Origin of the sequence: Paenibacillus plantarum, assembly GCF_013141695.1 — a bacterium.
Taxonomy (GTDB): Bacteria; Bacillota; Bacilli; order Paenibacillales; family NBRC-103111; genus Paenibacillus_E; species Paenibacillus_E plantarum.
Map to the genome: position 1 here is coordinate 57,672 of NZ_WHNY01000064.1, position 57,671 is coordinate 115,342.

At 46.1% G+C, this 57,671-nt stretch carries 42 protein-coding genes (2 of these 42 cut by a window edge); 30 read left to right on the forward strand and 12 right to left on the reverse strand.

The genetic code is table 11. The features are described 5' to 3' along the window. The 10 genes from GC096_RS21545 to GC096_RS21590 all read left to right on the forward strand — a co-directional run. Positions 1 to 934: the 3' portion of a cache domain-containing sensor histidine kinase gene (locus GC096_RS21545; protein ID WP_171633074.1), read on the forward strand. 905 nt of this gene lie to the left of the window's left edge; 934 of the gene's 1,839 nt are visible here — the last part of the coding sequence; its start codon lies off the left edge, out of view; its stop codon occupies positions 932 to 934. Next, positions 912 to 2,480, forward strand: a complete 1,569-nt coding sequence (locus GC096_RS21550) for a response regulator transcription factor (RefSeq protein ID WP_171633075.1) — start codon at positions 912 to 914, stop codon at positions 2,478 to 2,480. Before GC096_RS21545 ends, GC096_RS21550 begins: the two co-directional genes overlap by 23 nt. 195 nt (positions 2,481 to 2,675) lie before the next feature. Beyond that, the gene (locus tag GC096_RS21555; protein ID WP_171633077.1) at positions 2,676 to 4,370 is read left to right on the forward strand and encodes an extracellular solute-binding protein; all 1,695 of its coding nucleotides are present in this window, start codon (positions 2,676 to 2,678) and stop codon (positions 4,368 to 4,370) included. A 40-nt stretch (positions 4,371 to 4,410) separates the two neighbouring features. Beyond that, the gene (locus GC096_RS21560; RefSeq protein ID WP_171633079.1) at positions 4,411 to 5,343 is read left to right on the forward strand and encodes an ABC transporter permease; all 933 of its coding nucleotides are present in this window, start codon (positions 4,411 to 4,413) and stop codon (positions 5,341 to 5,343) included. 15 nt (positions 5,344 to 5,358) lie between these two features. Continuing rightward, a complete protein-coding gene (locus tag GC096_RS21565; protein WP_216626213.1) occupies positions 5,359 to 6,231 on the forward strand; it encodes a carbohydrate ABC transporter permease in 873 nt (290 codons plus the stop codon). A gap of 85 nt (positions 6,232 to 6,316) precedes the next feature. After that, on the forward strand, positions 6,317 to 7,912 hold the full coding sequence (locus GC096_RS21570) for an extracellular solute-binding protein (protein ID WP_171633080.1): 1,596 nt from the start codon (positions 6,317 to 6,319) through the stop codon (positions 7,910 to 7,912). A 105-nt stretch (positions 7,913 to 8,017) separates the two neighbouring features. Further along, positions 8,018 to 8,536 (forward strand): DinB family protein, encoded by a 519-nt coding sequence (locus tag GC096_RS21575; protein ID WP_171633082.1) that lies wholly within the window; start codon positions 8,018 to 8,020, stop codon positions 8,534 to 8,536. A 254-nt stretch (positions 8,537 to 8,790) separates the two neighbouring features. Further along, the gene (locus GC096_RS21580) at positions 8,791 to 9,825 is read left to right on the forward strand and encodes an alpha/beta hydrolase family protein (RefSeq protein WP_246302878.1); all 1,035 of its coding nucleotides are present in this window, start codon (positions 8,791 to 8,793) and stop codon (positions 9,823 to 9,825) included. Positions 9,826 to 9,849: 24 nt separating this feature from the next. Continuing rightward, the gene (locus GC096_RS21585) at positions 9,850 to 10,848 is read left to right on the forward strand and encodes a hydroxyacid dehydrogenase (RefSeq protein WP_171633084.1); all 999 of its coding nucleotides are present in this window, start codon (positions 9,850 to 9,852) and stop codon (positions 10,846 to 10,848) included. A gap of 122 nt (positions 10,849 to 10,970) precedes the next feature. After that, positions 10,971 to 12,341, forward strand: a complete 1,371-nt coding sequence (locus GC096_RS21590; protein WP_171633085.1) for an extracellular solute-binding protein — start codon at positions 10,971 to 10,973, stop codon at positions 12,339 to 12,341. Positions 12,342 to 12,413: 72 nt separating this feature from the next. On the opposite strand, the gene GC096_RS21595 is transcribed toward GC096_RS21590, so the two are convergent. The 3 genes from GC096_RS21595 to GC096_RS21605 form a co-directional block, all read right to left on the reverse strand. After that, entirely contained in the window at positions 12,414 to 12,605 is a 192-nt protein-coding gene (locus tag GC096_RS21595; protein WP_171633087.1) for a hypothetical protein, read from the reverse strand. Then, positions 12,587 to 13,585 carry a zinc-dependent alcohol dehydrogenase gene (locus GC096_RS21600; protein WP_171633088.1) on the reverse strand — a complete coding sequence of 333 codons (999 nt, stop codon included), beginning with the start codon at positions 13,583 to 13,585 and terminating at the stop codon, positions 12,587 to 12,589. The genes GC096_RS21595 and GC096_RS21600 overlap by 19 nt, the downstream gene beginning before the upstream one ends. Before the next feature lie 125 nt (positions 13,586 to 13,710). Beyond that, positions 13,711 to 14,544, reverse strand: coding sequence for a helix-turn-helix domain-containing protein (locus GC096_RS21605; protein WP_171633090.1), 834 nt, complete (start codon positions 14,542 to 14,544; stop codon positions 13,711 to 13,713). Positions 14,545 to 14,924: 380 nt separating this feature from the next. On the opposite strand from GC096_RS21605, the gene GC096_RS21610 reads away from it, so the two are divergent. The 4 genes from GC096_RS21610 to GC096_RS21625 all read left to right on the forward strand — a co-directional run bounded on the left by GC096_RS21610 (position 14,925) and on the right by GC096_RS21625 (position 24,421). After that, positions 14,925 to 15,872 (forward strand): ABC transporter permease, encoded by a 948-nt coding sequence (locus GC096_RS21610; RefSeq protein WP_171633171.1) that lies wholly within the window; start codon positions 14,925 to 14,927, stop codon positions 15,870 to 15,872. A gap of 28 nt (positions 15,873 to 15,900) precedes the next feature. Then, complete coding sequence (locus GC096_RS21615) at positions 15,901 to 16,788, forward strand: carbohydrate ABC transporter permease (protein WP_171633092.1); 888 nt, start codon at positions 15,901 to 15,903, stop codon at positions 16,786 to 16,788. A 72-nt stretch (positions 16,789 to 16,860) separates the two neighbouring features. Then, entirely contained in the window at positions 16,861 to 18,459 is a 1,599-nt protein-coding gene (locus GC096_RS21620) for a type 2 periplasmic-binding domain-containing protein (protein WP_171633093.1), read from the forward strand. A 67-nt stretch (positions 18,460 to 18,526) separates the two neighbouring features. Further along, entirely contained in the window at positions 18,527 to 24,421 is a 5,895-nt protein-coding gene (locus tag GC096_RS21625; protein ID WP_171633095.1) for an Ig-like domain-containing protein, read from the forward strand. A gap of 222 nt (positions 24,422 to 24,643) precedes the next feature. Here the strand turns inward: GC096_RS21625 and GC096_RS21630 are convergent, their stop codons facing one another. Together GC096_RS21630 and GC096_RS21635 are read right to left on the reverse strand one after the other, a co-directional pair. Next, positions 24,644 to 26,869 carry a helix-turn-helix transcriptional regulator gene (locus tag GC096_RS21630; protein WP_171633097.1) on the reverse strand — a complete coding sequence of 742 codons (2,226 nt, stop codon included), beginning with the start codon at positions 26,867 to 26,869 and terminating at the stop codon, positions 24,644 to 24,646. Positions 26,870 to 27,046: 177 nt separating this feature from the next. After that, positions 27,047 to 27,478 carry a VOC family protein gene (locus GC096_RS21635; protein ID WP_171633099.1) on the reverse strand — a complete coding sequence of 144 codons (432 nt, stop codon included), beginning with the start codon at positions 27,476 to 27,478 and terminating at the stop codon, positions 27,047 to 27,049. Positions 27,479 to 27,705: 227 nt separating this feature from the next. Here GC096_RS21635 and GC096_RS21640 point away from each other — a divergent pair, with 227 nt between their 5' ends. The 6 genes from GC096_RS21640 to GC096_RS21665 all read left to right on the forward strand — a co-directional run bounded on the left by GC096_RS21640 (position 27,706) and on the right by GC096_RS21665 (position 36,688). After that, entirely contained in the window at positions 27,706 to 29,529 is a 1,824-nt protein-coding gene (locus tag GC096_RS21640; RefSeq protein ID WP_171633100.1) for a cache domain-containing sensor histidine kinase, read from the forward strand. Beyond that, positions 29,513 to 31,135, forward strand: coding sequence for a response regulator (locus GC096_RS21645; RefSeq protein WP_246302879.1), 1,623 nt, complete (start codon positions 29,513 to 29,515; stop codon positions 31,133 to 31,135). Before GC096_RS21640 ends, GC096_RS21645 begins: the two co-directional genes overlap by 17 nt. A 151-nt stretch (positions 31,136 to 31,286) precedes the next feature. After that, positions 31,287 to 32,681 carry an ABC transporter substrate-binding protein gene (locus tag GC096_RS21650; protein WP_171633103.1) on the forward strand — a complete coding sequence of 465 codons (1,395 nt, stop codon included), beginning with the start codon at positions 31,287 to 31,289 and terminating at the stop codon, positions 32,679 to 32,681. Between the two features lie 84 nt (positions 32,682 to 32,765). Continuing rightward, positions 32,766 to 33,662 (forward strand): carbohydrate ABC transporter permease, encoded by an 897-nt coding sequence (locus GC096_RS21655; protein WP_171633104.1) that lies wholly within the window; start codon positions 32,766 to 32,768, stop codon positions 33,660 to 33,662. 78 nt (positions 33,663 to 33,740) lie between these two features. Beyond that, positions 33,741 to 34,571, forward strand: coding sequence for a carbohydrate ABC transporter permease (locus GC096_RS21660; RefSeq protein ID WP_171633172.1), 831 nt, complete (start codon positions 33,741 to 33,743; stop codon positions 34,569 to 34,571). Positions 34,572 to 34,585: 14 nt separating this feature from the next. Further along, entirely contained in the window at positions 34,586 to 36,688 is a 2,103-nt protein-coding gene (locus GC096_RS21665) for a heparinase II/III domain-containing protein (protein WP_171633106.1), read from the forward strand. Positions 36,689 to 37,094: 406 nt separating this feature from the next. Here GC096_RS21665 and GC096_RS21670 read toward each other — a convergent pair whose 3' ends face one another. Beyond that, entirely contained in the window at positions 37,095 to 37,955 is an 861-nt protein-coding gene (locus GC096_RS21670) for an AraC family transcriptional regulator (protein ID WP_171633108.1), read from the reverse strand. 142 nt (positions 37,956 to 38,097) lie between these two features. On the opposite strand from GC096_RS21670, the gene GC096_RS21675 reads away from it, so the two are divergent. The 6 genes from GC096_RS21675 to sdaAA all read left to right on the forward strand — a co-directional run bounded on the left by GC096_RS21675 (position 38,098) and on the right by sdaAA (position 43,932). Continuing rightward, the gene (locus tag GC096_RS21675; protein ID WP_171633109.1) at positions 38,098 to 39,081 is read left to right on the forward strand and encodes a prenyltransferase/squalene oxidase repeat-containing protein; all 984 of its coding nucleotides are present in this window, start codon (positions 38,098 to 38,100) and stop codon (positions 39,079 to 39,081) included. A 40-nt stretch (positions 39,082 to 39,121) separates the two neighbouring features. Then, entirely contained in the window at positions 39,122 to 40,105 is a 984-nt protein-coding gene (locus GC096_RS21680) for an aldo/keto reductase (RefSeq protein WP_171633111.1), read from the forward strand. Between the two features lie 61 nt (positions 40,106 to 40,166). After that, the gene (locus GC096_RS21685; protein ID WP_171633113.1) at positions 40,167 to 40,898 is read left to right on the forward strand and encodes an SDR family NAD(P)-dependent oxidoreductase; all 732 of its coding nucleotides are present in this window, start codon (positions 40,167 to 40,169) and stop codon (positions 40,896 to 40,898) included. A 37-nt stretch (positions 40,899 to 40,935) separates the two neighbouring features. After that, a complete protein-coding gene (locus GC096_RS21690) occupies positions 40,936 to 41,577 on the forward strand; it encodes a ThuA domain-containing protein (RefSeq protein WP_171633114.1) in 642 nt (213 codons plus the stop codon). Between the two features lie 793 nt (positions 41,578 to 42,370). Beyond that, on the forward strand, positions 42,371 to 43,051 hold the full coding sequence (gene sdaAB / locus GC096_RS21695; protein WP_171633116.1) for an L-serine ammonia-lyase, iron-sulfur-dependent subunit beta: 681 nt from the start codon (positions 42,371 to 42,373) through the stop codon (positions 43,049 to 43,051). After that, complete coding sequence (gene sdaAA / locus GC096_RS21700) at positions 43,048 to 43,932, forward strand: L-serine ammonia-lyase, iron-sulfur-dependent, subunit alpha (protein ID WP_171633118.1); 885 nt, start codon at positions 43,048 to 43,050, stop codon at positions 43,930 to 43,932. Before sdaAB ends, sdaAA begins: the two co-directional genes overlap by 4 nt. 59 nt (positions 43,933 to 43,991) lie before the next feature. On the opposite strand, the gene GC096_RS21705 is transcribed toward sdaAA, so the two are convergent. Genes GC096_RS21705 through GC096_RS21725 form a run of 5 tightly spaced genes read right to left on the reverse strand, consistent with a single transcriptional unit; the run spans position 43,992 to position 49,102 of the window. Beyond that, positions 43,992 to 44,906: a TauD/TfdA dioxygenase family protein gene (locus GC096_RS21705; protein WP_171633119.1), complete on the reverse strand. Its 915-nt coding sequence runs from the start codon at positions 44,904 to 44,906 to the stop codon at positions 43,992 to 43,994. 28 nt (positions 44,907 to 44,934) lie between these two features. Continuing rightward, positions 44,935 to 46,278, reverse strand: a complete 1,344-nt coding sequence (locus tag GC096_RS21710; RefSeq protein ID WP_171633120.1) for an LLM class flavin-dependent oxidoreductase — start codon at positions 46,276 to 46,278, stop codon at positions 44,935 to 44,937. Between the two features lie 25 nt (positions 46,279 to 46,303). Then, positions 46,304 to 47,140: an ABC transporter permease gene (locus GC096_RS21715; RefSeq protein WP_171633122.1), complete on the reverse strand. Its 837-nt coding sequence runs from the start codon at positions 47,138 to 47,140 to the stop codon at positions 46,304 to 46,306. Then, a complete protein-coding gene (locus GC096_RS21720) occupies positions 47,133 to 48,011 on the reverse strand; it encodes an ABC transporter ATP-binding protein (RefSeq protein ID WP_171633124.1) in 879 nt (292 codons plus the stop codon). Before GC096_RS21720 ends, GC096_RS21715 begins: the two co-directional genes overlap by 8 nt. A 50-nt stretch (positions 48,012 to 48,061) precedes the next feature. Next, on the reverse strand, positions 48,062 to 49,102 hold the full coding sequence (locus tag GC096_RS21725; protein WP_171633126.1) for an ABC transporter substrate-binding protein: 1,041 nt from the start codon (positions 49,100 to 49,102) through the stop codon (positions 48,062 to 48,064). A gap of 146 nt (positions 49,103 to 49,248) precedes the next feature. Between GC096_RS21725 and GC096_RS21730 the strand changes: the two genes are divergently transcribed. The 4 genes from GC096_RS21730 to GC096_RS21745 all read left to right on the forward strand — a co-directional run bounded on the left by GC096_RS21730 (position 49,249) and on the right by GC096_RS21745 (position 57,321). Next, positions 49,249 to 50,499 (forward strand): helix-turn-helix domain-containing protein, encoded by a 1,251-nt coding sequence (locus GC096_RS21730; RefSeq protein WP_171633128.1) that lies wholly within the window; start codon positions 49,249 to 49,251, stop codon positions 50,497 to 50,499. 80 nt (positions 50,500 to 50,579) lie between these two features. Beyond that, a complete protein-coding gene (locus GC096_RS21735; RefSeq protein WP_246302880.1) occupies positions 50,580 to 52,637 on the forward strand; it encodes a molybdopterin oxidoreductase family protein in 2,058 nt (685 codons plus the stop codon). Positions 52,638 to 52,747: 110 nt separating this feature from the next. Beyond that, a complete protein-coding gene (locus tag GC096_RS21740; RefSeq protein ID WP_216626214.1) occupies positions 52,748 to 52,924 on the forward strand; it encodes a hypothetical protein in 177 nt (58 codons plus the stop codon). A gap of 395 nt (positions 52,925 to 53,319) precedes the next feature. Then, entirely contained in the window at positions 53,320 to 57,321 is a 4,002-nt protein-coding gene (locus GC096_RS21745; RefSeq protein WP_171633130.1) for an S-layer homology domain-containing protein, read from the forward strand. Positions 57,322 to 57,392: 71 nt separating this feature from the next. Here the strand turns inward: GC096_RS21745 and queF are convergent, their stop codons facing one another. Next, a protein-coding gene (queF, locus tag GC096_RS21750) for a preQ(1) synthase (RefSeq protein ID WP_171633131.1) crosses the window boundary here: on the reverse strand, positions 57,393 to 57,671 show its 3' portion. 219 nt of this gene lie beyond the right edge of the window; 279 of the gene's 498 nt are visible here — the last part of the coding sequence; its start codon lies beyond the right edge, outside the window; the stop codon is at positions 57,393 to 57,395.

The window sequence follows — 57,671 nt, forward strand, 5'->3', positions numbered from 1 at the left end:
GGTGTATCAGGTTGCTGTCATTTCTGGGCTCGTCAGTGTTCTGTTGATGGCGCTCTGCGTCTCCATTTTCAGTGGTAGGATGTTAAAACCTTTACACGGATTAGTGTCTGCCATGCATCAATTGCGCAGAGGTAATTTGGAGGTTGAAATTCCCAAAACGTCGAATGATGAGTTTGCTTTTCTAGCGGAAAGTTTCAATCGGATGGTCGAGAACATCCAATCGTTGATTAAGGAAGTGTATGTCAGCAAGCTAAGTGAACAGGAAGCGGAACTTAAGGCGCTGCAGGCGCAGTTGAATCCACATTTTTTATACAACGCTCTGAATTCGATTTATTGGAAAATCATGCTCCTGTACGACGATGTGGAGACGGCTTCCTTGGTGACAAGCTTATCTGATTTATTGCGGTATTCATTGGAATCGGTCTCAACGCCAAGTACATTGCAGGAAGAGCTTACGCAGATTCGCAATTATATGACGATCCAAGAGGCGCGGCACGGTGAAGGGCTGCACGTTTCCATTGAAGCAGAGGAAGAGTTATTGGCTTGTGGCATGCAGAGGTTGATCCTTCAACCGTTAGTTGAGAATGTCTTCGTTCACGCGTTTCGTGATCAGCCGGATAACAAGCGGTTATGGATTCGTGCTTTCCGCCAAGGCGCTGATTTACTAATTGAAATCGAGGATAATGGGAGCGGCATCGATGAGGAGACGTTTGTACGTCTGACGAAAGAGCAGTCGGTGTATGATCATCAGAGGGAACGGGAGAGTATCGGTGTTCGGAATGTTGTACGTCGTATTTACTTGGTCTATGGCGATCCCTATCGGTTAGAAATCGAACGCTTGCCGCAGGGTACGCGGATGCGTTTGATATTACCGTGTGAACAGATGATGTCTCTCGAAGGGGGAAAGGTGGATGAACCACATCTTATTAGTTGAGGATGAGCCATTATTTCGCAAAGGGTTAGCCAAAATGATTACAGGCTCTGAAACCAACTGGCATGTCTGCGGTGAGGCGGAGAACGGGCAGGAGGCAGAAATCCTCATAGCTGAGAGGCAGCCGGATCTCGTTATTACGGACATTCGCATGCCATTAATGGATGGCTTAGAGCTGCTGAAACGGTGTAAGCTCAAGTTCCCGCATATCGAATTTATCGTCATAACGGGATTTCAGGATTTCCAGTATGCGCAAGCTGCATTGCGATACGGGGCCATGGATTTGCTAATCAAACCGTGCGGTAAGCAGGATATTTATGATGCGTTAGATAAAGCTGAGGTTCGAGTATTGGAGAAACAGGCGAATCTGCGCAAAGCGGAAACGGAGCACGCCTTATTGCTGGAGAACACGCTGAGAGGGCTCTTGTTGCGCTTCCCCTATCGTGCAGAATTAGCAGCGGAGTTAGAAATGAGTTTCGCTAATTGCCAATTGATCTTATTCCAGATCACGGACTTCATGCCGTCACACAAACAGTATACGAAGCGGGATATGCCGTTACTGCAGTTTGCGGTGTTAAACATGATCGGCGAATGGCTTGACATATATCACATGGATGGAAAGTTGTTCTTGATCGAAAATGGGCAGTTTGCCTTGCTTTGTCAGGATACGTTCGAAGAACAGCTTATTTGTGAAGCGGCTTGTGAAACGGTGGAACGGTTACTTGGCTTACAGATGTCCTCTTATTGTGCAGGGGTAGCAGCTGGCGTACAGGATCTTGCCGATCTATATGAGGCGGGGCGCAGCATGTTGGGCACAACAATGACTGCGGCACAGGACAAAAACGATACACAGGTCGATAAACAGTTATCGACGAATCGTGCGCAGCAGCAGCTTATTAGTACGCAAACGATTGCGTTTATTTTAGCAGGGCAGATCGATCAGATGAAGCTGTATCTAGCCCAATTGATGAAGGATATCTACGGATTATCACTGGAAAATGGCAAGGTGGAAGCCTTGTCGTTCAGCTTTGCTTTACAGGAAACGGCACGCAAGCAGTTTGAGATGGCGTATAACCCGCAGTTATTGACAGAGCGCATCGCGCTGCTGCACGCCTGTGGAACGAACGACGAGGTGTCCCAGTGGACGGGCATGGAGTTGGACCGCTTTATGAGCAGTTTTACGGCGTGGCAGGAAAAGTACAGTGAGAATGTCGTGTGGAAGGCAGCGCGATATATGGAGGAGCATTATGCGGAGCAGTTGCCACTTCAATTGGTGGCTTCGCTGGTGCATTTGAATGCAACGTATTTCAGTCATTTGTTTAAAAAAGAAACAGGACGCAGCTTTGTTGATTATTTAATTGAACTGCGGATGGAGAAAGCGAAGGGCCTGCTGGCGAACACGGATATGAAAATCACCGAGGTGTCGGGTGTCGTCGGGTACGATTTACCAAACTATTTTGCCAAACTATTCAAGCAAACAACAGGCCTATCGCCGAAGGATTACCGCAAGATGGTTCGTCCTGATCCGATTAGCAACGTGCGAAATTGATATGTTCTCAGTAGGGTCCCATTAGCATCCCATTAGTGTCCTCCTTTGTCTATCTTAGACGATGGGGGATTTTTTCTATGCGTGCTTTTCCCACCCTCCCACAATCTAAAAATCGTATCCGTTTTCCCATAAATCGTAGATGTCGTACTATCCCAATTTTCTTACAATTAACTACATAATGGTATGATAAACACAATGACAACGAGAGGGGGAAGTACGCTGCGTAATCCAATCCAACGAGCTCGCCTTCCAATACTGATGACCACTGTGGTGATCATATCCATTATGACAGGCTGCTCTACCTATACTAAGGATGCACAAGAATCCGACGCGCAGAAGTCTGCGAAACGGGGCAAGATTACCGTCACGATCTATGATCGTGGCAACATTCCTTCGGGCCAAGGAACGGTTGAAAATAATCTCATGACAAAATGGATGAATCAAGCGGGTCCCGTGGATGTCACCTTCATTCCTTTACCAAGGACGCAGTCTGATCAGAAGCTGAACACGCTATTCGCAGGTGGAGGCGCGCCAGATCTCATTCTGGAGTATGCGCCGCATGTCAAGAATCCGTTGATCGACCAGGGACAGCTTCGTCCCATCGACGATATGATTGAGAGCTACAGCACAACCTACAAGTCGCTGCTCACGAAGTATCCGGCACTCCGCAAAGCAGGCACGGGAACCGATGGCAAGCTGTACCAATTCGGCCGTATTAACGAAACGATTCCTCAGCGCGGCGTTTTTATTCGCAAGGATTGGCTGGAGAAGCTGCATCTGAACATTCCGCAGACAACCGAGGAGATGTATCAGGTAGCCAAAGCATTTACCGAGCAGGACCCTGATGGGAACGGGGAAAAGGATACCTATGGACTTGCCCTCGCCTATAACGCCGTCGCAACATTGAACGAAATGTTCGGCGTTACGTATCCGGGGTTCGTTGTGCAAGACAATCAGCTCATTCATGGCTGGGAGAATATCCAAGCCGTAACGGCCTTCAAGAAGCGACTGTACACAGAGGGATTGGTGGACAAGGATTTTTACACCGATAAGAATGGATCCAAAGCGAAGCAGGATTTCTTGAACGGGAAAATCGGCATCTATATGGAGCAGTTTAATGTGCCGATCACCTTCTATAACGATTTCTATGTGGGCTTGAAAAAGAATGTGCCTGATGCCGAGCTGGCTATTATGCCCTACCCAGAAACCCCTGTGGGACGGTTTAATCCGATTTTTGTGAATCCGATTCAAATGACGGGTGTCGTAAATGCCGAAACGAAGGATCCCGAAGCGGTTATGAAGTATGTCGATTTCGCAGCTTCGGAGACGTTTATGAAGACGATGTACTACGGGTTCGAAGGTGTGCATAGCAAGACGCCGCCAGGGCAATGTCCGCAAGTGACGGACTTGAATAAGTGGAAAACGGAATTCAACTACGCCTCTGGTGACTTCGGGATGCTAGCTTCACCGACACTTGCAGGTAAATGCTATTTCGGTGTAGAGAAAATGGACACGAAGGACCCTTTGCAGCAGGAAGTTAAGAAGATGTTCGAAGCGAATTCTTCTTTCATCGATTTTAATTTGCAGATGGCAGGTCCCACGCATTCCGAGCAAATGCCGCAGCTGCCGAAAGATCTTCAGCAGATTCTTACAGACACGATGAAGCAAGTGGATGTAGGTGATGGCGACATTTGGATGAAGGCCATTTTGACACCCAATTATTCGCCAGAGCAAGCGAAGAAGGATGCTATTGCTGCTTGGGAGAAAGCGGGAGGCATACGAGTGGACGCTTGGTACAAAGCCTTTTATGAGAAGGACAAGGATAAGATTATTATGACCAAAGATATTTATGATATTTTCAAGCAACAACGTGCGCTTCAGAACAAATGAGGGGCGTACCTGACACTCAGTTAGGTGGTGACGAATCGGTATGGCATCTGAGATGGCTAGGAGTAAGACACAGCTTGCATTGCGCTACATCAATAAGAAGAAATATTTGTACATCCTTTTGATTCCAGCTGTTGTGTACTTTCTCATTTTCAATTATGTGCCGATGTACGGCATTATCATTGCGTTTAAGGATTTTAATTTCTCCAAAGGGATTGTCGGAAGTCCCTGGATTGGATTCGAGAATTTCCGATACATGTTCGGGCTCAGTGATTTCTACACGGTGTTCTGGAACTCGTTGTACTTAAGTTTTCTGCGACTTGTATTTGGGTTTCCTTTCCCGATTCTACTGGCTTTACTGCTCAATGAGATGCGTAACCGCACCTATCAACGTATTACGCAGACGATTATCTATCTGCCGCATTTTATTTCTTGGGTGGTCATTGGGGGTATTCTCGTCAACTTCTTATCCCCGTCATGGGGAGTCGTGAATATTTTCTTGAAGCAGTTTGGCTTTGAGCCGGTGTTCTTCCTCGCGGATACGAATTACTTCCGACCTTTGGTGATCCTTAGCAGCATGTGGAAAGAATCGGGTTGGGAAAGCATTTTGTACTTAGCCGCGATGGTTGGGATCAATACGGAACTGTATGAGGCCGCTAGTATCGATGGTGCAAACCGCTTCCAAAGAATCCTAAACGTCACGCTGCCAGGGATCAAATCGACGATTATTATCTTGCTGATTCTAAGGCTGGGTCATATTATGGGCAATGGCTTTGAACAGATTTTTGTATTGCAAAATCCGTTGAACCTCAGTGTTTCCGAAGTGTTTGAGACCTATGTGTACCGCGTCGGGTTGATTGGCGGAAGGTTCTCTTTCGGTACAACCGTTGGGCTGTTCACCTCTGTGATTGGGTTGATATTCCTGCTAGCCAGCAACCAGATCGCAAAGTGGATGAAAGAAGATGGGATTTGGTAAGAGGAGGTTACTGTTGTGGGTATTCGATCGTTTGGCGATAAAGTTTTTGATGGTTTGAATTATGGCATTGTAACGCTGTTCGCAATCGTGTGCTTGTTTCCATTCTTCTATGTGGCTGCATTCTCGATTACACCGTACTCTGAGTATTTGGCGAATCCCTTGAAGCTCATCCCTTATCACATTGAGCTAGCGGCGTATAAGCAGATTCTGCAGATGCCGCTCATGTGGACTGGATATAAGAATACGCTGATCATCACGATCATAGGTGTAGCGCTCAATATATTCCTGCTTCTGATTTCAGCTTATCCGCTATCCAAAACGGATTTAAAGGGAAGAAACATCATTATGATTCTCATTACCTTCACGATGTTCTTCAATGGTGGGTTGATTCCTAACTTTTACTTAATCAAAACGTTGCATATATACAACACTTTATGGGCGATGATTTTACCTGGCGTCTTGGGCGCCTACAATTTGATCTTAATGAAGAACTTTGTAAGCGCTATACCAGCGAGTTTGGAGGAATCGGCATTTATCGATGGGGCCAATGAAATCAAGGTTTTGTATAAAATTATCGTGCCACTATCTAAGCCGGCTATTGCGACCTTCGTTATTTTCCATGCGGTGACGCAGTGGAACACGTTCTTCTCAGCGATTATATACACCTCCAAGCGAAGTCTATGGCCTTTGATGTTGATTTTGCGGGAGATGGTCGTCGATGATGGCGGCATTGCCAAAGATGCCATGGATATGAACAACAGCGGTATTACGGTATTTACGATTAAAATGGCGATCATTATTTTTGCGACACTCCCGATTCTGCTTGTGTATCCTTTCCTACAAAAGTATTTCATGAAGGGTGTACTGGTAGGTTCGATTAAAGGGTAATTTTCATCATTTCGCAAGGGTAAGCCTCGATTAAATCTGCCATTCTGCAGTTTAATAATAGCGATACATAAAGGAGATGTTGGTATTGAAAGGGTCAGTCAAAAGCATCGTAAGCAGTCTCATTTGCATCGGGTTATTGTCTTCCATCGTTATGGCTTGTAGTTCTACCACGGATACACCGTCTAGCACAACAGCTGCATCGACGGCACCGGGAGCAAGCACAGCGTCAGCGGCACCAGCCAAAGCAGCACCTGTCAGTATCAAAATGTTTAACCGGGTCAATGCGAACGTGGTCATTGATAACAATCCCGTGATTGCAGAGGCTGAGAAGTTGGCCAATGTGAAGCTATCTGTTGAGGCACCTCCAATTAACAACTATGTCGAGAAGCTTCAGGTGATGATGGCATCCGGTGATCTGCCAGATCTTGTGTACAACTGGGGTGGGGCTGACGCGAATCTGGAGAAATGGTCCAAAGACGGTCTACTGACGCCGCTTGATGACAAAATTGCGAAGTATCCGAATTTGACGAAAAACATTACGAAAGAAATGTGGGACGCTGTTAAATCCATCAACGATGGGAAAACGTACATTATTCCTAGAACAAATGTTGTGAATCACTGGGGGTACATGGTCAACCAGCAATGGCTGAACAAGTTGAATTTGAAAGCCCCAACAACATTAGATGAGTTTACGAATGTGTGTAAAGCTTTTACCAATAATGACCCAGATGGCAATGGTAAAGCCGATACCTACTGTCTGAGCTTGTCCAATCCAAGCCTTGGCAGCAACACGGTGTGGAATTCCACTTTCTTCTTGGCTTCTGCTTTTAATCTTCCGATCATCAATGGCGTCAAGGATACCGATGGTGCTTATAAAATCAGAGAGAAAATGTCCGGCTATATTCCTTTCTTGACGTATTTGAAAGGCCTAAATGAACAAAAACTCATCGATCCTGAGTACCTGATTAACAAGATTTATGTGGATCAAGAGAAGCTGAATCAGAATCGCGTCGGCATCATTTATTCTCATCAGTACGCAGTTATGGCCAACTTAGCCAAGGATAAGGAATCTGACAAAAAGTACTCGTATCAACCTGTCTTAAAAGATACTAAGGGTGTAGCCATGGATCTCGTTACGCCGGCAGTGTGGGGCGGCTGGATGATTCCGAAATCGTCCAAAAATGTGGATGGCGTGTTGAAATTCCTAGATTGGGGCAATACAACGGAAGCGAACACATTGTTCCAATTAGGTACGAAAGGGTTAACGTTCGACAGCTATGATCCTGCAACGAAAAATATTTCTCGTACAGCCGACCAAGCAACCAAACTTGCTTCCACAACGAGCACATACATGACGCTTGCTAACGCGATTGATGGCAACCCAGCTATTATTGAGGGTGCAGATACGGTAGACAGACTGAATATGTACAAAGCGCAATTGGACGCTGCGATGAAGCAAATGACTGTAGTCAACGTGCCTGCCGTTCGCTCACCTAAAATCCTAAACCTGAATACAGCAATTCCGGATCTTGTGAAGAAAAAAGACGATCAAGAATTGAAATACTTGATGGGCACACTTACTCTTCAACAGTTTAAGGACTTCTTGGAGAAAGAATGGTATCCAGCTACAGCGGATGCAGAGAAAGAATACGTGGACTACATGAATAAGCAAGGGAAATAAAAAACTGTGAAGTACCCTGACATAATGCTGTCAGGGTACTTATTTTATAATAAGGGTATAACTGGAAAAAATGATAAAACCAATTGAATTGAAGGAGTGTTTTTTATGACACAAACGGCTGAACGGATGTATGACTTTCATGTATGGGCGAATCAAACGTTGATCAATAGGTTGAAGGAGCTTCCACAAGAGGTGTACCGCCAAGAAGTTCAGAGTGTGTTCCCAACAGTATCGAAAGTGATTGCTCATATCTACCTAACAGATCGCACTTGGCTAGACATACTTGGAGGTAGGAGTATGAAGGCAGCCATGGAAGCCTCTTGGCCGATAACCGAAGCAACAGAGAGCAAGAGCTTGGATGAGCTAGAGGTGATGTATACGGAGTTGGCACTGCGATTTAAGAAATTTCTGAAGGAGCAGCCTGACTTGGAAAAGAAGATTGTGCTGGATAATCCCTATGCAGGCGTAAGGGAAACCAGTTTGGCCGAAATGGTCCTTCAGGTCGTGAATCACGCAACGTACCATCGGGGGAATGTCACAGCCATGCTGCGCCAAATGGGTCATGCTTCCGTCATGACGGAATACGCGTTGTTCTGGTATGCGGGGGCAGAGCAGCTAGCTTAGACGCGTCGAAGCTGCATTTCGTTGCTTCACGTGCCGGATGCTATTTTTCTACATCGGCGGATTTGTTCATGCAGTGATTTCGTTTGAAGCGTGAGGCCTTACGATACTTCGTAGGGCTTTTTTTAATTTACGACTAGTGTATATCTGACTCAAATGAATAATTGACGATCAAATTTATATCGGATATAATTTTAATATATGAGTCAGATGTGAGTCAACAATAATCCAATCTGAATAGTAAAGGGGATACACGAATGGCGTATGTCTTGTCGCAATTAAACCAAACGGGTTTACCCCCGCTCTTGCAAGGGATTGAGTGTTATGAACAGTGGACAGAGAAACTGTCTGATATTCGCAAAACTTGGCTTGAGTACATTGGCGAACTTCCTTCACGAGTACCTGTTCGGTTACACGTACACGCCCAAAGCAAAGAGTCTGGCTATACTCGGTTGCATGTCGAATATGATACCGTATTTGGCGATACCATTCCTGCCTACCTATTAGTTCCAGATGAAGAACTCCATCCTCCAGGAGAATGGGGGTATCCGGCAGTGATGGCTCTGCATCCGACCATTGATTCGGGTAAAGATGATATCGCTTTGTCCACTGGTAGGGAGAATCGTATGTATGCCATCGAATTGGTAAACCGCGGTTATGTAGTACTGGTGCCAGATGCGCTGACAGCTGGGGAACGGATTTATCCTGGTAAAGGAGCCTTTCAGAGTGAACCTTTTTACGAGCAGCATACAGCGTGGTCTACAGTAGCCAAGAATTTAACCGATCATATGCAGGGCATTGATGTCTTATGTTCGCTGGATATTGTGAATCCACGTGCAATTGGAGCGATCGGCCATTCATTTGGTGCCTACAATTCTTATTTTCTGGCAGGAATGGATATGCGGATTAAGGCGGTTGTATCCAGCTGCGGATTTAGTCCTTTTACTGGGGATCCTTATCCAGAGCATTGGACCTATCGGAACTACCCCTACACGCATATTCCTAAAATCTTGGCAGATTTACAACGGGACCAGATCCCGTTTGAATTTCACGAAATTGTTGCTTTAATGGCACCGACGCCATTTTTCAGCTATGCAGGTCAGAATGATCATATTTTTCCTCATTGGAAATCAATTGGGGAAGGGATACTGGAGCTTTCAAAGCTGTACAGTTGGTTAGGTAAAGAGGACCATTTCAAGTCGTTTATAAGCGCTGGGGGACATGATTTTCCTGAAGAGATACGGAAGCTGTCCTATTTATTTCTGGATCACTGGTTGAAGAAGGACCAATAGTTTGTACGTGGAGGGGGAAATAAGTTGAAACAATTGAAAATTGTTATGCTGCAAGGCAAGAATTATACGGATCAATTTTTCAAACCAGAGCATTTGGAGCAAATCCGCCAGTTAGGCACCTTGCACATAAATCCTAATCCAGGAGGCCCCACGCAAGAAGAAGTTGCGGAACTGATTGAAGGAGCAGATATCGCGATTACGTGTTGGGGTTGTCCTTCCTTGGATGCCACGATCTTGGATCGTTGTCCGGATTTAAAATTGATCGCTCATGCAGGGGGAACAGTTAAACCGATTATGAGTCCAGACATCATTGCAAGAGGAATTCAAGTCTCCAATGCCAATGACGCCCTAGCGGTAGGTGTAGCTGAAACTGCGCTTGGTTTAACAATTGTCTCGCTTAAACATATATGGCAGCTTGCCCGCAATACAAGAGCAGGTGAATGGGATAAGCAACGAGAGTATGTTCGCGAGCTTTATGAAGTAACCATCGGGATTATAGGTGCTGGCTTGTCAGGACGTCACTTTATTCGTTTGTTGAAACAATTTGAAGTCAATGTTTTGGTCTATGACCCATTTTTGACCGAATCGCAGATTAGCGAGCTCGGGGCGGTTAAGGTCGAATTGGATGATCTTCTTCAAATATCTGATGTTGTTTCCATTCACGCCCCATCCATACCGGAGACGAATAATCTCATAAACGAACGGACGCTCCGTCTGATGAAGGATGATGCGATTCTCATCAATACATCGAGGGGATCGCTAATTGATGAGGATGCGCTCGTGGCCGAACTTCGCAAAGGGCGATTATGGGCCTGTATCGATGTGACGCAGCCAGAACCTCCAGCGCTCGACCATCCATTCCGGTCTTTACCTAATGTTACGTTGATCCCCCATATCGCAGGAGCGTCTAATAATGGTCTGCATCGGGTTGCCAGGTATGTGGTTCGTGATTTGGAGCTGTTCGTAAGAGGGGAAACCATGCATGGAGAAGTCAATCTAGCCAATCTTCATAAGATGGCATGATTGTATTGACACGTTGTAGGGCACTACTTAGTATAAGAAGAAAACAGATTTTATAACCTTTCTCATTCCATCCATGGGCATTCTGAAATCGGTTCATCGAACATATACGGTAGGAGACTATAATGACAAATAAGCACAGCCGGAAGACGTTTCGCCAACGCCAGGAAGATATGTTACAGCAGTTAAGGAACGAAATTAGTTCGGGAATTAAAGCAACAGGGGATTATCTGCCCTCCGAAAAAACGCTATCTGAACAGTTTGGTTTAAGTAATAAAACGGTACGGCAAGTGCTCGATATGCTGGTGGATGAGCAGCTCATTGAGAAAATTCCGAGAGTGGGTAACCTCATTGTGAATCTGAAAGAGCAGAAGAGCATCACGTTGAGGCTCGGCCATCATGAATCAACAATGCGTGAAACGGAGCTTCTTGAGTTGTTGGCCGCATTTCATAAGGAATATCCCCATATTCGAGTACAGCTTGTAACGCTCCCCAATAACAGCCCCGAGATGCTCAAGCAGTATATTGATTTTGGGCTGATCGATGTCATGACATTAAATGATGCTGAATGTCAAAAGTTTGTTGAGACAGGCAATCGGGATTATTTAACTCCACTTGAGAAGAAACCAGATATGTATTCGTTTTTGTCAAAAGCTTTTATGGAAGATGGAGAGTTGCTAGCACAACCCTTTATTTTTAGTCCCTCCATTTTATGCTACAATCGGGATCATTTTAAGGAAAAAGGATTATTGGAACCCGATAGCAGCTGGAATTGGGATGAATGTTTTGAAACAGCTGAGAAGCTGGCGGTTGAAAATGAACGGATCGGATTCCACTTTTCGGTATCGGAGCGCAACCGATTTGCGGTATTTCTGCTTCAAAATGGAGCGGTTTTCGAAAGAAATGCCGCTGGGAATATGGAAATTTGCGGTACCCCAATGATGGAAGGGATTCGTTATTATAAAGAGTTGATCTCTAATCGACTAACGAACCTATTGTCAGAGCAGGATGCAAGCTTTCGTACGGAGGAGCTGTTTGCGCAGGGGAAAGTGTCAATGATGATTACAACCTATCTGGGCTTGAATCATATACGGAAATCGAATATTCATTATGAAGTAGCGCCTCTACCAAATCTTAAAGCGCCGGCTACGCTGCTGATCACAATTGGACTAGCTGTGAATCAACAATCCCCGAATTTGGAAGCTGCCCGATTGCTCGTAGATTTCTTGACGGACTATAAGGCACAGTTAATTATACGACAGAAGACTGTAAGCTTACCTAGCTTAAAAACAGCCGCCGAATGGGTGGGCAAAGAAATCGGCTACAGACCTTCCCGCTTTATGATGTATCGTGAGATCATGCCTACCTTTCGTTATGGCAGTGAGCTCGGACTCAAAGAAAGCGAATGGCGAACCTTCTTCAATGAAGTGTTAATGTATTGGTCAGGGTTGGAGACGGAAGAATCGATGTGTACCCGATTAGAAGGATTATTATAAGGTAAACAAAAGTGCCTTTCCCCTTGCTGTTGCAAGAGGAGAGGCACTTTTGTTTTTACGATCCTAGCATGGCTATGTGTTCATTGCTGGCATAGCGATGACTTTTTCCAATTTTTGAGGCTCTAAGCCAGCGAGAATGACATGAAGCGCATTATACCCATCTCTGCCGCTAATTTCATGGCCCTTGCCGGACAGAATACCATCGACGAAATGATGAATAATGCCCGAATTTTGTTGCTCTCCGTTTATGCTAACCTCGTCCAATCGAAAAGAACTCCCATGGATGAGCTGCGATTATGCACAAGTGAATCATAGACCTGGACGGCTTCTAATGGGGAATAACGATGGGTAATCAATGGGGTGACATCCATTCTTCCTTGCATGATATAGCTTAAAAACAGCTCTGTCATAGCGGGATGATCCCAATCTTTATAATTCATAGTTCCATGGATACCGAGAATAGAAACGGAGTTGGACACTACATTACGTCCCATCCCTTGTTCAGAAGGAGTAGCGGTATCCCCAAGTAAAATGACACGTCCCAAAGGTTTGACGAGTTGTGTGGCTTGGGCTAATACAGCCGGATGGCCGGTAATATCGAAGATGACATCCAACATTTTCCCATTCGTATGTTTGGCGATGTCTTCCTTCGCTTTCCCACCGTCCATGGCCATCCGGTGGATACCCGGTTTGTTCTGTACAAGCTCGATCCGGCTTTGGGCAGGATCTATGGCAAAGATCTCTTTGACCCCGGATAGATAGAGGTACTGGGTAACTATTTGTCCAAGGAGTCCAAGGCCGATGACTCCGACCGTTTCTCCCAGTAATAATTCTGCTCTCCTCACTCCAAGCTGTGTTGTTTTGGAAAGATTGATCCATACGCCTTGCTCAGAGTTGACCTTATCAGGAAGGCGAGTTGCACGACTTGCCTCCGTTTTGAAATATTGGGAATGCGAAGTCTCAACAAATACGCGATCACCTTTCTGAATTCCCTGCACATCATCTCCGACTTTCAGCACTTCAGCCACCATGGAATAGCCTGGGTGGAAGGGATACTTAACCCAGCTCGACCAGTTCGTATCCTTGTCAAACACGCCTCTGAGACATTGAAGCTCTGTTCCTGTGCTAATGAGTGAAGCGATCGCAGCACATAAAATTTCTGTCTTACCGAGCGATGAATCGAATAATTCCTTGCGAATTTCAACTTTTTGTTTTTCCGCGAAAACGATACGTAATGTTTCCATGTAATGACCTCCTCAGAAGGGATGACTTACCCTTGTGAATAGCTTAAAGGTATCGGCCCATGAAAAAAAGAGCATAGATTTGTGGGAATTTAACACTTATACAGGTCGAATATGCTGGATGAATGTTAGATGTTTTTATTAAATAAACCCTTGTATTGTGAAGGCGAAATTCCTGTGTATTTTTTAAAAAGCCGCGTAAATGTTTGGATATCGTTAAACCCGAGGGAGTTACTGATTTCCGTAATGTTCATTCTCGCCATTTCTAAAAGTGATTTGGCTTTCGCGATTTTGATCTCTCGATGCAGCAGGATGGGCGACTTGCCGAACAATTCTTTGAAATGATTGCTGACATAGGTGGGGTTCATATGTAATTCCTTGGCTAGCTCCTGTAAGGAAAAGGAGGCTTCAGGCTGAGACACAATCTTCAATAAGAGGGAGAAAAAGCTTTGAGATTGCTGCCTTGTAGCAACGGCATCTGTGCTTCCAAAAGCATTATCCAATAATAAATAAAGTAATTCCAGCGATTTGGCTTTTTGCAAAATGATGTTGGGGATGTAGCCATTGCGTGTCTTGGATATCATAAATTCATCGAACACAGCCTCAAATTTCAAGTGATTCTTCAGCGGATAAATGTAGGGAATTTGTAGGAATGGCAGAACATCAACCACATGTTGGATCTTATAAGTGAAATGCCACCAAAGAAATTCAGTTTCTTCATCACTATCTTTGTATTGATCATGCTCAAGATGTGGAGGGATAAAGATAACGGTCCTTGGATGAATGACATAAACTTGGTCCTGAACCCTAAGTTTAGCTGAGCCTTTTCTAACGTAAGTCATCATATAAAATTCTTGAAGTACTCTATTCTGATAGTTCATCTCATTACGGTGATGGATATCGAACGTAAAAATTTTCAATTCGGCTGTTTCTAGCAGAGAAGAGATGATATCATCCCTCACAAGTCTTCACATCCTTTTCACCCTAAGCGCAGCTTGCTCGTGATGCAGTTTAACTATATTTTAACATAAATACGTGAGGGCAGTTGCAAGGTTGTCTGCATGTTTATCATCATTTTGTTCACTCTTTCATCATTTTTATGGTTTTCGGAAAAACGGTGAAGTTGGTTAGAAAAACGACGATTTTCAGCCTCACAGTACTCCGATAGAGTAATGGATATAAAGGAGTGAGAGAGCAAGCATATGAACACATGTAACGTGCTTAAACAGAATGAACAGAATGATAGGTGGTCACAAATAACGATTGTTATTGTAAGCGTGCTCAGACTCAACTTACAGAGAAGGAGTGTAGGGACATCATGAAAACAACGCATGGTTCGACAATGCAAGCAACTGCAGCTTCTAAACTGCCAGTTCCAAGTAGAGGCAGGAAGCTGAAGGATCGCTTGTGGAGAGAACGTTACTTATTCCTGCTTCTAATGCCAGGTTTAATTTATTTTATCGTGTACCGATATATCCCCATGCTTGGAAATATCATTGCCTTCCAGGATTACAGCCCATTTCGAGGATTCTTACACAGCGATTGGGTAGGGTTGAAGCATTTCAAGACGATATTCAGCGATCAGGAAGTTATCCGTGTACTGTGGAATACGCTTTTATTGTCTTTTTTACAAATTGCGTTCGCCTTTCCAGTTCCGATTATTTTGGCGATCATGCTCAATGAAATCAGGAATGAGCGGTTTAAGCGAATCGTGCAATCCATTATTTATTTACCCCATTTCTTATCTTGGGTAGTTGTCATCGGAATTGTGACGATATTCCTCAAATCGGAGGGGATTGTTAACTGGGCGCTTACCCCGTTGTTCGGCATGGAGCCGATCCAATTCCTCCAAGAACCAGGTTGGTTCATGCCTTTAATCATATTGGAGGTCATCTGGAAAGAGGCAGGATGGGGGACGATCATATTTCTAGCCACGTTATCCTCCATTAGTCCGAGTTTATATGAAGCAGCAGTCGTGGATGGAGCAAGCCGCTGGCGGCAAATTTGGCATATTACTTTACCAGGCTTACGCAGTACTATCATTATCTTGTTTATCCTCCGTCTGGGCACTGTACTGGATTCTGGTTTCGAGCAGGTATTCCTGATGCTAAATCCATTTACGATGGATGTTGGGAATGTATTGGATACTTTTGTGTATTTCAAAGGGATTCAAAAAGCAGACATTAGCTTTGGAACGGCGGTTGGCTTATTCAAAAGCGTGGTTGGTCTCATATTAATTCTTGTTGCGAATCGGGTGGCCAAGAAGTTTGGAGACGGAGGCGTCTTTTAATAATTAATAAGAAGGAAGGTAACCACCCATGTATAATCAGAAGTCGATGTCCGGACGAGTCGCGGATATCCTTATTATCGCTGGACTGAGCCTGTTAGCTATCCTCATGCTCTTTCCCTTTTACTACATCTTCGTCATTTCCTTTACTTCCTATCAGGAATACGCGGTAAGCGAGCTGATCTTATGGCCGGAGAGGTGGGTTACGGATGCGTACGATTACATCCTTAAATCCCATGAGTTTATTCGTTCGATTGGTGTCAGTGTGTACGTCACTGTTCTTGGGAGTCTTGTCAATTTAATATTGACGGCAACGATGGCCTATGCAATAACTCGAAATATTTGGGGAGAAAAAGTATACTTGTTTTTGGTACTGTTTACCTTCATATTCAATGCAGGTATGATTCCAACGTATTTAATGGTTCAAGCTACATCTCTTATCAATAGTTATTGGGCGCTTATTATTCCAGGTGCTATCAATTCATTCAACCTTATTGTTATGCGTCAGTTCTTCCTCAGTATCCCGAATGAATTGAATGAATCGGCTTTAATTGATGGTGCCAACGACATACAGATTTTCACAAAAATTGTAATTCCTTTATCCAAGCCAGCATTCGCGACTTTTGGATTGTTCTACGCGGTAGCCCATTGGAATACGTATTTTACGGCTATCTTGTATCTGAATGATCCTGCCAAGTGGACGATACAAGTGATTCTGCGGCAAATCGTAGTTCTCAACGATCCAACGAATTCCTTAGCATCAGCAGCTCGTGATGCTGCGAAGTCAGGCTTTCTTCCTCCAGCAGAAACGATAGGAATGGCCGCCATTTTATTAGCGACCTTGCCGATCCTAATCGTTTATCCCTTTCTGCAAAAGCATTTTGCGAAAGGGGTGATGCTTGGGTCTGTGAAAGGTTGATGGTACCTAGTTAGCTAAATACAAGGGCGTCATAAAGAAGAGTTGACAACTAATCTGAGGAGGAAAACTTCAATGAAAAAAATACTAACTATTGGACTTACCGTAAGTTTAGCTTCAAGCTTGGCCGCATGTTCATCGGAAACCAAGAAGCCTGAAACAAGCGTTGCTGCAACAGGCACACCCGTGACGACTGCAAGTGCTACACCTAATGCTGCAGCTAAGAAAATTACCATATCGACGATTTTCGGGACGTGGTCTTCTCCAATTCCGAGTGCTACAGGCGATGGGATAAGGAAGATTAACGAGAAATTTAATGTGGACTACAAGCCGCAATTTGTCCCTTTTGGTGAATATGGCAGCAAATTACCGGTCGTAATGGCTGCTGGAGATTTGCCTGATGTCATCGGAATGGAGAGTGCAGATGCGAATTTTTTCAAATGGGCGAAACAAGGTGCTTTCCTTCCACTGAATGATTATATCGACAAATATCCCTCGTTGAAATTGGTTCCCAAAAGTGTGTGGGATGCTGTGAGTGTAGATGGAAAAATCTACGCAATTCCGCAATACTTCCCTTCGAAGTATGGAAAAAAACCTGTTATTCGCAAAGACTGGCTGGATAACCTCGGACTCAAGATGCCGACCAACTATGACGAATTGAAGAAAGTGGCGATTGCATTCGCGAAGGATGACCCGGACAAGAATGGGAAAAACGATACGTATGGGCTTGCGCTGTCTAAGCAGATGGTATATGGGGCAGCGATGGGCGCTCAGTGGGATGTTGGTTGGTATAACAAAAACGAGCAAGGTCAATTAATTCCAGGTATCATATCGGATGGATTCAAGGAGCAGACGCAATTGCTTGCAGACCTGTACAAAGAAGGAGCTTTACACAAGGATTGGGCGGTTTCTAATGTAAACGATGTTCGTAAAGATTTCTATGCCGGGAAATATGGGATTTGGTATGAGCAGCCATTTGGGACTGTTGAGGATCTCTTTACAAGTATGAAGCAATTGTTCCCCGCAGCGGAAGTTGTTACGATTCCTGCTTTCAAACAAGCGGATGGGGGGCAAGGCTACACAGCACTCTCCGGTTATTATACACTGACCATGTTGAATGCCAAGACAAAGAGTGATCCAGATAAAATAAACCGAATTCTGCAAATGCAAGATTACTTCCGTACCTTCATTCCTATTGATAATCGCAACCCCCAGAATGCTGAGTTTGACTGGGCATTTGGTGGTGAAAACGTTGGGTACAAGATGGTGAATGGAACCCCGTCTGTCATTGACGTGGCAGGGTTAGATAAACGTCCTAGCAGATACTCGGGTGGTGTAACTGGTTGGGCGCCAAATGATGAAGCTAATGAGCTAGGCAAAACATATTCCAATGCATTTACGAAGGCCTACGCAAATTCAACAGTAGAATTATTAAAGAATACTAAATTTTATCTTAATCCTGTAGACCGCATTTATTCCGAGCTTCTCGCATCCAAGGGTGCAGAATTGAGCCTAATTACTCAGGAATGGCAAACCAAGATGATCGTAGGACAGGAGCCAATTTCCAACTGGGGCAAGATGGTTGATGAGTATATGAAAAAAGGCGGAAAAGAAGTCATTGACGATGTAAATAAAATATTACAGACATCAGGAATCAAGGGAGAATGGAAATAAGCTTTGCCTAATGAATAGTGGGGGGAGCTTACTCCTCCTTTTTAGTTTAACTAACCAAGGAGGTTTGATGATGGAAAAACTACAAAAAGGTCCCTTTCCCTTGTTCGTGGCTATTTGTATATTTATTTCTGCCTTATGGACGGCTGGCTTTGGGTTAACAAATACGGCTAATGCGGCCACCTCTCTTCTTCTTAATGGTAGTTTTGAAAGCGTATCCAGTGGTGTACCGACGGGATGGGTTAATAAAGATTATACGCCCGGGCCAATGATTAGCGTCAGCACGGAAGTATATAAGGAGGGAAATCATTCCTTAAAGATTGACGCAACCGCGAGAGGACGGGTGGCTTCCTATCAAAAGGTGAACGTTACACCAGGTACAACATACCGATATTCCACTTGGATCAAAACGCAAGATGTCGTTACTGATTTTTCATTAGGTGCACGAGTTCGGTTATACTTCGAGAACAGCGCATCTGTGCTCACAGGGGTATTTACGAATACCGCCGACTTAAAGGGAACCAATGATTGGACATATCGAGAAAGACTTGTAACGGCACCTAGCGATGCAGTAAGGCTGGTGGTGGAAATTAGTCCGGATACAGGAACCGGGATTTCATGGTTTGATGATCAAAAACTTGACATTCCCGTGAGCAGTGTTGCAGTAAGCCGTAAGGTCATCCCGCTTGAACTGGGTGCTTCTACGACGGTTACAGCACAAGTGTATCCTGTCCATGCTACAGAACAAGCGATCATCTGGACTTCGTCTAACCCTAGTGTGGCGGTCGTAACGAATGGAGTCGTAAGCGCTCTTGGTGCTGGAAGCGCAACAATCACAGCAACGACAGTTGATGGAGGTTTTAAAGATACATCGACGGTTACCGTCAATCTCCCCATTATTCATCCGACGGGGATATCTTTAAAAAACCACCGCATAATAGCCGCCCCTGGTGATCAAGTTCAGCTCCAATCGGTTGTATTACCAGCAAATGCAACGAATAAGACGGTACAGTGGAACTCCTCGAATTCGAGTGTTGCAGGGGTTAACAGCGTCGGAATGGTTACGATTATCGGGAGCGGGACAGCTCTCATCACGGCTACAACGGAGGACGGAAACTTTACGGATCAGTGTGTGATAGATGCAAGCAACTTGATTAAGGATGCTTCCTTTGATCAGACATCTACGCTGCCGAACAGCAATTGGAAGATATATCAGGGTTCTCCTACCCAATTTACCGCCACGGTAGATGAGTCCGTATATAAGACGGGATCCCATTCACTTAAAATTAATGTGGGTCTCAGCGGTTCAGGTTCCGTATACCAAGGTATTAGTGTTAATGAAGGGGTCAACTATAAGTTCTCTGGTTGGATGAAACCTGAAGTTTCAGGAAGAACAGGTGCGAGAATCAGCTATTATTTCAAAGATAGCAATGGAAAGAAGATAGCGAATGATAAGTATATATATTTAACGGCACAGTCTCAATCCGATGGATGGGTATATGTGGAGGAATTGGGCATTCAAGCTCCTCCTACAGCAACATTGATTGTGTTAGCCGCTTTTCCAGAATCAGGCTCTGGTGTAACCTGGTATGACGATATGGTTTTGGCGCCATGGAATCAGGTAGAGAGCATATCACTCACACCTTTAAGCAGTGTGCTTTCGATTGGCGATACGTTACCGCTCCAAGCTCAGGTGTTTCCTGTGGAGGCATCCAACAAATTGGTGACGTGGTCGTCATCTGATACGAACGTGGCAGCAGTTGACTCATCAGGCGTCGTGAATGCGTTCACGAAGGGGATCGCGGTCATTACAGCGAGAGCTGTAGAGAAGTCACTTGCTGTTCATAGTGTGATTCGAGTAGGTTCAACAGATATTACCATTAATAATCAGCAACTTGATACTTCATTTTCAACCCCAATTAGTGGTCATGTTGCTGCAACTGATTCGAATAGTCATCCGCTTTCCTATTTCAGGCTTCTTGAGCCTTCTCATGGAACAGTAGTTGTGGGCAGCGATGGTGGCTGGGTATACAAGCCCGATATTAACTTTACCGGTGAAGACGCTTTCCTCGTTGCAGTAACCGATGGCCAAGGGAATTATGCGTATAATACAAATACGATTAAAGTAAAAACGATGGCAGAAGCGTTGAGTCCCCTGCAGCAGGTTCATCCCAGACTGTATATCAACGATTCCAAGGTCACGCAGCTGAAGGCAGCTATCGCACCAGGAGGGACACATGAAGCGTTGTGGAGGGAATTTAAAGCTCTTGTCGATACTCAGCTTGGTGCGCCTGACCTGTATCACCAGGATCCAAATGATCTGGAGCAGAATTGGCAACGGGATGTCGGCAATAAGACCGTCAATTTCGCGTTTGCATATGTATTGTCAGGCGAAGCTAAATATCTGAATGCTGCTAAAACATGGGCGATAGCTTCGGTCAACTATCCAAACTGGGGATTAGGGCAATTAAAAAATGCTGAGCTTGCCGCTGGTCATCAATTATTTAGTTTGGGGATTGTATACGATTGGCTGTACAACGATTTAGATGTTGGAATAAAGCAAATAATAGTTGATACGTTGAAAGAACGCGGCAATGAAATGTATAGGAAGGGAGCAGGTCTTCCCTTCAACGGACAAGAGATTAAGGCTTATTGGAGTCAAATGTATTTGGCCAATCATATGTGGGTTAATCTCGGAGGGCTAACAGCAGCAGGTCTTGCGATCTATGATGTGGATAATGATACACAATCGAAGGTACTACCTTGGCTTCAATTCACTGTGCAGAGGTTTAACAAATCGGCCGAAGTGCTAGGAGATGATGGAGCGAGCATTGAGGGGGTTGCTTACGGACAATATGGACTCTCCTGGCTCATTCAATATGCCAAGCTTTCTGAAAAGTTTTTTAATAATAATATGCTGGGTAATGATTACTTTAAGAACAGCTCTAAATATTTCAACTACACGATGCTGCCTAAGGATAGTTGGACAAATAAGATAAACCATTTGAATATTGCTGACGATCCCAGCGAGAACTGGTATGGGCCTGATTACTTGCTGCGGGTTTTAGCAGCCGAACATCGAGATGGGCTTGCTCAATTGCTTGCTCGTCAAATTGATGACGCGAACATGGATTCTCCTGGTGCTAAATGGCTAGGATTGCTGTATTATGACCCGACCGTTCTGGAGACGCCTGCTGAGGCGGAACCGACGTTGCATCACTTCGATAATATTGACATGGCTATTTCTCGTTCCGATTGGTCGGGGAGCGAGTCGATGGTTGCTTTTAAGAGCGGACCTTATATGGGTCATCGTGTCATAGAGCTCAACAACGAGCCTAACAATCAAGACTGGGGCGCAGGTCATGTCCATCCGGATGCGAATCATTTTATGATATTTGCAGGTGGTGAATATTTGATCCGTGATGATGGGTATGCGCCAAAACTAACTTCCAATCACAACACACTACTCATTGATAACAAGGGGCAGATGGGGGAAGGGGGAAGTTGGTACAATATGTATGAAGCCAATGAGAGAAAAGCATCTCCTTCGATAACGACCGTCGTGGATCATCCCGAATTTGATTATATGGTGGGGGATGCAACGGAAGCCTACAAGAAGGATGTGACAGGGCTTAAAACTTATAAAAGGCATCTTATTTTTATGAAACCATCCACGTTGATCGTTGTTGATGATATTCAGGTCGATCAACCCAGGGAATTGAAGTTGCTCTTTTTCCCGGAAAGTCAGAATTTAATTCGTACCGATGCGAACAACTTTATGTCAATTGGCAATCATACAACGCTCCAGTATAAACAACTGACGCCGGAGCATGCGACGGCAAGTATTGCAACCGTTCCCTACACAACCGATCTGGATGTCAGTAAGAACCCAGGTGATAGACGCGCATTCCAAGTCATTAACGACACCGACCCCGTGTGGCGTAATGCGTCTGCTTTTACCTGGACAGAGAATGGCATGGTGCCGGCCGACGTATCGATGACGAAAAATGGAGATTTATGGAAATTTGAAGTCAGTGGCAAGGCGGTTGAGCTTAATCTTATGAACGATACCGTTCAACCTGTGGCAGCTTCCGGTTCGCATAATGAGATGAATGATGATGACGGCTTGAACGGAATTTTCTTTAATGGGCTATTGATCAACGACTTCGACAAAGACGTTCTATCCTACACGGTAACTAAAAATGATAAAAAGCTGATAAATCAAATAAACGTCATTAAGCGCAGTAACACTTCGACAGTCACGATTAATTATGATGGGAAAGTGCCAGGAGTAGCGATAATTGGTGTTACTTCAGGATCTGGGAACTATCACCGGACCTATACAGTTAAGGTGATTTCATCGGGATTGCTTCAAGTCATTGGTGCGCAAAGCAACGGAACGACGGGCTTTATGCCGATGAACGCTTTCGACGATGATATGAGTACGATTTGGTCGGCCAAAATCGACCCACAGGCCATTTCGGATAATCCAGACGGGTATCCATGGCTCATCGCTGATGTTGGAGAGGTCAAGGAGCTGAACAAAGTCGAAATCGCCTGGTACAACGGTACAACAAGACGAGCATTCTTCGATATCGAAGTTTCCCAGGACGGTGTCCAATGGAATTGGATATACAGAGGCGAGGCCAGTGGTGTTACTGACAATTTTGAGGTTTTTGCATTTCCTGCAAATGCGACAGCCAGATATGTGAAGGTGTGGACGACCGGTAATTCGACGGGTGGATTGTTTAATAGTATCAAGGAAATGAGAATTTACGAGGCACCCACTGTTGATAGAGAATCGCCGATTACTACCGCGAGCATATCGCCCTTACAGCCGGATGGACCTAACGGCACCTATTTGAATCCGGTCACAGTCACGTTGGCAGGCAGCGACAGCTCATCAGGCGTGGACAGAACCGAAATCAGCGTGGACAACGGGACGTCATGGCAAATTTATACGTCACCCGTCACGTTCGACAAGAAAGGTACGTATGCTTTGCTCTACCGATCAACAGATCGAGCCGGGAATGTTGAATCTTCCCATCAGGTTGGATTCACTCTTGCATTGTCTGTAGTAAAGATTCAGCTCAAGGACAGTAATGGAAATCCGCTGAGCGGCGGCAGCGTTCAATATTATGATGGCGGGTGGAAGGGATTTGGCATCACGGATGCTGCCGGGACAGTCACCAAATCGCTGCCTGATAAATCCTACACGTTTGCTATGGCCTTTGAGGGAACACAAATGAACAAGGTGCAAAACACGGGAACCGACGCTTTCGTCAGGTTTCAGACGGTTCAGGTGAAGGTCCTTTTGAAGGACAGCTTAGGGAATCCGCTCGATGGCGGCAACGTCAGCTATTATGCGGATAAGTGGCGGACCTTCGGCAGTACGAGCTATGGCGAGGCTAGGAAAGAATTGCTGCCGGGCCCCTACACGTTCGCTACGGCGTACGAAGGTACATCCAACCAAAAGGTGCAGAATACAGGAGTTGAGGCCATAGTTGGATTCCAAACGGTCAAAGTAAAAGTACATTTGAAAGATAGCTTGGGGAATCCACTGGACAGCGGCGCGGTCAGTTATTATGCGGATCGCTGGCGTTCGATCGGCGACACGAGCGGAGGAGAGGCCAGCAAGGAGTTACTGCCTGGCTCTTATACGTTCTCCACGGCGTATGAAGGTACAATCAGCCAGAAGATGCAAAATACCAAAGACGATGCCATAGTCGGATTTCAAACGATTCGAGTCAATGTACTGCTAAAGGATAGCCAAGGGAACCCGCTTGACGGTGGCATCGTCAGCTACTATGCGGATCGCTGGCGAACGTTTGGCAATACGTACGAAGGAGGGGCTGGTAAAGAATTGCTCCCTGGTTCCTTTTCGTTCACCATGTCCTACAACGGAACGACGAACGTTCGCGTCGCCGACACCTCGGCAACGCCCACTATTATATTCCAGCAATAACACAGCCTGTTAGCGGTTTGAAATCATTCGAACGCATGGAAGCAAGCTGGTGCTGGCAAGTGTTAAGAACCCGAATGTATAAGGCACATGATGTTTACCAACGTAGGAGTTAATATACAATAAAAACGCTGTGTGCTGGCAAAACTGCCGGCACATAGCGTTTTTTATCAAAAATAACAATCGTATTTATACATGGATGAAGGGGAGTAATCTTAATAAAGCTCATTTTTTACGATATTCGCTTGGCGTGAATCCGGTGGATTTCTTGAACATTCGGTTGAAGGAATTAATGTTCTGGTAGCCTACGAGCTGCGCAGCATCTTGAATACGAATGTCTGGAGTAAGCAGCAGCTTCTTGGCTTTATCGATGCGAACTGAGTTCACATAATCGACGAAGTTATTGCCCGTCTTTTCTTTGAAATACGTAGACAAGTAACTGCGAGAAATGCTAAGTTTCTCTGCTAAGCCATCCAACGTAATATCCTTGTCATAGTTATTCTCGAGATATTCATAAACGAATTCAATGATGTGATCTCGCTTTGCCTTGATTTCCCTTACCAGCAGGGCCGAACGCTTTATCAAAGGTGACAGTACCGCTTCTAGCTGCTCATAAGTGTGACAGTTTGGCAATTCAGTCAAAGTCTGACGGAGAAACGTGTAATCGATATTGCGCTGTTGAAGAGTTTTCTGTATATGAAACACGATGGATTCGGCGAATAGAAGGACATTTTGAGAGCTCTCATTGCTCTTTCTCATTCTCCCAAGCACCCGACTGACCAGTTGGAGCACGACGTCGTCATTCCCATTATATAGATTGGCATCAAGTTCCTCTTCTTGGGCTTGTGACAATCGAATTTCCTCATTTTGATGCTCAGTTTCCATAATAATCTGAGTTTCATCATTGAATCTCCGCTGTTTAAGTTGTTCAAGCCCACTTTCATACGCTTCATTCCAATCCTCAGTACCCCCTGAACCGGTAACCGTAAGGAAGCAATATTCTCTTTCGGCCTCAAGCATATGATTAATCTGCTTAAGTATGTACCTAATATTTGGATCGGTAATCTCAGTGAAAATAATGGAGAGGATTTGATCATTCTCCATCTGGAAGGTCAAGGAGTCCGAGTAGGTCTCTATAATGATCCGATTGATATATTCTCTGATAAAAGAAGTTGCACGTTCTTCATCTACTTGCATTTTATACAGCATGGATTTGTAATTGACTTTAAACAATAGCAGAACAAAGGGACGATTCGAAGGAATCCATGGTGTATGATCCCCATGCTGATGACGAATCTTCTTCAAAACGTTGGAATATGCGTAGTATCGAAGCAGAGACTCTTTCTCTGACATATCCTGGTGGATGTCCCGGCTTGTTTTCAGGATATCACTTATTTTGTCATGTATAATATTAAATTCCTTAATCCCGCTCTCCCAAGGCATCGGGGTATTCCACTTCTGAATGCCATCGATAATCCGCTTAACGGGTGTATGGAGCCGAACACTAAGCAGCAAGGAAGCGATTACACTTATGGCAATAGTGAGGATCAACAATAATACAAAAGAGAAGTTCCAACGAACCTGACTCGAAATTGACGTATCTGGTACCACATGAATATATGTTAAGCCGCTGGCTCCTGTTCTGTAGAAATAGTAAACGTTATCCTGAAGGACATACCCTGAACTGTCTTTAAATTTAGGTATAGTGTGTTGCTCTGACTTAGATGACGTATATAACGGCTGATCATGTTCATTTAAAATATAAAAGTGATCACTAATTGTCTGGTGTAATTCAGAATAAATGGTGTCAGCCTGAACCAAAGCAATTAAATAAAAGTTGGGGAGTTGGTCATTCTTTATGACGATGGGAAGCAAAGCCCGTTCACCTGCCCGTCCAGTAGAATCAATTTCAGCAAATGTGGAGGTGGGCAGTACTTGAAATTTATAAGGTAAAGCAAATTGTTCGTTCCAGAATGAGGCGCTGTAATCCTTACTGTTGTAATAACGCCCGAACATGCTATCGGCATCTGTTCCGCGGTTTTTTTCAAGAGATAACCCAGAGTTCTTATACATCAATATTAAGTTGTCCAAGTATAATAGTCGATTGGATAGGAGAAGTTGGACCTTCTGCATCGTAGTTCCTGCACTCACATAATCGACGGTTTGGGCCTGTGTCCCTTGTAAATCTAATGAAAAGCTCAGAACAGCGTTATGGATAGCGCCTATCAGGTTTTCATAATTTTCGGATGTTTTTTGTAGGCTGAGTGTATTGTATTTAATAATCTCAACTTTAATGCTTCCCCTGTAGAATACAACCGAGTATAAAATAAACGAGACCAATAGTACGATAATGATGAAGAAACTGACTAACAATCGCATGAATAAAGAGGAGGTCTTCTCCTTAAATCTAAGTCTGGACAACATTCTTAGAGCGAACTTATCATCTGCCATACTTCCTCACCTGCCCTAATTTAATACACTCTTCATTAAAGCATGATTAGGAGGAAGATAGTATCATCATTTTGTTAACTACTTCACGAATTGTTATGTTCTTCACGGTAGTTGGAGGTTTACTCAATGCGGAAACGGCCCTGTCGCATTCATGCGAACAGGGCCGTTCTTTCACGTTTAATTCATCGATTCGCCTTCTGTGAATATCTGGAAGGTCACGCCAAACTTGTCCTTCACTTGTCCATAAGCAGGGCTGAAGAATGCTTCATGCAGGTCCATGATGACGGTGCCGCCTTCTTTGAGCCCTTCGAAAAATTGCTTCGATTTGCTTGCATCCTTCGTTGTAATACAAATCGTCACCTGATCGCCCTGTTGAACGGGTTTACCTGAGTCGGAGTCCGAGAACATCATTTGGCTTTCGCCAACTTGCAGCATGGCATGTCCAATAAGCCCTTTTTGTTCATCAGCAAGCGGGTAATCAGGGCTGGCAGGCATTTCACCAAAGGTCTGTTTAAAAAGGACTTGAGCATCCAGCGCTTTCTCATAAAAGGCAATAGCTTCACCAGCAGTACCAGGCAATACTAAATACGGAGTTAAACGAACGGACATCAATAAACAGCTCCTTAGATTGAATTAGTTGAGGGGTAAAAAGTCTACCTCTTATTATTACCACATTTACCCGAAAAAATAAAGAACATATGTTCTAAAAATTGTTGTAAAACGAAATAGCTGCCCTCGATCTTGAATTTCCCCCATGCCTACGGAAAGTGACCTATACTATAATATAGTAGATAAAGACTATCTTCTTACACACAGGAAAGGTGCTAACGTCGCCTATGAATAAGCTTGCTATCTGGTCGTGGCTGTCACGTCTGTTCCATTCTTTCTCACTCAAACAACGGATATGGTTTACCTTTGTGATACTCATTACCGTAGGTCTGGTGGCAACAGGGAGTATCGCCTACCTGATCGCGTCCAAGGAAATTCAGCGCAATGCGATGCAGTCGAGTCAGGATACCGTGAATCAATCTGCGCAAATTGTGAATGAGAGACTGAAAAATATCGGTACCGCGGTGCGGTCCTTAATGTTCAGTGACGCTTTCAAGCAGTTGATGAAGGATGTTCAGAATAAGGATAACTCAAGCTACTATAAGTCATTAACGGCCTTACAGTATGTGTTCAACCAGGTGAAATTCAATGATTCCATGATCGATAGTATATTGATCGCCACGCCAATTGGGGATTTCTATCCCACCTCCAGTGCGCGGAATATTTCGAATTCCTTTTTTAAATCCGATATGTTTAATCAATTCCAGCTTTTAAAGCGCGGCTTTTGGAGCACCGGACATGTGGATCCGTTTTTTACGGGGAAACAGCGGGTCTTATCGCTTGTCGCAGAAGGTGTCAGTGAAGATTCGTATACGCGAAACGAGCCGACCAATGTGTATGTGGTTATTAATGTGAAGGAAGACGATCTGCGAGATCTCTTTATGGAGAACTTAACGGACCCCGATAAGCATTACTACTTCGTAGATTCACAAGGTGAAGATATCAATTATGCAGACCGAAATCAGGATAAGGTTTTCATCCAACGTCCAGACTTTGTACAGCAATTGACGGAGGAACGGAAGGGTTCATTTTTCTTCATGGATAAGGATCGTAAGGATTATCTAGTTAATTATGCAAGGCTTGACGTCAAGGATGATTGGCTGATCGTCGGCGTACAAGCGAAGGATAAATTGCTTGCCCAATTAAATGGGATTAAGCAAGCAACAACGCTTGTGACCATCGGCTTTGTACTGGTCTCGCTGTTCATTTCGAACAATCTAACGCTTCTGCTGCTCAAACCTTTGTTCCGACTTCAGAAACTGATGAAACGCGTAGAAGAGAATGATCTGGAAGTACGTTTTGAAAGCGAGTATAAGGATGAAGTTTCTCAGGTTGGATTCCGCTTCAACCGGATGTTGGACGAGATTAAGCAGCTTATTTCGGACGTCACCAATCGGGAACGTGATAAACGGAAAGCAGAGATTAAGGCGTTGACGGCGCAAATGGATCCGCATTTTTTCTATAACACGCTCAATACGATCTACTGCAAATCAGTCCTGGGTGAAAATGAAGATGTGAATGAAATGATTTTGGCCTTATCGAATATGTTCCAATTGAGCTTAAGTGGGGGTAGAGATTTGATTCCACTCGCAGATGAGCTCGATCATGTTCGTCAATATTTGGCGATTCAGCAAAGGTCGTATGAGAATTTATTCGTCTTCCAGATGGAGGTTGAGCCTGAGCTGCAAGCTTGCCTTGTACCTAAAATCATGATCCAGCCATTGATTGAAAATAGCATTCTGCACGGATTCAAGGATATGACCTCAGGTGGGGAAATTCAGCTCAGAGCTCGGACTGAAGATAATTGGCTGCATATCACGGTGGAGGATAATGGACACGGACTTGTTCCCGAGATTCTAAAACAAAGCATGATGCACCAGGCGGCCTCGAAGCACGGTTATGCACTGCGCAATATTTATACGCGTCTGCAACTGTACTATGGGACTGAGCAACGGATGGAGATCGGGACGAATGCATTTGGCGGAGCTCAAGTCGACTTGTGGCTGCCGCGGTATGAGAAAGAGGAGGATTTCCATGGATCGACTAATTAAGCTATGTGTGGTGGATGATATTCGAAGTGTCGTGGATATGATTACGAAGAAAATTCCATGGGAAGATCATGGCATCGAAATCGTAGGCAGTGCGACCAATGGCGAGGAAGGTTTTGCAGTCATTCGTGAAACACGGCCAGACCTTATTCTAACGGACATTCGTATGCCCAAAATGGATGGCTTAGAAATGACTCGCAATATTATGGAGATCCTGCCGACGAGTAAAGTTGTCATTTTGAGTGCCTATACAGATTTCGATTACGCGCAAAAAGCGATCCAATATGGCGCATTAGATTATGTGAAGAAACCTTTTTCCATTGAACAGATTGTGAAAGCGGTCGTAAAGGCGAAAGAGGTGTGGGAGCAGGAGAACTTGAGCCGTACCCAGCTGATCGGTCTTCAACAGAAGATTAAGGAAAGCATGCCGGCCCTTAGACAAGAGTATCTGTCACTGTTGGTTTACCATCAGACCAATGAAGCCGAACTGGCGCGGTTATCTGATTTTCTAGACATTAATGAATTGAAGCCGCCATTCGCTGTGATGACGATCCAAATCGATCAGTTTACCGATAAATATGGGGAAGTGCCGGTGAAAGAGCTAGAGCTTGTGCGTTTTTCCTTGCAAAATATTGTAGAAGAGACGATTGCCCTAGGCGAGGCAGCGGTTGTGTTCCGGGAGGGTTTCAATCGCTATATTTGTATTCTCCATGTGGCGAATCTGGAAATGCCGATTGCGATTGCAGATCAGTGCTGCGCGAACATAGCGCGTCATACCAAATTTACGATCTCCATTGGCATCGGCCAATGTGTAGAGACCGTTCAAGAACTGCCGAAGAGCTATCAGCAGTCGCTTAGCGCGTTATCGTATCATTTTTACACGGGAGGCAATGGTGCATTTAGCTTTAATTCGAATGCACAAGCCGTTCCTGTGGAGTGGATTTATACGGAGGATAGCGAGAATGAGTTCTTGTTCGCTTTCCGCTCGGGCAATCGAGACGCCTGCGTCGAGTGGGCGATGACGATTTTCACGGAGATGGGGAAAGTGTCCGTTCTCCCTGAGCCTGGTGTCGTAGAGCGACTGCTGCAAGGCCTCGTGCTCCGCATGCTACGTGTGCTGATGGAGAAATTCCCTCGCCATAGCTTAGCTGAATTTGAAGCGAAGAATCAGGAAATCAGAGATAGCGGTGCGGCTATCCTAGAATATCGCGCCTGGTTCATTGAGCTGTGCGAAATAGGCTGTCGACTGATCCATCAAGAACGGGCGAGCGAGTCGCAGAAAATTATCCTTCGTTCCGCTGAGTACATCAAGGCGAATCTGGATATCGATTTGACCTTGGAGCACTGTGCAAAGCAGGTTAATTTAAGCTGGGGTTACTATTCGAATTTGTTCAAAAAAGTAACCGGTTCGACCTTCCAACAATTCGTTACGCAAGCGAAAATGGATAAGGCGAAGTCGATGCTGATCGAGGATTATCAGGTGCAAGAAATTGCGCAACAGCTGGGCTACGAGCATCGGCGTTATTTCAGCGAGGTATTTAAAAAGCAGACCGGTCTCACACCGACGGAATTTAAAGAAATGTCACTGGGCAAGCCCTCCAAGCCGTGAGGGCTTGCCTGTTTTATGAACAAGTGGGAAGGGCAACATATAGGAACATATAGAAATATCTGCCCTCATTCAAGAGTTGACCTCATTATCAGGACAAGGGGATTCTTTTACTATTAGAGATGTAAACAACAGATTTAAGGGAGGCTTACACATGATAAAGAAATTAGGGACGGTCACATTAACAGTCGCACTCGCAGGCAGCTTAGCAGCTTGTAGCTCCACCAAAACCGATACAGCAGCAAGTCCAGCGGCATCTGCGAAAGCATCAAGTGCACCAGCGAGTTCGGCTCCTACCAAAGCCAAAACGAAGCTTTCTTATTGGACGGGTGACCGTCATGATATGGACTATATTAAGAGTGTTGTGCAGAAATTTAACGAGACGAATGGCGAGAATATTGAAGTTGAAATGGTTGTTAAAACAGAAGACTTTAACCAAGCGATTGATCTGGCTTTTGCTTCTGGACAGGCGCCTGACATTATCCGCGTTAAGGAAAATACGATTCAGCCTTTTGCGGCGAAAGGCTATCTGAAACCCATTGATTCTTATCTAACGGATGCGATTAAGAAAGAATTCCCGGTCATTGATGATTTCAACCGCATCGGTGGCAAAATGTACAGCCTTCCCAACTATGGATCGACGATTCGTCTCGTCTATAACAAAGACCTATTCGCAAAAGCAGGCATTGCAGCTCCTCCGAAAACGTTGAAAGAAATGGTAGAAGATGCTAAGAAGCTTACTGCTGTGGGCAAGGCTAATGGCTCCTATGGATTTGCACTAAACTTCAAAAGTCCAGAAAGTGCTCTAGGTCGTTCAGCAAGGGCTATTGCGGAAGTAAGCGGCTATGGTGGATTTGGTTTTGATTTCAAAACAGCAAAGTATGACTTCACAGGATACAAAGATATCATGCAATCCTTCAAGCAAATGGTAGATGACGGCAGCACATTGCCAGGTATGGAATCCTTGGATATTGATCCACTGCGTGCACAATTCGCTGAAGGTAAAATCGGTATGTATATTTCTTATTCCTCGGAGCCAGGCGTATACGCGAATCAGTTCCCTGCCAAGATTGAGTGGGCAGCAGCACCGGTTCCTACGATTGACGGTACGATCAAAGGAGCAAGCTCCTTCTTGGGTGGTCAATGGTTGTCCCTCAGTAACACGACCAAAAATGCCGATCAAGCTTGGAAGTTCATGCAATATATGTACCAAGATGACGTATTGAAAACATATCATGAAAAAGGTTTCGGCTTATCCATGGTGCCGGCCGTGTCCTCCGTTGCGAAAAAACCAGATATCAAAGGGGTTGAAGGTTTCTTGCCAAACGCTAATGATGGCACATGGCCGCTTCAACCAACGGTTACGGTTGAAGGCATAAAATACAATGACGCCTTCGTCAAATATATGCTCAGCGGCGGTAACTTGGATCAGATTATACAAGATTTGAACAAACGTTATAACGATGCGTTGGATAAAGCTGTCGCTAAGGGCGATGTTAAAGTAACACCGAACGCAAGCTTTGATCCAATGAAATTAGTAAAGAAATAAGCGCTAATTGAAGAGCTGTAAAGCGAGAGTGGAGCTGAACCTCCACTCTCGCACTTATCTTAGCGTTATATAGGAGGGAACGGGATGAACAGGGCACGCCAGATCGGTTTTTCATACTTATTTTTATTTCCTAGCTTTCTACTGACCGTGGTACTGGGCGTCTATCCAATTACTTGGGCGATTCGCTATATGTTTTATGAGTACAAGGGTTACGCAGCACCAACCTTTATCGGCTTCGATAATTTCAGACGGCTATTCCAAGATACCGAATATTGGCATTCCGTAATAAACACATTTGTTTATGCAGGTGGCAAGCTCATCATAACCCTTCCGTTATGCTTAGTACTCGCCGTTATATTAAATTCCAAGCTGCGTGGACGCAACTGGTTAAGAGCGATCTATTTCATGCCTACGATTATCAGTTCGGCTGTCATGGCTGTCGTCTTTTTTATCATTTTCAACTCGTACAACGGAATTCTTAATCAGTATTTACTAAAGTTTCATATCATCTCTGAAAGAATCGATTGGCTCGGACCCAAGCATGCGATGCTGACAACGATCATCATTGCGGTGTGGGGGGCAGTAGGAAACTATATGCTGTTATTTCTGGCTGGTCTTCAAAATATCCCGAATGATGTGTACGAAAGCTCATCTTTGGATGGGGCAAACAAACTCCAACAGTTCTGGTATTTAACGATTCCGATGCTAGGTCCAGTACTTCAAATCGTTATTATGCTCGCCATTATTAATTCCCTCAAAGGCTATGAGAGCATCATGGTTCTGACGGAGGGTGGACCGGTTGGCAAGACAGAAGTGATGTATCTTTATGTCTATAAACTCTTTTTCCCAACACCCTCAGGAGTTCCAACGGATCAACAATTTGGCTACGGCAGTGCGGTTGGTTTCGTGACCGCTGTCATTGTCGGCATCATCACACTGATCTATCATGCGATGTCGAAACGTCTAAACAAACTTCAATAGGGAGGAGAGACCAAAATCATGGAAGTGAGAGAAGCGATACCTGCTGTTCATATAAAGAAACAAGAGCGAACATTTTCAATGGGGAAATTGGGCGGTAGGGTGCTGCTTTGGCTGTTCTTGCTACTTACAGCCTTACTCATCGCATTTCCTGTAGTTGTAACCTTTCTAGGCTCTTTTATGTCCAACGTCGAGATTACCAAGGGGGGCACCATCTTCCCGTCTTCCTGGCATTTCGTAAACTATAAGGAAGCCTGGGTACAGGCCAACTTTGCGAGATTTACTTGGAACAGTATATTCTTGAGTGGAGCCACGACGATTGGTACACTAATTGTGGCATCGATGGCGGCCTATGTCGTTGACCGCATCAAATTTCCAGGTAAGTCCATCTATGTGGCGATTCAAGCGTCCACGATGTTTATCTCCATTGGGGCAGTCGTCATTAGACCGCAGTTCGAGCTGATGGTGAAGCTGCACCTGAATACGAGTTTATGGGGCGTTGTCCTCATTCTGATTAGCGGTCACGCCTATATCTTCTTTATTCTATTAAGCTTTCTGCAGGGTATTTCCCGGGAATTAGACGAAGCCGCACGAATTGACGGTTGCTCCAATAGCGGCATTTTCTGGCGAATTATTCTGCCTCTCATGCGGCCAGGACTTGGGGTTGGTGCCTTGTTTACCTTTTGCGGGGCGTGGAATGAGTACTTGCGACCGTTAGTGTTCACGATGACGAATCCGAAGTTGCAAACATTAACCGTTGGCTTATCTTATCTGCGGTATGGGTCATCGGCAGCCGTTCAAACGCATTACATGTTGGCGGGTGCTTGCTTATCGATTTTGCCATTATTACTCGTATATATGATTGCGAATCGTTCATTCATGCAAATGACGGCGGGTTCATTGAAAGGCTAGGGGGGACTCTGACGATGGATATTAAGCGTTTAGAGCGACTGCGTGGAAACGCAGTCAACACAGAATTTCAATCAGCTATGGCGCTGTTACGACGGGATGCGGAAGAAGCGGCGAAGATCACCTTCGCCATTCGCTCCCATGAGCAAGGCGAATGGATGCACTATTATTATTGTGATGAAGATGGGACTCGGCTCACTTTCCAGTGGGACGAGCCCTTTCTTCATCTCTGTTCGACCTGTGGCAAGGAGAGGCGAAGTCAGCTGTTTGACAGGACTTGGATGTCGATCGCACATAGCCAGATCGGTCGAGCTGTCTATCACATTGCTTTACTGTACGCGATAGAACCTGACGCAGGTCGATTGCAATTCGTTAAATCCTATCTGATGGCGTATGCCGACCACTATGAAACGTATGCCATCCATGGAGATATTCCTTATAATGGGCCAGGGAAATTATTTGCCCAAACTTTAGATGAAGCCCATTGGATCACGGATCTAGCACTTGGCTTTGATGTCATACAAGAGCATCTGACGCCAGATGAGGACACGCATATTCGGGCAGGGCTTCTGGAGCCCTGTGCTCGTTTTCTCATTGCACATAAAGAGAAGCAAATTCATAATCACTCGGTTTTGATTACATCGGCAATAGCCGCGCTGGGACTTTTGCTACATGATCGTGATGTGCTGAATGCAGGCTTAGCAGGTGAATACGGCTTGGATGACCAGCTTGAACGCGGGATTCTTGAGGACGGCTTATGGTACGAGGGGAATGTGCAGTATCATTTCTATGCGTTTAAATCCCTGCTGCACTTTGCGTTAATAGCGGAAGGAACTCCGTGGGATGTTAGGCAAAAGAGTGCGCTGAAAGCGATGTTCGATTTCCCTTTGCAGCTAGTTCTGCCGAGTGGCATGATTCCGACGATGAATGATGCAGGGCGTGGGGATCATATCGGCACGTATGCGCCTTATTATGAAATTGCTTATGATATATACGGAGACGGCAAATATCGTTCGTTCCTGGCTACAGCTTACGGTACAGCTGACGCAGATCCACGTATGAAAGAGGCAAGTCGAACGAAGCGAAATTCGATTTATGCCTTGATGTTTGGTCAGGACTTGATTGGACATGTAGAGGAGTCAGACATGCTTGGGGACGAGGTGCAGCGCACACGCTCTTTATTAGGAAGCGGGCTAACCAAGTTAGTGAATTCAACTGGCTGGCATGTGATCGTTAAGCATAGCCCATTCGGTGGCGAACACGATCATATGGATCGTCTGGGGCTATCGATTATGCACGGCAATGTGCCGCTGCTCATTGACCCCGGTACGACGGCGTATGGAATCCCCGCTCATTTCGGATGGTTTAAACATACGTACTCACATAACACGGTAAGTATCGACGGGGCGGATCAGCCGCCGCGAGACGGACGATTGATTCACAGGCAGGAAGAAGCATGGGGCGTGTGGTTGGAGACTGCTGTGGATTGGCTGGCAGAGGATTATTTGATGAAAGATCGTATTATCCTGCCTGCTGAGCTCAATCCTTGGGACACTGACGTCTATCAAGGGGCTCAAGTTCGTCGAATTAACCTGCTAGCAGAAGATCATTTATTAGATATCGTTCAAGTCACCGTACCAGTCCCGCGGGTGGTCCATGTAACGAATCATTTTAGCGGCGTGCTGCTAGGCAAGGATGATGTTGCCAAATGGTCTACGTCGGAAGATCAACTAGGTCGACTGGATCAACAATGGTTCAAGGAGAAACGGAAGCTGGTGCAGGACCTATCGGCCTTCGAATATCGAATAAGTGAAGGCACGTTGGAACAACACGTCTGGTGCATGCAGCCAACAACGATATATACGGCACTGACCCCAGATAATCCGCCGAGCGGGCAACGAACGTCTTTCATTACAACCGCTGCTGTGGAACAATGCGCGACTTTTGTGCAACTGCTGCACGTTGACCGAAGTAGGGAAATGAAGGCACAGGGTCACCTTGAGGTTGTAGCGTTGTCGAATAGCAGCCTGCAAGTCGTGTGGAATCAAGCAGAATCACAGATCACGTATGATGTGCAGTTGAACGGAGAGAAAGCAGAGCTGAGCAGGAGACATAGCTGAAAGTGTCTTTGACAGCTAAATTGTATAGAAAGCTGCCTCGGCTATTCTCTATGGGAGTTGGCAGGGACGAATCTACGCCCGAACCCGAGTGATGCGAATCGATATCGGATGGCCTTTGCTGAGGTAGAAGTGTACTGATATTCATGGAGATAACCACGTTAGCCTTTGGGCTGATGTGGTTATTTTTTTAGATGAGTAGGAGTTGAGTAGCTGAATTTTCCAAATAAATGTAAAATATACAGTTATATTTGCCGATTCACCGGAGTTTTAGTGAATAAATGGAGAAGGTACATCTACTTTGAGCGAAATTAGTGGATTGGTTGATTTTCGCTCAAATTAACTGTAGGAAATCCATCTATTGCGCCAAAATGGCGAGAATCAACACAAGTAACAACATAAAATCCATTTAATTTGTTTGTGACAGTTGGCTGGTTGGCAGTTGGATGCCATCCCGATACTGGCTGGGCGAGATGCCATATAACTTCTTGAACATCCGACTAAGATGCAGTTGATCCGTATACCCCACAGAGTATGCGATCTCCTTGATTGAAAGTGACGTACTCGTCAGCAGCTCACACGCTTTGCTCAGACGGATCTCGCCTAAGTAGTGCTGAGGTGGTGTCCCGATGGCAGCTTTGAAAAGGCTCGTGATATATTTACGGCTGAGCCCCAGCGTTTGCGCCATTTCCTCGATCGTAATTGTACGAGCATAATTGTTTTTCATAAAAGAGATCGCCTGCGCCACGTACAAGTCTTTGATGGTTTTCTGCTGCGAGAAGGAGGACTCCTGTTGAGAGGACTCCAGCAACAAGGCTAGAAAGGCATACAGTGCCGAAGTCAACTGCAATGGTTTGCTGTAAACCTGCTGGTTCGCATCAAATAGTTTGTTGAAGCACTGCCTGATTTCCAACTCCCGATCGCATGTAATGACGGGATTGTCTGGTGTAAAGCCAGCTTGCCGCAAATAATCTTGGACGATGCCACCGCCGAATGCGACCCACGAAAAGTTCCATGGCTCCTTCTCGTCTGCCTGAAAAAAAGAAACGACATAGGGAGATATCAGAAAAACATGTCCCTGAGATAGGTGATACGTTACATCGCCGACACGATAAATCCCCTTGCCACTGTGAATATAGAAGATTTTATAACTCTGCTTAATCGCAGGTCCCCAAGACTGGCCCCCGACGCATTGTTCCGTGCCCGTGTAATAGAATTGGATATCCTGTTGGGCTTCAATCGAGTACTGCGCAATTTTATGGTTGGCCAACGGCAGCTGCTCCCTATACGTATTGAAAGAAAATATGTCTTTATGCTATATAGTGCTTCCATTGTATTATAGCAGTGACTTCCGATATGGACTAGAATGAACTCAATTCACATCAATTCATTGCAAAGTGAGGCAAACCAACGTGACGAATATCCAACCATTTCTCAAAAAAGTACGTCGATCTATCGATGCTCACCGAATAAGCACTTTGGGAGGGTACAGTCACAAGATCTCAGAATCTCTCGAAGCTGATTTGTATGGAACGGCAGATGCCGTCATTTTGCTATACACGATTGGTGAACTACCACCAGTAGGGAGCAGCGAGCATGAAAGCTTGGTGAAGACGTTGCAAGGCTTCCAACAGCCGGATGACGGGCTTTTTAACGCAGATAGCCATCATCCTGTTCATAGAACGGCCTATGCGGTAGCTGCTTTGGAGCTGTTAGACAGTAAACCCTGTTATCCGTTAACGGGCCTCCATCATGTGAAAAGCCGCGAAGGCATCCAAGAGTGGATGGAAAGCCTGGACTGGGCACAAATGCCATGGAGAGAATCTCATAAAGGCGCAGGCATTTATGCAGCGATGGTGCTGGCTGGCGAGGTTGACCAGGAGTGGGAACAGTGGTACTTCGCATGGCTCGATCAGGAAGCGGATCCGGAAACCGGTTTTTGGCGCAAAGGATCCATTCATAACGGAGCTCCACTATTTCATCATTTAGCCAGCTCATTTCATTATTTGTTCAATCAGAACTACCGCAAGCGACCTCTGCGATACCCGAATCAGTGGGTCGATACGTGCTTAGCTATGCAAGTTGATGGACAGATTCCACTGAAGGCCGGTGCTTTAGGTTTTGTGGAACTGGATGTCTTGTACACGTTGATAAGTGTTGGTGAACAAACGCAACATAGAGCAAACGAGCTGCAAGCCATGATTAAAGCGATTGGCAACCATCTCCTAAGCAGTATTACAGCACTAGCTGACGGGCCAGAAGATGGCTTATTTGAAGATATGCATTCATTATGCGGAACGGTTTGCGCGCTAGCCCTTGTCCAGTCCGTAATGCCTGAACAGGTCAATGCGAACCGAGTACTGCAGAAGATTTTAGACCGACGTCCATTTATCTAAACTTAAAATTTATTATTGATCATGAGAGGGGATCATGCATATGGAATACAATTATTTAGGCAGGTCTGGACTGCGCGTAAGTAAGCTTTGTTTGGGTACGATGAATTTTGGCGTCGATACGGAGCAAGCAGAAGCGTTCCGCATTATGGATGCCGCGTTGGATGCGGGCATTCAGTTCTTTGATACCGCTGATATTTACGGCTGGGGGGAAAACTCTGGCGCCACGGAGACGATTATCGGCAACTGGTTTGCGCAAGGGGGTAACCGCCGAGAACGCGTTGTATTGGCAACCAAAGTATATGAAAAACTTCACAAGCCACTGTACGGACCCAACGATGAGAGTGGCTTGTCCTTGTACAAAATCCGCCGCCATTTCGAAGATTCGCTTCGCCGTCTGCGAACGGATCATGTGGAGCTTTACCAGATGCATCACATTGACCGCCGTACGCCGTGGGAGGAGATTTGGGGTGCCTTTGAGGGACTGGTTAATCAGGGCAAAATTGATTATATCGGCTCCAGCAATTTTGCGGGCTGGCACCTGATGAAGGCGCAGGCAGCAGCCAAAGAGCGCCATTTCTTGGGGCTTGTGAGCGAGCAGCATAAATATCATTTGCTGAATCGCCTCCCGGAGCTGGAAGTTTTGCCAGCCGCTCAGGATTTGGGTTTAGGTGTTGTCGTATGGAGCCCGCTAGCGGGTGGACTACTTGGGGGCAATGCGCTTTCAGCTGACAAAGGTACGCGAAGAAGCAGACAAAGTGAGGCGCTCGTAGCTAAGCACCGCAATCAGCTGGAAGCCTTCGCAAGTTTGTGCGGCGAACTAGGTGAAAAACCCGCGCATGTGGCGTTAGCTTGGCTGCTCGCCAACCCGACCGTGACAGCGCCAATTATCGGGCCGCGTACGGTGGAACAGCTGCTGGACACGCTCCGAGCGGTAGAAATTAAGCTGGATGAAGCGACACTTAAGGAGTTGGATCGTATTTTCCCAGGGCCAGGCGGAGCGGCTCCCGAGGCTTATGCTTGGTAAGGCGTCAGCTACCGTGAGGTATGTCGGTTACTTTTAAAAATAAATGGAAGGAGCTGCGTCTATGAAGAACAATCGTTGGGCCTTGGTCACCGGAGCAGATCGGGGGCTAGGCCTCGCCTTGGCCAAAGGACTCTTGGCACGAGGTTATGACGTATGGGCAGGACAGTATGCGGAGGAATGTCAGGCATTGCAAGAGCTGGAGGCAGTCTACGGTAAGCGGTTGCGTCCTATTCCTCTAGACATCAGCGATGCGAAGAGCGTAGCGGAAGCACTGCGTACGGTGGCTGCTGAAACGGAGCAGCTTGATCTGCTCATAAATAATGGTGCCATCTTGGGGGACGTTACCTCCACGATTCAGGATGAGCTAGATTTTGAAGACATCGAGCAGGTGTTTCGCGTGAACACACTTGGCGCATTACGTATGACGAATGGACTGATGGATCTTATTATAAAAAGCAATGACAAGATGATTGTGAACATCTCGTCCGAAGCAGGCAGCATCGGGGCTTGTAAGCGAACAGCTTGGTATGCCTACTGCATGTCCAAGGCTGCACTCAACATGCAATCGCAGCTCGTTCATAACCAAATTGCTCCGCTAGGCGGCAAAGTGCTAGTTGTGCATCCCGGGCATGTACAATCCTACATGAAGGGTGAGCTTGATACGTCTGCCAAACTGTCGCCAGAGCAATCTGCTCAGCACATTCTCAGCCTCGTCGAGCAGCGGCTCGGACCCGATTGGCCGGATCAGGAGCTGGCACTGACCGATTACCAAGGCGGACAATGGCCGTGGTAAGATATGGCGATATGAAGTAAAAAGGAGATGAATTCGTATGGCAAATATGCCTACCTTGCTTCTTGGCAATAACGACGATGCGCCGTACCATACGTTGCGGGCGGTGCAGGAGCTAATTATCGATAACCTTGGGACGTCTTTTCAAGTGACAGCGGTAGAAGGGACCAGTCACCTGAAATTGGACGTCCTCCAGCCCTATCCATTAGTCGTTTCCTACTTAGATATTTGGGGGAAAGTACCTGCGACCGAGGAAACAGCAGGCCTCCTTCAGTATGTTGCTAGTGGTGGCGGACTGCTGGTCATCCATAATGGCATCTCCATCCAGGGCAGCCCGGAGCTTAGCCAGCTGATCGGAGCTCGATTCACGGGGCATCCGGCTTACACCACACTCCCCTTCACGAAGACCGAGAGCAATCATCCGTTGACGGAGGGACTAGAGCCGTTCGTGATGGACGAAGAGCCGTACCGCTTCGAACTAGATCCGTTCGCGCCGATCGAGGTTCTTTTGACGTACACGCATGAAGGAAAAGAATGGCCTGCAGCTTGGACGCGCACATATGGATTGGGTAGGGTCGTTTACCTGATGCCCGGCCATCATCCACCATCCTTTCAATCGGAGGCTTATGGGAAGTGGATTCGATCTGCGGGTTTTTGGGCAGCAGGCGTGCCAGTTACCTAAGCTGTCAATCGGCTCCATATCATAGACAAAACCAGCGTCTGTATAGGCGCTGGTTTTTGTGTGCGTTCTATTCATCATGCTCGCACCCTTCATGCAACCCGCACCCAACCCCGACCCAACCCAACCCAACCCAACCCAACCCAACCCAACCCAACCCAACCCAACCCGACCCCGACGCTGAACCTGAACCTGCACCCGCACTCGACCCCGCCTCGCCCCAGCCCCGCCCCCCGAATTCCGAATCCCGCCCCCTAGCTAACGGACACAGGGGACGTTATTTGTTGAGTAATCGAGGGTTTGAAATTCCTGACGGACACAGGGGACGTTATTTGTTGAGTAATCGAGGGTTTGGAATTCCTTAGGAACACAGGAGATGTTATTTGTTGAGTAATCGAGGGTTTGGAATTTCTAACGGACAGAGGAGACGCTATTTGTAAGTAATCGAGGTTTTGAAAACTCTAACGGACACAAGAACCTCTATCTGCCCGAAATCAGCCATCAAACAGCGCTTTATGCCACAATAACGTCTGTCGTGTCCGTTAGCTTCCCAATAGAGTTATTCCAGTAGTATTAACGTCCATGGTGTCCGTTAGCGTAGCAATCTTCCGACTCGATGCCTCAAAATGCGCTTAGTGGCGATCCAATGTCCTTCCAAGGGTGACGTAACGAACGAGCCAAGTTTATACGTAAAAACATTTTTATATAGTCAATTTAAAGACTTGTCTTTTATATGTCCCCTTTCATACAATAGGAGAAGATAGTAAGTAAGACCTTAGGATTGGAGCGCTGTGTGATGCGTTTTAAAGATGTGTTTTCTATCATCGGTCCCTCGATGATCGGTCCTTCCTCCTCGCATACCGCGGGTGCGATACGTTTGGGACGCGTCGCCAGACAACTGCTAGGCGAGTTGCCGCTCAAAGCCGAGATCACGTTATACGGATCCTTCGCGGATACGTATCGCGGGCATGGCACGGATCTCGCGCTGGTCGGCGGGATTTTGGATTTTGAGACGGATGATCCACGTATTCCTCAAGCGGCAGATGAGGCAGAAGCGTTAGGCGTCGCTGTAGCTTTTCATATTAGTAAAGATAAAGCTGATCATCCGAACACGGTGGGTATTGTACTTACCTCAGAATCGCGGAAAGTCAGCATGAGAGGGGCCTCGATCGGAGGAGGCAATGTAGAAATAATTAACGTTGATCAATTTGACGTGAAATTCACAGCGAATTATCCGACATTGATCATTTCACATCATGATCGGCCAGGAATGATTGCCGATATTACAACGCTGTTAGGCAGCAATCAAATCAATATTGGATTTATGGATTTGGATCGGAAAGGGCGCAACCGAGAAGCGATGACGGTCATTGAGACGGATGCGTCGATTCCAGCTACTTTAGTTGAACAAATGCTGCGGTTGAACATGATCACCGACGTTAGAAAAGTGGACCTTGCAGAAAGAGGTGACGCATGAGATTCCGGACATTAAAGCAACTTGCCGAGGTATGCGCAGCGGAAGGGTTGACGATAGCGGAAGTGATGCTGGCTGATCAAAGTCAAGAATCAGGAAAACCGCCTGAGTATGTGTTTGAGAAAATGCGAGCGTACTATCAAATCATGAAAGAGGCGGTGACCAAAGGCCTGACCGAGGACACCACCTCGCGAAGCGGGTTAACGGGGAAGGATGCACAGCGTGTCGCCACCTATCTCACAACAACGGAGGCATCGCTCGGCGAAGAGGCTTGTAAAGCGATGGCTTATGCCCTCGCCGTTTCGGAAGTTAACGCGTCCATGGGACGAATTATTGCGACGCCGACAGCGGGCTCATGCGGGATTATTCCAGGTGTATTTATCAGTTCTCAGCAGCGTTTTGGCTGGGAGGATGATCATCTGGTGAAGGGACTGCTATGTGCTGGTGCGATAGGGTATGTGATCGCCAACAATTCTTTCGTTTCGGGTGCAGAAGGCGGCTGTCAGGCTGAAGTTGGTTCTGCGATCGGGATGGCGGCTGGCGCACTCGTTGAGCTGCGCGGCGGCACGCCAGAACAAGCGATGCATGCAGTAGGGCTTGCGCTTAAGAATACACTCGGACTGATCTGCGATCCTGTCGGCGGACTGGTGGAAATCCCATGCATCGTGCGCAACGGCTTCGGTGCGGTTAACGCCATGGCGGCAGCCGATATGGCATTGGCCGGCGTCAGATCAGTGATCCCTTCCGATGAGGTTGTCCAAGTCATGTATGAAGTGGGCACAGCCATGCCGGAGAAACATCGCGAAACGGCCAAAGGCGGCCTAGCTCAGACACCGACCGGACGTAAAATTATGAAGGAACTGAATCTCAATAGGAAGCAGTAACAGGCGTACAAATAACCGCCCCCTCATGGCATTCCATACCAAGAGGGGGCGGTTATTATTTAAGAGGCATTGGGCTGTTTTTTGCGTGTAACGCTTTGTCGTCCATCAATGCTAACGGGGATATCCCCATCTACTGTAACTCGGCGAACAATGCGATGTTGATCACCATAATCATTAATCGCATAATGCTGCGTTGCCCGGTTATCCCAGATCACGACGTCGCCAGCTGACCAGCGCCAACGAACGGTATTTTCCAGCTTAGTAATGTGCGATTGAAGAAGCGCAATTAGTTGCGCAGAATCAGCAGAGGAAAGGCCAAGTATTTTCTTGGCAAAATGTCCAAGCACCAAGGTGCGCTCACCCGTTTCTGGATGGACACGAACGAGAGGATGCTCCGTTTCATACACGGTGGAGGCAAAAACATCCCGATGATGCTGCTTGGCCGAGTCTGATACTTGGGGACGATGTGCAGCATAGTCGTAATCATTACTATGAAGCGCCCAGAGCTGATCAACCAGGTTGCGAAGCTCGGCAGGCAGGTGCTCATACGCAGCTGCTGTATTCGCCCAGACGGTATCTCCGCCAGAGAGTGGCACAACGACGGCACGGAGGACGGATGCTTGTGGATACGCATCCACGAAGGTTACGTCAGTATGCCAGGAATCAGCTCTACCTCCATGATTGGAGTCCAGCTCGAGCACATAGTCGGTACCCTGTTTAATAGGAACCGTGGGATGAGCGACAGGAGCACCTAACAAACGGGCGAACGCTTCTTGACCAGCGTCATCCAGTTGGTGCTGTCCACGAAAGAAAAGCACTTTATGCTGCAATAAGGCTTCTCGGATCGCGGAAACCGAGTGAGTGTCCAATTCAGCATGGAGGCTTACTCCTTTAATTTCTGCGCCAATTCTTCCCGCAATCGGTAATACCTCAATGTCCCCAGCTGTTTGATTTCTTTGCTCATTTGCACTCATCGTCATGACCTCCAAGGTTTATAATTTTTTATGCGCCTTCTACGGCAACAGTCGCATACTGGTTAACGGGTCTTGCGAGTCCCAAATGCCCGCGAAGTGTGGATCCGGAATACTCCGTGCGGAACAAGCCTCTGCGCTGTAGTTCCGGAATGACGAACTCTGCGAATTCTTCGATCCCTGCAGGCAAATACGGCGGCATCACATTAAAGCCATCGCTTTCCCCATGTAGGAACCATTCTTCGAGTTGATCGGCAATTTGGATAGGGGTGCCAGCGAATGTGCGATGCCCACGACCGCCAGCTAGTCGGTGAAGCAGCGCGCGGATGGTTAAATTCTCGCGCCCTGCGAGATCAACGACAAGCTGGAAGCGGCTTTTATTACCATTGATGTCGGACAAGCTAGGCAGTTCTGGTAACGGGCCATCCAATGGATAGGAGTGCAAATTGACGCCAAGCATATTGGACAGCTGATTGAGCCCATATTCAGGAACGGTTAATTCGTTCAATTGTTGCTCTTTCTCTTTAGCCTCAGATTCTGTCTTACCAATGATGGGGCAAATGCCAGGCAGTATTTTTAACTGCTCAGGAGAGCGGCCATACTTCACTAATCTCGCTTTGACATCGGAGTAAAATTGCTGGGCTTCAACAAGAGTTTGCTGTGCGGTAAATATCGCCTCGGCGTACTGCGCAGCGAACTCTTTGCCATCCTCAGAAGAACCAGCTTGAACGAGTACAGGATAGCCCTGCGGAGATCTAGGAATATTCAAGGGACCACGAACTTTGAACATGTCGCCGACATGATTGATCTCTCGGACTTTACTTCGATCTGCGAAGGTGCCAGATTCCCGGTCGATGATGAGAGCTTCATCTTCCCAACTGTCCCACAAGCTAGTTGTGACATCTAAGAATTCTTTTGCCCGCTCATAGCGCTTGCTGTGCTCTAAATGGGTATCTTTGCTGAAATTGCTGGCTTCAAAGGCGCTGCCAGACGTAACGATATTCCAACCTGCGCGACCTTTGCTGATATGATCAAGTGAAGCGAATTTACGCGCAACATGAAACGGTTCGTTATACGTCGTCGAGACGGTACCAATCAGTCCAATATGCTCCGTAACAGCGGCTAATGCGGATAGTAAAGTAAAAGGCTCGAGGCCAACAAACGCGCCATGCTTAATATTTTGACTTACGGCCAACCCATCTGCGAGAAAGAGAGAGTCGAATTTCGCCTTCTCCGCAATTTGAGCGATCCGTTGAAAGTACCGAATATCGGTTATGTTCTCAGGCTCCGTATTCTGATGCCTCCAGGAAGCTTCGTGATGTCCAGTATTCATGAGAAAAACGTTTAAATGCAGTTGTCTTTTGGATTGACTCATGGTCATTCGCGCCACCTTTTTTTGTTTATTCGCTGTACGTTTGCTTCCAGCCTGTCAATCTTTTCTCGAGCGTAACAAGAAGAAAATTAATAATGACACCAATCACAGAAATCGAAATAATGCCAGCGTACATGTTCGTAATCTGAAAGCTGAATTGTGTGTATTGAATTAAGTAACCCAGGCCAGATTTGGCACCGACCATTTCAGCAGCGACAAGTACGAGAATTGAGCTTGCACCTGCCTGCCGAATGCCTACAAAAATCGTGGGAATTGCAGCAGGGATGATCACCTTGCGAAAGAGTTGGATCGAAGACAGGCCCATGGAACGAGCCGATTTAATTAAAAGGGGTTCCACATTTTTCACACCACTAATGGTGTTCAGTAGAAGCGGGAAAGCGCACGCATAGAGGACGATGGCGACTTTAGAGGTTTCACCAAGCCCTAGTAAGAGGATGAATACGGGTAGAATGGCCAATGCTGCTGTATTCCGAAGCAACTCAAGCAAAGGATTGAGATACTCCGATACGGGCTTCCACCAGCCTATCGCAAGTCCGAGGGGAATACTGAGCAATATGGCTAAAATGAATCCGCCGAGAGAGCGCGACAAGCTTGCAGTCGTATGCTCAGCCAGATCGCCGGAGAGCAGCAGTTGCCACCAGGCCGTAGCAATTTCGGAGATCGGTGGGAAGAAAGTGGCGTCGACGAGCCCGAGGCGCGGGGCAAATTCCCATAAGACCAGCAAGGCGAGAATAACGATGGTGTTTTTAAATGCTTTTCGCAGCTTGGTTACGATCCAACTTATGGCATCGAAGTTTTCTTTTCTACCTAAGATCAAGGCTTTACCTGCATTCACACTAGCCATTAATAACGCCTCCTTTTATCACGGATTTATTAGGCTCAAAGCTATCCAAGGTCTTACTTTTCTCTTGTTCTTGCGCTCTGCTTACTTCATCTTTGAGTAAATCCCATACTTCATGCCGCAGCTTGACGAATTCAGGGTTGGATCTCAAATCCTCTTCACTTCTCCTCGATTCAAAAGGGATATCAAGCACCGTTTTGATTCGCCCAGGACGCGAAGTCATGACAGCCACTCGTTGCCCCAAATAAACCGCTTCTTCGATACCATGCGTGATAAAAATAATCGTTTTCTTCGTGGCTTCCCAAATGCGTAATAGCTCGCTTTGCAGTGTTTCTCGTGTTTGTGCATCGAGCGCTGCGAAAGGCTCATCCATCAGCAGCACTTCAGGGTCATAAGCTAAGCTTCTTGCGATCGCAACGCGCTGTTTCATGCCACCGGAAATTTCGTGGGGGTATCTATTTTCGAAGCCAGATAGTCCTACTAATTGGATAAACTCTAAGGCAATTTTGCGTCGTTCCTTACGAGGCACGCCTTTTGCCTCCAAACCGAATTCCACATTGGCAAGCGTTGTTTTCCAAGGGAATAAGGCATACTGCTGGAACACGATCCCCCGATCTAGATTAGGCCCAGTGATGGGCTTCCCATCTAGTAGAATTTGTCCGCTGCTAGGCTTCGTTAACCCTGCGAGGAGATCCAATAGTGTGGATTTACCGCAGCCGCTGGGCCCAACAATGACCATGAATTCTCCCTGTTTGACGTCCAAATTAATATCCTGTAAGGCGGAGATGGGCTGTGAATCTTCTTTCAGGTGCCCCAAGTTCCGCTGTATGCGGAACGATTTCTGCACATGTTGAATGCTAATTTTAGCTGTCATTGACTTGCCTCCTTCACGTTAATTCCAAAGCTTAGCCGTGGATGATGAACTTAACTTTTCTCATTGACAAAAGGGTTGAATTCATTCGTATATAAGCCTTTGACCTTCAACTGTCCCTCTTTGATGACACCTTCGTTGACAAGCCAATGGATCCAGGTGTCGAATTCTTTGTCAGAAATGAGCCCTCCTTTACCTGCAATACCTGTACTTTTCCAAAATTTAACGGTAGTGGCGTCTTCTTTGCGATCGCGTGCGTTGATGATTTTCTCGTAACGAGCCACGACTTCGGCCTGAGGTGTTGTCCGAGCCCATTCAATGGCTTTGGCTGTAGCTTCAACAAATTTATGAGAAGCATTGGGATTGTTTTTGATGAATTTGTCCGTCAATACATAGCTTCCAGCACTAAAAGTGCCAAACAAATCCTTATCTTTGAATAATGGATGTATGCCACCGCGTTCCAAAGCTTTATCACGAAGGGTGCCACCAAGTGAAGCTACATCAATTTGTGAAGCTCGCAGTGTTTGTTCTGAGGTTACCGGTGGGACGACAACCAAGGTGACTTGCTTAATTTCATCTGCCGTAAGACCGGCTCGGTGCAAATACTCCTTAATGACGAATTCATGATGAGCGCCTAAGGTATTCACCGCAATTTTTTTGCCGATAAGATCTCGTGCTGTTGTAATAGGGCTGCCATCCAATACGTAATATCCCGTCCACGTAGCATCATCGACACCATAGTAAGAAATAACGGGCTTAATCGGTGCCTTCGCAGCGATCAGCTTCACGATCGCGCCATTGAAGGCTCCGCCAAAATCCGTATCACCGGTTACAACCGCTTGGATATCTTGCGGGCCACTGATGGTATTGCCAATAAACTTAAGCTTCAAGGGTGCGAGGTAGCCTAAATCTTCAGCTAATTCGGGATACGTAACGGAACCGACGCTGCCTTGATAGCGAAGCTCAGAAACTTCTGGCGTCTGGCCTTTCGCTGAAACGGTTTGATCTTTGTTACTACATGCGGATACGACGAAGGATGAGGCAAGGACGAAAGATAAGGCGGTCACATAACTTCTTTTCAATGGTATGGTCATAATCCAATTCCCCCTTACGATATTTTTCTGGATTTTAAACTTATAATTCCTATAGACTTACTGTGTATTACTTTCTATAATGAAATATACGATTACACCCATTTTCTGTCAATAAATTGGCGACACATGAACAGGAATGACGATGAATGACCATTATGAACCCAATCGAGGTGGCTTTGATGTCCATGCAGCGATTCAATCTCATACCCTTGCAGGAAGCGATTGACTTACTGGGAGTTAGCCGTTCGACCTTTGACCGGTGGCGTAAATTAAAGCAACTCCCTTTTGTGAAAATTGGCAAAGAGATCTTAATTGATAAGAAAGAATTAGAGCAATGGGTACGTCTCCATGCGGTTAGTCTACAGAACCCTGTCTTTACAGCAGGAGCGTCGTCTACTGTCTCCCCTCAAGAATATCCAACGTTAACGGTTGGGTATCAGAGTGGAACAGCTCATATGTGGACATCTCTCATCATGAAAGAGCTAGGTTGGTTGGAAGAAGAGCTTGCCGCAGCCAATCCAAGTCGTGTCGTTCAGGTGAAATGGTTCGATGGTGCGAACGGAGCGGTGCTTCTGCAGGGGATGATAGGCGGCAGCATTCAGATTGCGTCGTTGGGAGACTATCCGATTGTCCTAGGTGCTTCGCTGCGTCAGACGTTCCCCGCTTTTAACCCTGTTCTTATCGCTTTTGATGGCAAAACCTCCGGTGGACAAGGGATATCGCTCATTTTGCGCAAAGGACTGGAGCCCAGTGATATTTCGGAGATTTGCGGTTGGTCACTCACGTCGGCCGCACAATCGAGTGCGGGAAGGCGGTTATCCAAGTTGCTCCAATCACTGGGAGGTAACCAAGATCAAGTCATTCACAAAGAGATGGATGAGAGTATGGCGGGGATTGTAAAAAGAAAGATCGCAGGATGTGCGATGTGGGAGCCCTATATTTCATTGGTGAACTATCACGGAGTCGGCAGCGTGCTTTTTCAAGAAGGAATTGGAGAAGATTACCTTACCGGGGTCGTCGCAGACGAGAGATGGGTTCATCAACATGAAGGAGATGCCATCGCCTATTTGAAAGCACACCTCCGCGTACACGCCTTTGTTCGCAATGATCCCGAGGCAGCGGCAGAGCTAATTTCCCGAATTAAAGGGATTCCCGTGGAGATTGCTGTTGCCATTATGACAAAAGTCAGATGGGACGCCTCTTTTTATACCAAAGATATGAATTCGCTCACTCAGTTGTATCAAGAGAATGATGCTGATCACACTGCTACATTGTCCAGATTACAGAACATTCGTTGGAATGGTGACTATTTACAGCAAGCGATTAAGGCTTTAAAGCTACCTCATTTGAGTCGTCAGCCGTTAGAGGGAGATTGGTCAGCTGAACAACTGTACTAAAAGCCGGCAGTTTCACTTCCATTCCTTTTCGGTATATAGTAATAGAAATGATGTATTGAAAGGGAGCCAGGAAGAAGACCATGCGCACAATAATGACTGCAACCATGACCGAAGAACAACAAGGTATCTTTCCAGCCGTCTGCCCTCTGGACTGTCCAGATCAGTGCGGTTTACTGCTTCATAAACAAGATGGGAAGATTGTTAAAATAGAAGGAGATCCCGATCACCCCGTGACACAGGGAGCTATTTGCAACAAAGTTCGCAACATGACGGCACGTATTTACGATGATAAAAGGCTGGAGTATCCCATGAAGCGCGTCGGGCCTAAAGGGGAAGAGGCCTCTTTTGAGCGGATTTCGTGGGATGAGGCATTGGACACCATCACGAGTCGCTGGAAAGAATTGATCGCCTCGGAGGGCCCAGAAGCCATCTTGCCGTATAGTTTCTATGGCAATATGGGGCGGATTGGGACGGAAGGCATGGATCGTCGTTTCTTCCACCGGATGGGAGCCAGCCGGTTGCTGTATTCGATTTGCGAATCTGCCGGCACGGAAGGCTATAAATATACGATGGGCGGCAGCTATGGGACCGATCCCGAGGATACGGTGCATGCGAAGCTGATCATCATGTGGGGCATCAATGCGGTCAGCACGAATATGCATCAGGTGATGCTGGCTGAGAAAGCCCGCAAAAACGGCGCACAAATCATCGTCATCGATGCGCATAAGAACCAAACAGGCCGCTGGGCAGACTGGTTCATTCCCATTTTGCCCGGGACGGACGCGGCTCTGGCGCTAGGGATGATGCACATTCTGTTCGCTGAGGGGATGACGGATGAGGCATTCCTGAGAGAATACACGCTAGGGTATGAGGAGCTTAGAGCACACGTGCAGCAATATGATCCTGCTAGCGTATCCGAGATAACTGGTGTACCGGTAGAGGATATTTATCGCCTTGCTCGTTTATATGGTGAGACTTCACCTTCTTTTATTCGCATAGGGAACGGGATTCAGCACCACGATAATGGCGGCATGTGCGTACGAACAATTGCTTGTTTACCCGCGTTAACAGGACAGTGGCTGCATCAAGGCGGCGGTGCGATCAAAGGGAATGGCGCTTATTTGGAGCATAATTTGCCGGCTTTGCAGCGACCGGATTTGCGTGCAAAGGAGGCGCGTCAGATCAATATGAACCTGCTGGGCAGCGCCTTGCTCGAGTTAGATCCGCCTATCCATGCGCTATATGTGTATAATTCCAACCCAGCGTTGGTCGCACCTCATGCGAATAAAGTGAAAGAGGGGCTGGAGCGAGAGGATTTATTCACCGTCGTACATGATCTGTTCCTAACGGAAACAGCCAAGTATGCGGATATTGTGTTGCCAGCTACGTCCTCTTTTGAAAATACGGACTTCTATCGCTCCTATTGGCATCACTATGTGCACCTTCAGCTACCGGTGATTGCGCCTTATGGTGAGAGCAAAGCGAATATGGATGTGTTCCGATTGTTTGCTTCGATGATGGGCTACGAGGATGAAGCGCTGCGGGACAGCGATGAGGATATGATTCGTCAAGCTTTGCATCATCCTGGCAATCCAGCATTGGCTGACATATCGTTCGATGCTTTGTTGGATACTGGATTCATGAAGGCGGCGACCCTGCCCTTATTTCCTGGGAAACTTCGGACGCCTAGTGGCAAAATTGAACTATACTCGGCAGTCATGGCGAGTATGGGCTTTCCAGCGCTTCCAACGTATGTGCCGCTTGCAGAGACTAGTGATTTGCCATTTATGTTCATTCCGGCGCCGAATCATAACTTCTTGAATTCAACTTTTGCGCATAATGAGAAGCATGTCCGCATGGAGAAAATACCGAAGCTGCATATGCATGAAGACGATGCATCGGCTTTAGGCTTGGCCAGCGGCGATCTTGCACGGGTGTGGAACGAGCGCGGCGAGTGCGAGCTTGTCGTTATGGCTGGTCGCGATGTGAGGCGCGGTGTCGTTGTCAGTCAAGGGCTATGGGCAGATGCGCCAGGCAGCAAAACGCGCGTGAATGTCCTGACGCCAGATCGCGTGGCCGATATGGGCGGTGGAGCGACCTTTTTCTCGGGAAGGGTAGGCGTGGAGAAGTTGACCTGAGCTTGAACCTTTGGGCGCCGAGCGGCATACGGTACATCAGGAGATGATGACTTATACCTATTCAGCAAAAAGCTTACGCCTTAGTCGGGAGGCCGGTTGGTATTTCCCTGATGGATGGTACCGGAGTATCCGGCATTCTGTGCAATGTACAAGGCGGCTCGATCTATGTCATTGAGTATTTATACCATACACAATTCGCAACTAAACATTATACGTTCAATCAAGTGAGAGATATTTTGCCGTACCCGCATTGTCCGCAGCCGTATACACCACAGCCTTTGTACTAAGTGGTAGAGAATTGGAATTGCGCACAAAAATTGTGCGCAATGGCATTCCGCGGCCGTCAGCCGCATGCTTGCGCACAAAAATGGTGCGCAAGAGCATTCCGCCGCCGGCAGTCGCACGCTAGCGCACAAAAATTGTGCGCAATGGCATTCCGCCGCCGGCAGTCGCACGCTAGTGCACAAAAATTGTGCGCAAGAGCATTCTGCCGCCGTCAGTCGCCCGCTAGCGCGATTGCTTATCGTGGAATGGCCTCGATAGAGGTTTTTTAATACGAAATCCTAATTTATCCACTCCCTAACCTAAATAAATGACAATTCAATTGCTGTGAAAGCGAGTATGATCAATTTTGTATACGCTTACAATTGGCGAAATATAAACGATAAGGAGTTTTGTCGGAATGAAATTTCATGTATTCAAAAGTAAGATAAGCATCATGTTGATTTGTTCAATGATATTTTCGCTTTTACTGCTTCCTGTAGCTGGGATGGCGGCTGATCCAGATCCTGAGGTGGTTGTGAATACACTCTTACCTAGTGCCGATGCAGCGATAGGTATGGACACTGGAGACGCATCGATAGCTAATCAGAACTATGATAAAAAAACAAATTTATCTGGAACGGATGGTTTATACAGTATTTCGTCATCCAGTAGCTCTAAGAAACATGCTTATTTTATGTTTGACGTGGCATCAGTCTCGGATAATACCTATAAATACTATTTACAGGTCTCGGGCAAAAAAGGATCTAGCGATTTGGATACAGATTTGCAAGTGTTTGGTTCTAGCTATGTAGATTGGTCGGAAACAACGATAACTTGGAATAATGCAACTCAAACTGATCTGTCCCAAATGCAACAACTAGGAAACGTTTCTATAACGCAACCTAAAGCACAAAGTAAACCTGCACTTGCTCAATTAGATGTTACTAATTATGTTAGGCAGCATTTATCCGACGGCAAAGTAACGTTTGTTGTCGCTGATTCCATTGGCATTAACAGGTCTGTTAATATTTATTCGAAAGAAACGTCATCTTCCAATCCGAAGACGCAGCTCGTCGTGAAACGTGTTGTACAAAGCGACACAACACCGCCGCAATGGCCTAATGGTGCTGCTTTAAAGTCCATCAATTTAGGGACAGACTTTGTCCAACTAGCTTGGCCAGTAGCAACGGATGACAGCTCTGTATCCAATTATAAAATTTATCAAGATGACAATCTCATTAAAACGGTGACTGGCAATACCTATACTGTTCAAGGTTTATCTCCTAATACGAGTGTTACTTATCGTGTCTATGCGGGAGATCCAATCGGAAATATCTCCTCGCCATTGAGCTACAACGTCACAACTTTATCTGCACCAGTTCCTCCTTTACAAGTCGTAGAAGTTAACGCTAGCAGCAGTGATGGCAATGTGGAGAGCAACACATTAGATAACAATTTATTCAGCCGCTGGTCAGCATCTGGTGATGGTCAGTATATTATGTTCGATCTAGGCGAGGCGAAGAGGATCGGATATGTCGGGATTTCCTTTTATAAAGGTGATCAACGTTATGCGCCAATCGATATTCAGACTTCAAACGATGCTGTAACATGGACAAATGTATTCAGTGGCAACAGCCGCTCGGATACCGCCAATATGCAGGCATTTGATATTCCAGATACGGATGCACGTTTCGTCAAAATTATTGGTCATGGTACATCCGATGGAAAAACCTTCATCAGCTTAACAGAAGTTATGATATATGCCCCATTTCTGAACGGAGATACGCCGGTTGCAATTGTGCCTGATATTACACCCGTTGCGCCTCCAGGGACACTTCCTTTCACGAAGGCTGGTTTGACGAAAACGGATGGTTCAGCTCATCCCTTGCACACGCCTAATCCTGTAACAGGTTCAACAATAAATGTCGTCAATTATGGCGCCGATCCATTGGATAATGCACATGATGACCGACTCTCGATTCAAAATGCCATTGATGCTGCGTCTCCAGGAGACGAAGTATATATACCAAATGGTGTATACAATTTAATCTCTTCACCGGATGGGTTCGTAAATATCAAGCTCAAATCAGGTGTGAACTTGCGAGGAGAAAGCCAGTCCAACACCATCTTGAAATCAAGCATTGATAACATTAAGAATAGTTCTGTGGTCAAGTCATCGAATCAACACGATATTTTAGTATCGAATTTGACAGTAACTTCAACATGGAATCGCAACTTTTCGTTAGACCATGTAACGAATAACCCTGATGCAGGAGGGCCGGATAGCAGTATTGCTATAGCGAATTACGGAGAATCTCCATCCTATAACGTGACCATTGATCGTGTAACTGTGGAACGATTCAGCCGTATGGCCATTCGGATTGAGAATAGCCATGATGTGGTTGTTCGCCGCAGTACCTTCCGTAATGCAACAGATCTAGGCGGAGGCGGAGCCGGATACGGAACTTCTATTCAAGGTATGCCGAAGGTGGATCGACTTGGTTTTGACAATGATACGTATTGGAATGTCGTTGAGGATTCTACCTTTGAAGGCCCTTATTTGCGACATGGATCTCTGATTCAAAATGTTGCACACAACAACACGTTACGTAACAATCATTACATCAACACCAAGCTAGATGCTATCGATCTTCACGGTGAGTTGGAGTACTTGAACGAAGTGTATGGCAATACGATCGAGAATATTTTGACTGGCGGCGGCGTAGGACTTGGGAATACGGGGGGAACGGCACCTACGAATCATAGTAAATCCGGCCCTAAAAACCATATCCATGACAACATGATTCGCAATTCGCGGGAAGGTATTGTTGTTACTATGGGCACGCCAGAAACGTTGATTGAGAACAATGTGATTGAAAATACGACATCAGTAAGTAATGCGGTAGGAATAAATATTTTAAATGGACCAGGAACTCGCATTATCAATAACATCATTCGTAATAATACGGCGACCAACTACTGGGGAATCTTGCTGGAACACGATAATGGTGACAAGAATGCGAATTTTGTAGGCGCGGGCGACCCTCAAAACGTACAAATTGTAGGTAATACAGTCACCGGCAATACGTATGGGATTCAATTGCAGGCTGGGTCTAACATTGTATTGACGAACAATTATCTCAATAATTTGGGAACGAATTATGACAAAGCAGATGAGGTAACCACGACGGAAATATGGCCTGCTCCACCGGAGAATAGTCCATCAACTTCACCGTCAGATGGTAGCAATCCGCCAAGTAACGCTTCGGATAGCCTGAACGCCATCATCACAGAGGAGAATGGTCAACCCATAGCTACAGCAACTTTAGATGAAAAAACGCTGGACGCTATTTTAAAAACACAAGGGAGTGGTCCAATTACCTTAGTGGTGGATTCGCCAAACGATGTCGGGCAGGTACAGCTAACGTTGAATCAGCAAGCTCTGCAGAAGTTGAACGGCATCCCATCCGCGACGATTGAAACAGAAATTGGAAGCGTGAAACTACCTCTCAATCAATTGAATATGACTCAATTAGCTCAGATCCAAGTGACAATTAGTAAGAACGACAAGGCATCAGAGCAAGCAACTGCTGCTGGATTCAAAGTAGTCGACGCAATCGATTTCACGATGAAGACTGTTGCGACAAACGGAAAATCCGAAGAGATTTCCAGCTTCAATACTTATGTACCGTATACCGTACAGGTAGATCAAGCGATCAACGAACGTAATCTTGCAGCCGTTAGAGTAGTCAAGGATGCGCAAGGGAATACGACTTATGAACCCGTGCCGCTTAAGGTGAAATCGGGAGAAGTGACTCTTTATAGTCATTCGAATGAGACGTTTCTATTAATTGAAACGAATATTTCATTTACCGATACGACTAAGCATTGGGCAAAAGATGGCATTGAGCGTATGGCGAATAAATGGCTTGTTCAAGGTGTTTCCAAAGAGGAGTTCCGTCCAGATCAACCAATCACACGTGCAGAGCTGGCAACGCTTCTCACACGGACGCTCGGCATCAAGTCATCGCATGCGAATACGGCTTTTAAAGATTTGAGCCTTACGGATTGGTTTAATGATTCGGTCAATGCTGCTGTTGAAGGTGGAATCATCACGGGCTACGAAGATGGCACGTTCCGACCTAATCAGACGATTACACGTGAGGAAATGGCTGTCATGATCGATCGGGCGCTGCAGGCTGCTGGGTATGATGATCAACAAACAACAGGCAATCTGCCTGCATTCACGGATCAGAAGCAAATTAAATCATGGTCGGCTGACGCGGTTCGACGTTTAGTTCAACTGCAGTTGATGGAGGGCATGAGCCCCACTTCGTTCGATCCAGAGAAGGAAGCAACGCGAGCACAAAGTGCAGTACTCCTACAGCGCTTATTGCAAATCCTAACTTTTACGAAGTAGGCAAAATAAACAAAAAAGCTTGGTCAAATCCCATTGGGGATTGATCAAGCTTTTCTTATTTCGCTGGTATCTTAGCGGTTATCGATTTTCTCTGGATACAGATCATGATTCATCAAGCGATGCTCAGCCATGGTTTCGTACTTCGTACCTGGTTGACCCCAGTTACAATAAGGATCAATGGAGATGCCGCCGCGAGGCGTGAACTTGCCCCATACCTCGATATAACGCGGATTCATCAATTCGATGAGATCGTTCATAATAATATTGACACAATCCTCGTGGAAATCACCGTGATTGCGGAAGCTGAATAAGTAAAGTTTCAGGGACTTGCTTTCCACCATTTTGATCGT

Excerpts from the sequence above, each read along its gene's own strand:
- GC096_RS21560 (WP_171633079.1), top strand. The coding sequence starts at position 4,411 with ATGGCATCTGAGATGGCTAGGAGTAAGACACAGCTTGCATTGCGCTAC.
- GC096_RS21665 (WP_171633106.1), top strand. The coding sequence starts at position 34,586 with ATGGATATTAAGCGTTTAGAGCGACTGCGTGGAAACGCAGTCAACACA.
- GC096_RS21550 (WP_171633075.1), top strand. The coding sequence starts at position 912 with ATGAACCACATCTTATTAGTTGAGGATGAGCCATTATTTCGCAAAGGG.
- GC096_RS21625 (WP_171633095.1), top strand. The coding sequence starts at position 18,527 with ATGATGGAAAAACTACAAAAAGGTCCCTTTCCCTTGTTCGTGGCTATT.
- GC096_RS21630 (WP_171633097.1), bottom strand. The coding sequence starts at position 26,869 with ATGGCAGATGATAAGTTCGCTCTAAGAATGTTGTCCAGACTTAGATTT.
- GC096_RS21575 (WP_171633082.1), top strand. The coding sequence starts at position 8,018 with ATGACACAAACGGCTGAACGGATGTATGACTTTCATGTATGGGCGAAT.
- GC096_RS21735 (WP_246302880.1), top strand. The coding sequence starts at position 50,580 with ATGCGCACAATAATGACTGCAACCATGACCGAAGAACAACAAGGTATC.
- GC096_RS21610 (WP_171633171.1), top strand. The coding sequence starts at position 14,925 with ATGCAAGCAACTGCAGCTTCTAAACTGCCAGTTCCAAGTAGAGGCAGG.
- GC096_RS21740 (WP_216626214.1), top strand. The coding sequence starts at position 52,748 with ATGGATGGTACCGGAGTATCCGGCATTCTGTGCAATGTACAAGGCGGC.
- GC096_RS21645 (WP_246302879.1), top strand. The coding sequence starts at position 29,513 with ATGGATCGACTAATTAAGCTATGTGTGGTGGATGATATTCGAAGTGTC.
- GC096_RS21650 (WP_171633103.1), top strand. The coding sequence starts at position 31,287 with ATGATAAAGAAATTAGGGACGGTCACATTAACAGTCGCACTCGCAGGC.
- GC096_RS21690 (WP_171633114.1), top strand. The coding sequence starts at position 40,936 with ATGGCAAATATGCCTACCTTGCTTCTTGGCAATAACGACGATGCGCCG.
- GC096_RS21600 (WP_171633088.1), bottom strand. The coding sequence starts at position 13,585 with ATGGAAACATTACGTATCGTTTTCGCGGAAAAACAAAAAGTTGAAATT.
- sdaAA (WP_171633118.1), top strand. The coding sequence starts at position 43,048 with ATGAGATTCCGGACATTAAAGCAACTTGCCGAGGTATGCGCAGCGGAA.
- GC096_RS21660 (WP_171633172.1), top strand. The coding sequence starts at position 33,741 with ATGGGGAAATTGGGCGGTAGGGTGCTGCTTTGGCTGTTCTTGCTACTT.
- GC096_RS21745 (WP_171633130.1), top strand. The coding sequence starts at position 53,320 with ATGAAATTTCATGTATTCAAAAGTAAGATAAGCATCATGTTGATTTGT.
- GC096_RS21635 (WP_171633099.1), bottom strand. The coding sequence starts at position 27,478 with ATGTCCGTTCGTTTAACTCCGTATTTAGTATTGCCTGGTACTGCTGGT.
- GC096_RS21590 (WP_171633085.1), top strand. The coding sequence starts at position 10,971 with ATGACAAATAAGCACAGCCGGAAGACGTTTCGCCAACGCCAGGAAGAT.
- GC096_RS21655 (WP_171633104.1), top strand. The coding sequence starts at position 32,766 with ATGAACAGGGCACGCCAGATCGGTTTTTCATACTTATTTTTATTTCCT.
- GC096_RS21705 (WP_171633119.1), bottom strand. The coding sequence starts at position 44,906 with ATGAGTGCAAATGAGCAAAGAAATCAAACAGCTGGGGACATTGAGGTA.
- GC096_RS21720 (WP_171633124.1), bottom strand. The coding sequence starts at position 48,011 with ATGACAGCTAAAATTAGCATTCAACATGTGCAGAAATCGTTCCGCATA.
- GC096_RS21730 (WP_171633128.1), top strand. The coding sequence starts at position 49,249 with ATGACCATTATGAACCCAATCGAGGTGGCTTTGATGTCCATGCAGCGA.
- GC096_RS21615 (WP_171633092.1), top strand. The coding sequence starts at position 15,901 with ATGTATAATCAGAAGTCGATGTCCGGACGAGTCGCGGATATCCTTATT.
- sdaAB (WP_171633116.1), top strand. The coding sequence starts at position 42,371 with ATGCGTTTTAAAGATGTGTTTTCTATCATCGGTCCCTCGATGATCGGT.
- GC096_RS21620 (WP_171633093.1), top strand. The coding sequence starts at position 16,861 with ATGAAAAAAATACTAACTATTGGACTTACCGTAAGTTTAGCTTCAAGC.
- GC096_RS21685 (WP_171633113.1), top strand. The coding sequence starts at position 40,167 with ATGAAGAACAATCGTTGGGCCTTGGTCACCGGAGCAGATCGGGGGCTA.
- GC096_RS21710 (WP_171633120.1), bottom strand. The coding sequence starts at position 46,278 with ATGAGTCAATCCAAAAGACAACTGCATTTAAACGTTTTTCTCATGAAT.
- GC096_RS21555 (WP_171633077.1), top strand. The coding sequence starts at position 2,676 with ATGACAACGAGAGGGGGAAGTACGCTGCGTAATCCAATCCAACGAGCT.
- GC096_RS21640 (WP_171633100.1), top strand. The coding sequence starts at position 27,706 with ATGAATAAGCTTGCTATCTGGTCGTGGCTGTCACGTCTGTTCCATTCT.
- GC096_RS21580 (WP_246302878.1), top strand. The coding sequence starts at position 8,791 with ATGGCGTATGTCTTGTCGCAATTAAACCAAACGGGTTTACCCCCGCTC.
- GC096_RS21715 (WP_171633122.1), bottom strand. The coding sequence starts at position 47,140 with ATGGCTAGTGTGAATGCAGGTAAAGCCTTGATCTTAGGTAGAAAAGAA.
- GC096_RS21680 (WP_171633111.1), top strand. The coding sequence starts at position 39,122 with ATGGAATACAATTATTTAGGCAGGTCTGGACTGCGCGTAAGTAAGCTT.
- GC096_RS21725 (WP_171633126.1), bottom strand. The coding sequence starts at position 49,102 with ATGACCATACCATTGAAAAGAAGTTATGTGACCGCCTTATCTTTCGTC.